Genomic DNA, 57067 nt, shown 5'->3' with positions numbered 1-57067 from the left:
GCGATTGCGCGATGCCGAACCGATGGCGGAAGCGGCGCCGGGCAAATTGCTGCGGGCAACCGCGGCAGCGCTGTCGGTGCTGACGACCGCAACTCTCGCCGGCACGGTCCTGCTGCTGCCCGATCCTGCTCCGTCGCTTGCTCCAGCTTCTGTCGCAAATGCCTGGGCAACAGGCCTGTCCAATCCCGTGACCAACGTTCTGATGGCGTTCCGGGCGATGGATACCATGCTTGAGAAGGTCGTGCTCGTGCTGGCCATCGTCGGCGTTTGGTCGCTTGCACCTGATAGCGCTTGGGGCGGCCGTCCGGGGCCACGCCACCGGGCCGATCCATATGGTGTTCTCGCTTTTCTTGCACGCCTGCTGTCGCCTGTCGGCATTGTCGTCGGGATCTATGTCTTCTGGACTGGCGCGAACCATCCCGGCGGAGCTTTCCAGGGCGGCGCGATTCTCGCGTCGATGTGGCTGCTGGCCACCATGGCCGGGTTGGCGGACGCGCCACCCGTGAGCAGCCGACCTCTACGGCTTATTCTGGTGGCCGGCTCCGGCCTGTTCCTCATCGTCGGCCTCGCGGGCCTTCTGTTCGGCGCTGCATTCCTGTCCTATGCGCCGGCGCTGGCCAAGCCCCTGATCCTCGGGATCGAGGTCGCGATGGTTCTGACGATCGCGACAACCCTCGGCCTGCTGCTGTCAGGCGCGCCGGAACGGAGCGCGGAGCCATGGGCACCGTGACGGTGTTTGGACTGTGCGCTGCTGCCGTAGTCGGACTTGGTCTCTACGGCGTGATCGCCAATCCGCAGCCCCTCCGCAAGATCATCGCCTTCAATCTGCTTGGCAGCGGCGTATTCCTCCTGTTTGGCGTGATTGGGCGGCGGGGAGCGGTCGCAGGGATAGGCAGTGATCCGGTGCCGCAGGCCTTGGTGATTACTGGCGTGGTGGTCGCGTTCTCGGCGACCGCCCTGGCCATCGCCTTGCTACTGCGGCTGTTCGACACTGCCGGCCCGGCCACGCTGGATAGCGACGCGCCGACGAGGCCGCGCCCCGATCGGTTTGGTGGTTGATGCCGGCCCCTGCGACCTTGCTGGCGACGACCGCGGATGGCCATCTGTTGGTGCTGTCGATCGTTGTGCCTGTCGCGGGCGTGCTGTTGTCGTTCGTGCTGAGCGAGCGCTACGTCCGGCAGATCGCCCTTGCCGTCATGCCGGTCGGAGCGGCAATCGCAATGGCCATTCTCCTTGCCTTGCCGCGAGGCGATGGCTTCATTGTCTATCTTCTTGGCGCCTGGTCGCCGCCGCTGGGAGTGGCGTTGCGCGCGGACGGATTGTCTGCGGTGATGCTCGCGGCCACGGCGATCATCATCTGTGCGGTCGGCGTGTATGCAGCGGCCGATTCTCCTCCTGCAGCAGGAAGCCGGCGGGTACCATTCGCATTTTGGGTTCTGTTGATGGCGATCTGGGCAGCGCTGAACACCATCTTTGTCGGCGGCGACCTCTTCACCCTTTACGTTGCCTTGGAACTGCTGACATTCGCGGCGGTGCCGTTGGTCTCTCTCGAGGGCCGCGCGGACACGCTTCGGGCCGCGTTGCGCTACCTTCTGTTCGCGTTGGTCGGGTCGGTCTTCTATTTGATGGGCACCGCTCTGCTCTATGGCCTCTACGGTACGCTCGATATCTTGCTGCTGTCGCATCGCGTCTCCGCGGAACCCGGCGTGCTTATTGCGGCGGCGCTGATGACGTCCGGCCTCCTCGCAAAGACCGCGCTGTTTCCGCTGCACCTCTGGCTGCCGCCCGCTCACGCCGGTGCCCCGGCCGCAGCGAGCGCAATCCTGTCCGGACTGGTCGTGAAGGGATCGTTCTTCATCCTCCTGCGGCTATGGTTCGACGTGCTGCTCGCCTTGCCGGGCTTTGCCGCTGCACAGATTTTGGCAACGCTGGGGGCTGGCGCGATCGTGGTGGGGAGCATCGTCGCCCTGCGGCAGGACCGGCTTAAGCTGCTCGTCGCATATTCGACATTGGCCCAGATCGGGTACCTCTTCCTACTGTTTCCACTCGCCCTCGATGGTCAGGGCCGACTCGACACCGGACCGGCGCTGGCAGGTGGATTGATACAGGCGATCTCCCACGCCACTGCGAAAGCGGCGATGTTCATGGCAGTCGGGTCGATCTACGCCGGCCTGGGCCATGACCGCATCACCGGGATCGGCGGCACCGCGCGCGCTCTGCCCCTGAGCGTCATGACCTTCGCGTTGGCCGGCTTCGCACTGATGGGACTTCAGCCGGGCGGTGCTTCGCTGGCGAAGGAATTGCTGCTCCTGGAGACTGCGAGGACGGGACAGTGGTGGTGGGCTGGCGCGCTCCAGTTTGGCGGGATGTTCACGGCCGCCTATGTCTTGCTGGTACTTGTCCACGCGCTTTCGCCTCCGGATCAGCCGGTTGCCCTCGCGGCGAGGCCGCGACGCGGCAGCGATTTAGCGGCACTTGCCTTGGCGCTCTGCTCGCTGTTGCTTGGCCTGCTGCCTTGGCAGCCGTACTTGCCGATCCCGTATGCTCTGGAATCGAAGCTGTTTGGCGTCGAATCGCTCGTCAAATCGCTCATAACCGTGCTCGGAGGTACCGCGCTCGCGATCCTGCTCAGTCCCTGGCCACATCCGCTCGTCGGTACGATGGCCTGGAAAGATCTGGCGAGGGTGCTCGGTCCTTTCCGGCGCGCGGGTCTGGGGCTTGGCGGCCTTGTCGAACGGGGTGATCGCGTCCTTCGTCAATGGCCGGTGGCCGGCATCTGCATGCTCGCCGTAACGGTGCTGCTCGCTGCTTCAATGTTTGGAGCGGATTGAACGGATCGGAAAAACATCCGGCGCGCCCGGGGTTTTGTCGGATGCCGGGTCGGCGGCTCACGCTCTATTCTTGATCTCGCTCTGTGCGGTCGGGGCCAGTCGGCCCTGAGCGGACCTGCCCCAATGGAAACGGAGGTCTCAATGTCCGATCTCGTCGCGATCGTGTATCCGTCCGAAGCGAAAGCCGAAGAGGTACGTCAGCGCCTCCTCAAATTGCAGAAAGAGTATCTGATCACGATAAGCGACGCCGTCATCGCCGTGAAAACGGAGTCCGGCGGCATCAAGCTCAATCAACTCGTCAACACGACGGCGATGGGCGCGATGACCGGGAGCTTCTGGGGTCTTCTGATCGGCGTGATTTTCCTCAATCCGATCCTTGGTGTCGCGGTCGGCGCGGCATCCGGCGCACTCGGCGGCGCGCTGACCGACTTCGGCATCGACGACGCCTTCATGAAGGAGCTGTCTGGCTCACTGCACACCGGCAACGCCGCCCTGTTCGTCCTGATCAAGAATATGACCGCCGACAAGGTGCTGAAGGAGATCAAGGACGCCGGCGGGACGGTGCTGAAGACGTCGCTGGACGATGCCAAGGAACAGGCTCTGCGCGACGCGCTCGCAAGCGCCGCCGCGGAGCGGCCAGCGGCCTGAACGGATGCCTTCAGCCGTTCAGCGCCGGCCGCCGAGCAGGCGTAGCATCATCATGAACAGGTTGATGAAGTTGAGATAGAGCGACAGCGCCGCAATAACCGACTTGCGGCCTGCCGAGGTTTCATCGTCACCGGCATCGTACATCGCCTTGATCCGCTGCGTGTCGTAGGCCGTAAGCCCGGCGAAGACGCCGACGCCTACGACCGAAATCAGCCAGTCGAGTCCGGTTGACTGCAGGAAGATGTTCACGAGGCTCGCGATGATGACGCCAATGAGCCCCATGAACAGGAAGGTGCCGAGGCCGGAGAGGTCGCGCCTCGTCGTGTAGCCGAAGACGCTGAGCGCCCCGAACGTCGCGGCAGAGATGAAGAATACGCGTGTGATCGAAGCGCTCGTATAGATGTGGAACAAGGTCGAGAGCGATACGCCGACCAGCGCTGCATAAATGAAGAACAGCAGGCGCGCCGTTGATACCGAAAGCGTGTTGATGCGCGCGCTGATGAAGAACACCAGTGCCAGCGGCGCCAGGATAAAGACCCACATCAACGGGTTCTGCAGCAACGCCGGGCCGGTGAGCTGGTAGGTCAACCACGCGGCGACAGCGGTGAGGCCGACACCCGCAGCCATGTAGTTGTAGATGCGCATCATGTAATTGCGCAATCCGGCGTCCACCGCAGTCGTGCCGCCACCGATCGCGCCTGATCTCGAAAGGTTCTGATCGAAGTTGGTCATAGCTTGCCTCCTCCTGAACTCGCGGAGCCCGGCCAAGCTAGCCTCCACACCCGCGCGACGGCATCGGACAATCACCCGAGTGCCGGTGGCGAAAACCACGTATGCGGCTGCAACCGCCCGCGGCCCCGCCCTTCGCGGCAGCCATCCCGCTCATTACCAATGCGCAATCCGGCGCCGTTTCTCATCCCTTTGGTGTAGGTCTCTTACGGCTTTGTCACTTGGAAGCCGGCCGCGATCCGGCTTAATTCGGCGGCATGCGCTTCTTCTTCCATATCGTCGACAAATACGGTCTTTGTCCCGATGGCATCGGATGTGACCATGTCAATCATGACGCAGCCGTTCTGCACGCCCAGCGGATCGCCGCCGAGCTCGCGAAGGCCGGCGAATTCTTCCGCGCCGGTGTCGTATTCGTAGCTCGTGCCGCTCTTCCCGGATCGCCATCATGCTGTCGCGATGAGGGCCCGGCTGCCGCGCCGCCAAGATCTGATGGCCGCTCACAGAGCTCCGGCACGGGCCGATTTCCGGCTCTGGCTTCTACAGAGAATCCCTGATGTCCGAAGGTGAGGGGTGCCTCTAGGCTCTTCACCGGGATTGGCCGGCATCCGTGCCGGCTTCCGTCCCGGATTTGGAAGGCCGTCCTCATGGCTCCTTCGACGAACGAGGCCAATCAGAAGCTCTCCCGCAACGCGCTCATCGCCCTTGTGATCGGGTCGATGGTCGGTTCTGGCATCTTCGCATTGCCAGCATCCTTCGGACGAGCCACTGGCGCATTCGGAGCGATCATCGCCTGGGCGATCGCGGGCACCGGCATGCTCATGCTGGCATTGGTGTTCCAATCGCTGTCCCAGCGCAAGCCTGACCTTGATGCCGGCATTTACGCCTACGCCAAGGCTGGATTCGGGGAGTATATCGGGTTCGCTTCGGCCGTTGGCTACTGGATCGGCTGCTGTCTTGCAGACGTCGCCTGCCTCATTCTGATCAAGGCGACCCTGGGGACGTTCTTCCCGGTCTTCGGCGACGGCTCGACACCGATCGCCATTGCCTCCGCAACCGTGCTGCTGTGGAGCGTACACGTGCTGGTGCTGCGCGGCATCAAGGGCGCGACCGCGCTCAACACAGTGGCGACCTACGCCAAGGTCATCCCGATATTCTTGTTTATTATCGTGGCCGCGATCACCCTCGACGGCGATTTGTTCGCCGGGAATTTCTGGGGAACGGCAACGCCGGATTTTTCTGACGTGTTCAACCAGGTCCGCAGCACGATGCTGCTGACCGTATTTGTCTTCGTCGGTATCGAGGGTGCAAGCGTATATTCCCGCTATGCCCGGAACCGCGCCGACATCGGCTTTGCAACCGTGGTCGGGTTTCTGACTGTTCTCTGCCTTCTCGTCCTCGTGACGCTGCTGTCGTACGGCGTACTGCCACGACAACACCTGGCGGGCCTCCCGACGCCGTCGATGGCGGGCGTCATGGAAGCGATGGTTGGTCGCTGGGGCGGCGTGTTCATCAGCGTCGGATTGTTGATCTCGATCCTCGGCAACTATCTTTCATGGTCGCTGCTGGCTGCCGAGGTCCTGCATTCTGCGGCTGTCAATCGAACCATGCCCTCCTTTCTCGCCCGCTTAAACGTGCACGACGTTCCCTCCGGTGCGCTCTGGCTCACCAACTGCGTCATCCAGCTCTTCCTCCTCGTGACCTGGTTTGCGGAATACGCCTTCACGCTCGCCTTGAAGATGACGAGCGCGATGACGCTGGTTCCGTACTTCCTTGTCGCGGCCTATGGCCTGAAGCTGGCCTCGCGCGGCGAGACCTACAAGGCCTTCGAGCAGGCGCGTGTCGTCGACTGGATCCGCTCGATGATCGCGACGCTTTACGCGGTCGGCATGATCTACGCCGGCGGGCCCAAATTTCTGCTGCTGTCGTCCATTCTGTACGCGCCCGGCACCTTGCTCTTCTTTCTGGCGAAGCGTGAACGCAAGGAAGCGACCTTCACACCGCTCGAGGCCATCCTGTTTGCGGCGATTGCGATCGCCGCGTGCGCCGGCATCTATGCACTCGCGACCGGAGCCATATCGATCTGAATTCCAGCGACCTCTGATCATTGGGAGGCGAACATGAAAGTCACACTCTACGGGGTCCTGATTCTGGTCGGGATGGCGGCGGCTACACCGCCGACCCTGTCCTTGGCCCAGTCGAATGCTCCCGCCACATCCGCTGCGCAGGACACTGGCACGTCCGCGCCCAAATCCGAGATGAAGTCAGAGACGAAGACCGCGACGCCCAATACCAATATGACCCCGACCAAGCACCGTTACTGGCGTCATCGCGGCGGCACGCATCCGCATTTTGGCAGCCGCCGCGTCCGCAGCCAGGTTCAGGCGCCGCAATAGGACCAGCGCATTGGTCGACCCATGAACGACGCGCGTACAGGCGAGAGAGATTCCGAGGTCACACGGCGCGACGAGCCGGTTGATCGTCCCCGCGATGCCGGACCGCGCAGCATTTTGGGGACGGGACTGAGCCTGCTTGCCGCTGGCGTCGCGCTGTTCCTGATCTGGCAGACGGTCTCCAGCCTTCTCCTCATCTTCGCGGGTGTGCTGTGTGCGGCGTTTCTCGATGCGTCAGCGCGGGCCCTGGCGCCGGTCATCCCGCTCAATCGTGCCTGGCGGCTGACGCTGGTGCTGTTGCTGCTATCGGCCATCGCGGGGTTTGGCCTCGACTGGGGAGCGGGCAAGCTGCCGGAGCAGACGCGGAACTTGATCAAGGTGATGGATACCCAACTCGACATCGTCCAGGCGCATTTGCTGTCGTACGGCGTGGAGCTGCTTGGTCCGGAAGGCGGCCGCAATTTCTCGCAATGGCTTTTCTCCGACCAGGGCAGGTTCATCAGCCACGCCCAGATCGTGCTGGGCGGAGCATCGAGCCTGCTGACCGGCGCTCTCGTGATCCTGTTCCTCGGGATCCTGTTTGCGTTTGATCCGACCAGCCACCGCGACAGCCTCGTCATGCTGATGAAGCGATCGTATCGCGCGCGGGCAAGCGCTGTCATGGACGAGATGGGCGCCGTCATGCGGCTATGGTTCGTCGGGCAATTGATCCGCATCATCCTCATGACGCTGTGTGTGTGGATCGCGCTCTACTTGATCGGGCTCCCCGGTCCCTTCGTGCTCGGATTGCAGGCGGGTCTGTCCAATTTCATCCCGTATCTCGGGCCGATCGTGGCCGCGATTCCGATCGCCCTCGTGGCGATGCCGCTCGGCGCCTCACTGCTGATCTGGGCCATCGTCGTCTACACCATCATCCAGTCGGTCGAAGGCTATGTCGTTGGCCCGTTGATCCAGCGCCAGGCCGTCGAAATTCCTCCTGCCTGGACATTGGTTGCGATCGTCCTGCTGGGCGCGATGTTCGGCGTCATGGGCATCGCGCTCGCCATGCCCCTGGTCGCCGTCGGGCGGGTTGCGATCATCCGGTTCTACGTCGAGGACTGGCTCGACGCTGATCCCAAGCAGACGTTGAACGCCAAACATTTGTAAGTGGATGATCATGAGCGACGTCGATGTCGAACGTAACGATGGCATGGAGAGCCCCGCATCGCGTTCGGGGATGGCTCACTTCCTGTGGCAGCAATTGCCCTATGTCGTGGCGCTGGTGCTCGCCATCGCGGGCGTCGCCTATACCAACGTGTCCCACCAGCCTCTTGTCGGCTACTGGGAATTCCTGGCGCTGTCCATCGGCGTGGTCTGCGTCGTCACCAAATGGCCGGAGACCGAGAGCAAGGAGGCCCAGCTCCGATTGATCTGGACCCAGGCGCTGCATTGGGTTGCCGTCCTGGTCACCATGAACATCATGCTGGTGGCGGGCGTGCAGCAGTTGCTTCCGACGCCCGCAACGGGCCTCGTCCTGCTGACATTGCTCGCCCTCGGCACGTTCCTCGCGGGCGTCAGCCTTCTGTCGCTGCAAATCTCCTTCCTCGGCCTTGCGATGGGCGTGGCCGTCCCGGCGATATCCTGGCTGAAGCAGTCCGTCTTCTTCTTCCTGCTGGGTGCCGTGCTGCTGATCGGCCTCGGCATTACGTTCTGGCTTCGCCAGGACAGACCGCCAGCGACAAGGACCATCAACAACCAAAGGGAGGCTTGAATGCGAACAATGCGGCTCTTCTTCATCGGCACGTTCGTCTTGTTGTGCACCGTCTTGCCCGCCCGCGCCGACGCATTCCGGGTCGGCCGACTGTTGTGCTTCAGCGAGCCGCGCGTGGGGCTGGTCCTGGGATCGGCGCAATCGCTGCGCTGCGTGTTCTACGCGAGAAGGTCACAGCGGCAGTATATCTATGAGGGACGCATAAGGCGCATCGGTCTCGACCTTGGCGTGACCTCCGCAGGCACCTTGTCGTGGGCCGTCCTCGCCAGGAATTCCCGGACCGGCCCCGCCACCCTGCGCGGCAACTACGTGGGAGCGAGCGGCGCCATCGCCCTTGGACCCGGCCTCGGAGCCAACGTTCTGATTGGCGGTTCGCGCCGAAGCATCATGCTGCAACCGCTGTCGATCGAGCGGTCGATCGGGATCAATCTCGCGGCCGGCGTCACCAATCTGACGTTGGGTCCACGCGGCACGCGATAGCAGAGCGACTGCGAGCGACGTTGGTTGGATTTCCCGCTTCCTTGCTCAGGGTTTCGTCGGATGTCGAGGGTGCGAGTTCGAAGTTACCATGCCAGGGAGATGATCGCGCGCATCAGGAGGATGGCATGACGGTCTACGACAGCCGGTCCGGCATCGAAGCGCTGGGTCCTCCTCCACTGTGGGTCTGCGTCCTCCTCGGCATCGTGATGATCGGTGCTGGTGTCGCGGCGCTCGGCGATGTGGCGTTCGCGACTGTCATCAGCGTCAAGCTGATCGGGTTGACGGCAATTGCAGCGGGCGCGTTCGAGATCGCCCATGCCTTCTGGACCAGGGGGTGGGGCGGGTTCCTGTGGCAGATTCTGCTCGGCACGCTCTATGTCGCCTTCGGACTTGTGCTTCTGACGGAGCCCGCTTCCGGCGCCCTGATCCTGACCTATTTTCTCGGCGCCGTGCTGTTCGCATCGGGCGTCATCAGATGCGTGCTGAGTTTCGCCTATTGGCGGCAGAACGGCTGGATGATGCTGGTCTCCGGTCTCTTCGCACTCCTTGCCGGGCTGCTCATCCTGTTTGGCTTTCCCACCATCAGCGCTTGGGCGCTCGGCTTCCTGCTGGGCGTCGATCTGATCTCGCACGGCCTCGCCTGGCTGCTCTACGCGCTTCACGCTGTGCGAAGGACTGCGTAACAAGAGGAGAAAGATGATGGACACTCCCAACCGTCGAGCTTTCCTTGGCTTTGCCCGGAACGCCGTTGCCGCCGCAGCGATCGGCGCGATCGGGGTTCGTTTCATCGAGGCAGCAGAAGCGATGCCGATGGCTCCCGACCTTGCCAAGGCCGCCACGCAGTCGGACCCCCTGACGCAGGCGCAGTGGGGACCCGGTCCTGGTTGGGGTCCCGGCTGGGGACCTGGTCCCGGCTGGGGCCCCCCGCCGCCGCGCCGGCGCCAGCGTCGCTGGGTTTGCTGGTGGCACCGCGGTCGTCGTCATTGCGGATGGCGGTGGCGATAGGAACGCTGTCGCGAAGGTCTCAGATCCCGGCGGCAGATATGTCACGGAGTTTGTGCGGATCCTGAGTCACCATGACGGAGGCAATTGTGCGCAACACGAAGCATTGGCTCCTTTCTGCGGCTCTGGCAGCTCTTCTTGTTCTGGCAACCTGGTACTGCGCGTCGGTGTGGCAAGCCACGTCACCAATGCCGCTTTACCGCAATGTCATCCTCGGAGTGGCTGCCATCCTGATGCTTGTGATCGGCGTCGGCCTGACAGCACTGATGTTCTATAGCCGCCGCAAGGGTTACGACGAGCCCGCACGCAGCGATCGGACACCGCGGGAGTAACGAGGCGCGGGTTAAGGACCTGAGTTGTCGACCGCGCCTTCGCGAAGCGGAATCACGTTATCGAGGAGGGGATGCAGCCTCCTCGATCCGCCGATGTCGGGCCAGAAAGGGATTGTCGCTACGATCGAGCAGCTCAGCCGGCCGTCGGCGATGCTGCGGGTCCAGGCACTGGTCGGGATAGCGATCGAGCCCGCCGTGCATCCAAGATGGAATACAGAGCGACGATCAAGACGTTGGGTACCCACGAGGTAAACGCCAGGACCGGAGACATGCTGGCATAGCTGGCGTACCCCAACGCGTAGCCGATCGGAATCTGCAGGCGAAGGACAACGGCTCCAAAAGTCATCGCGTAGCTGAAGCGCACGAACAGGCGATGCCATTCGAGCCTTCCTCGCACGGCTGAAATCCAGGCGGCCACGGTCGTGCCGATCCACACGACCGCGAGGATGCCGAAGCCGAGACCAGCCACCCATCCCCCCGAGGCAAATGGTGACGTCGCCAATGCGCCTGCTCCGGCCACGACGCATGCCAGAACGTAAGCTCGGCCGGACCAGCGATGCAGCGCCGGATGGCGGGCGCGGAGCCCCGGCAGGAATTGGAGCGGTCCCAGCAGCAAGGCGGCAGGAGCTATCAGCATATGCGTTAGCGCTTGCAGGGGCGCCCGCAACATGACGGCCTTGATATCAGGATCGACGCCGAGCCAGACGTTTTCCAACGTGGCGTAGTATCGCAAGGCGTGCACCGCGACGAGCGTGGCGAGCACGGCCATCATGCCCTGCCCAATTCGGGGGATGTATCCTGCCTGCATCAGTCTCGCACCCTGCCGCTGCTGCTGGTCAAACCGTTGGTCCTACCGCCGGTCTCTCCCGGAGAGGGAAGCCCGACTGTGATCGAACCGTTCGGGCGGACAAGGATTGGGGGGCCGCCGGCTCCGGAGCAGGGATGAAGGAACGCGTGCTGGGACGAATGGCGTTGTCAGCGGGACGAAAAGCGTTCGATTTGGGCTAGACGCCGTCGGCGCAGGTTCGCCCCCATACAAGATTCCTGTTGTCGCGCGACTCCGGCGCCTCTAGCATCCCGACAAAACAAAAGGCGTCGGGACGAAATTTGCCGCGAGGACATCATGCGCTGTATCAGTGCATTGCTGCTGGCCGCTTGTGTGCTGGGATCGCTGCTGTTCGCATCAGTGGAACTTGGTCATGCGCAGGGTATTCCGCAAAACATTCCGAGGAAGGAACTGCTGATCCTCGAGAACCCGGAAGGCACCGTCAAGAATGCCGGCTGGTTCAACATCTGGGTGATCAACGCCAGCGCGCAGTCCAATGGGCTGCAGCAGGTTGCGCTTGATACGCTCTGGTACATCGATCCCGAGAGCGGTCTCGACGGCGTCTGGGACAACTCGCTGGCCGCCGACAAGCCGCAATACAACGCCGACTTCACTGAAATGACGGTCAAGCTGCGCAGCGGCATCTTTTGGAGCGACGGCGTCGAGTTTTCGGCCGACGACGTCGTCGCAACCGTGATGACCCAGATCAAGCATCCGGCCATGCGCTTCAGTGCGGTGCTGACGAGCAACGTCGCCTCCGTCGAGGCGCCGGATGCGCACACCGTCGTGTTCAAGCTCAAAAAACCCAACTCGCGCTTCCACACCAATTTCACGGTGCGCTGGGGCGCGGTGTGGATCCTGCCCAAGCACATCTTCGACAAGGTCGAGGACCCCGTCAAATTCGATTTCAACAAGCCGGTCTCGCTCGGCGCCTATGTGCTGCACAGCTATGATCCCGACGGCAAATGGTACATCTGGCAGCTCCGCGACGACTGGCAGCGCACCACGCTGGCGCGCTTCGGCAAACCGGGTCCGAAATATCTCGCTTATGTCGATCCCGGGCCGCCCGACAAGCGGGTGATCGCTCAACTCAACCACGAGCTCGACGTGATCCACGATATGGCGCCTGAGGGCATGTTTGCCCTCGCCAAGCAGAGCAAGACGACGCGGGCCTGGTTCAAGGGATTTCCCTATGGCCATCCCGATCCGACGCTTCCCGCGGTGATCTTCAACACCCAGAATGAGAACTTCAAAAATCCTGATGTGCGGTGGGCGCTGGCGCTGTTGATCGACATCAAGGCCGTGGCGATGGCGGCCTATCGCGGCGCTGCCACCATATCGGCGATCGGCGTGCCGCCGACAGGAACTCATCCGGCCACCTATCACGCGCCGATGGAAGACTGGCTCAAGAATTTCGAGATCGATACCGGAAAACGCAAGATCAAGCCGTACGATCCGACCATCGGCAAGCAGATTGCCGACATGCTGCGGCCGTCCATGGGCGAGCAGATCCCGACCGATCCGGCAGAGATCGCCAAGGCGTTCGGCCGGGGCTGGTGGAGGACGGATCCGGTCGCGGCGCAGGAGCTTCTGGAGAAGGCCGGCTTCAGCAAGCGCGGCGGCGCCTGGATCACGCCTGATGGAAAGCCCTTCAGTGTCCGCGTCATGGTCGAGGGCGATTTGCGTCCGGTGATGACGCGGGCCGGAACGATGATCGTGCAGCTGTGGAAGCAGGCGGGCATCGACGCCAAGATCGACGTCGCGCAAGGCACGCTGCCGACGCGGCGGGCCGCCGGTGATTTCGACACTTTCATCGGCTGGAGCGTAGAGACCTTGGGCGGCCACCCGGACCTGTCCTACTTCCTCGACAGCTGGCATTCGCAATTCGTCGCCGAGCCGGGCAAGCCGCAACCGCTGCGCAACTGGCAGCGCTGGTCCAGTCCAGCACTCGACAAGATCATCGAGGAAATCCGTACCGTTGGTTTCGACGATCCCAAGTCGATCGAGCTCGGCAAGGACTACATCAAGCTCGCGGTGAAGGAGATGCCGACCATTCCGCTGATGGCCTACAACGTGTTCACCGCGATGGACCAGACCTACTGGACCGGTTTCCCGACCTCGGAGAATCCCTACACCAATCCCGTGCCGAACTGGGGCAATTCGCGCTACATGTTCGTCCGGCTGAAGCCGGCAAGCTAGGACGCGATGATTCCGCAGCGCCCGCATCTGCCGTGGCGACCTTGTCGAGCATCGCAGGTGCTGCCATGAGCGGATACGCCGGCTATGTCGGCCGCCGGCTCGCGCAGTTCCTGCTCGTTGTTTTCATCGGCATCAACATCGCCTATGTCGTCACGCATGCATCGCCGATCGATCCGGTCGAGCAATCGATCTCGGCGGTGACCTCCTTTGGCAACACGGCGCCTGATGCGATCGAGCAGATGCGCAAGTCCTTGCGCGAGCTCTATGGTCTCGGCGGCACGCCCGTTCAACAATATCTGACGTTCTGGAAGCGAATCCTGAGCGCCGATTTCGGCCCGTCGCTGTCGGCATTTCCGACCCCCGTCGGCACTTTGATTGGACGTGCGCTGCCCTGGACGGCGGGCCTGCTCACGGTTTCGACCCTCATCGCCTGGGTGCTTGGAAATCTGTTGGGGGGGCTTGCCGGCTATTACCGGCAGAGCCGCGGGCTGAAGCTGATGGGGGTGATCGCCATGGGCCTTCATCCGATCCCCTATTACATCCTGGCCATGCTGCTGCTGATCCTGTTCGGCTTCATCTGGCCGGTGCTCCCGATCAGCGGTGGGGCGACGATGAATCTGCCGCAGACCCTGACACCCGAATTCGTCTTTAGCGTGCTGCAACACGCCGTCCTGCCGGCGCTCTCGCTGATCCTGATCGGCGTGGGGAGCTGGTTCCTCGGCATGCGTTCGCTGGTCTCCAATGTCCTCGCCGAGGATTACGTCGTCTATGCCGAGCTTGCCGGTGTGAACTCCTGGCGCATCCTGACATCCTATGTGATGCGCAATGCGCTCGTGCCGCAGGTGACGGGCCTCGCAATGTCGCTCGGTGGAATCTTCAACGGGGCCGTGATCACCGAAAAGGTGTTCGGTTATCCAGGTCTTGGCTCGCTCCTGGTCGATGCCGTCTATGCCGGTGATTACGGCCTGGTCCTCGGCGTCACCACCATCTCGATTCTCAGTGTATCCGTTGGCGTGCTCGCGATCGATCTCTTGTACCCGCTGCTTGATCCCCGGGTGAAGGTCAGCTGATGGTCGCCTTTATCCGCGAGCTCCTGCGCTACAGGACCGAATTCCGGATCGGGCTCGCGCTGGTTGCCGTCGTCCTGCTGCTGTCCATGATGGCGAGCTTTTCGCCATATCCGCCTGACAGCGTCTACGTGGTGCCGCCCGATTTACCACCGTCGCTGACATACTGGTTCGGCACCACGTCGCGCGGCCAGGACGTGTTCTGGCAGGTGAGCTTCGCCATCCGGAATACGCTGCTGTTTGGCGGGACGGTGGCCCTGGTCAGCCGCCTGGTGGCGCTCGCGGTCGGGCTCGTCAGTGGCTACAAGGGCGGCTGGGTCGATCGCGCGCTGATGTCCGTCAACGATACCTTCATCGTCATCCCGCTGCTGCCGATCCTGGTGCTGTTCTATTTCGTGATGCGGGACCGCATCTCCTGGCTGATGCTGGCGCTGATCATGGCCTGTTTCGGCTGGGCTTACGATGCGCGGCTGATCCGTTCGGTGGTGATGAGCTTGCGGCAGCGTGAGTTCACCCAGACCAGCCTGTTCTCCGGAATGACCACGCGGCAGATCCTGACTGAGGAGCATCTGCCCTATGTCGTGCCGATCCTGTTCTCCACCACCATGAACAACATGGTGTGGTCGATCGGGCTCGAGGTGACGCTTGCCGTGCTCGGCTTCACCGACATCAACACCCCGACGATCGGCGGCATGATCTATTGGGCCAACCAGCACACGGCGATGGTTGCGGGCATCTGGTGGTGGATCGCCTTTCCGACCATCGCGGTGATCATGGCGTTCATCGGGCTGTTCCTGCTCGCGGTCTCGGTGAACGCCCATATCGATCCGAGAAGCCGCCTCTGGAGCACGGGAGAGGCTTCGTGATGCACGCGAGCGTCGAGCAGCCGCACGGGGATCAAGAGGCTCAGCCGCTTCTCGTCGTTCGCGATCTGCAAGCCTATTATCGGACCAGCCATGCCGGCGTCAGGCGCGGCATCCGGGCGGTTGATGGTGTCAGCTTCACCGTGCGCCGCGGCGAGATCTATGGTCTGGCCGGGGAATCGAGCTCGGGCAAGACCACGCTGATCAAGAGCATTGCCGGTGCGATCAAGCCCCCGCTCGAGATCGTGGGCGGCAGCATGGAGTTTGCGTTTCTCTCAGGCTATGGCGGATTGCACCGTGCAGCGCGGGCGGAATTGGAGCGGATTCGCTGGCGGCACCTGTCCTACATCATGCAGGGTTCAATGAACGTTCTGAACCCGGTGCGTCGTGTCAGATCCTCGTTCGTCGATTTCGCCTATCCGCATATCGGCGGCAGCCTAAAGCAGTTCGAGCAACTGGTGGTCGCCCATTTGGCTCGCGTCAAACTCGATCCGTCAGTGCTAACAGCCTTTCCACACGAGCTCTCGGGCGGGATGCGGCAACGCGCCGCGCTTGCGCTCGCGACGATTTGCCGTCCCGGATTTATCATTGCCGACGAGCCGACCACCGCGCTCGACGTGGTGGTGCAGAAGGAGGTGCTCGGCATGATCCGCGGCATTCAGCGCGAGACCGGCTCGTCGGTTCTGTTCGTCACGCATGACATGGGCGTACATGCGCATATCACCGACCGTCTCGCCATCATGTATGCCGGACGCCTCGTGGAGGAGGCCGCGACCGCGGAGATCTTCCGGAACCCGCTGCATCCTTACACCAAGAACCTCATCTCCAGCCTTCCGCGCATCGGCGAGGACGCGCCACGCGCGGGGCTTGCCGGCGCTCCGCCAAATCTGGCCGATCCCCCGTCGGGCTGCCGCTTCCATCCGCGATGTCCGCTCGCAAGCGAGATTTGCTGCCGTGAGGTTCCTGTCATGCGTGAAGCGAGCTCCGGGCATCGCGTGGCGTGCTTCGCCGTCAACGGGGGCGACGGCGCATGAATGACCTGCTGCTCGATGTCATGGAGGTCAGCAAGACTTTCGCCCGCGGAAGGCTGCTATCGCGGGAGAAGATCGTTGCGGTGAACAAGGTGAGCATGCAGCTTGCGGCCGGGCAGCCGGAGATCCTGGCGATCATCGGCGAATCCGGTAGCGGCAAGACGACGCTTGCCCGAATGATCCTCAACATGGAGACACCGACCAGCGGCAGACTGGTGCTCGACGGCACTGATCTTGCGGCGATGGGCGGCAATGCTGCTCGGTTGGCATTCATGCACAAGGTGCAGCCGATCTTTCAGAATCCGTTTGAATCCTTCAATCCGCTGAAGCGGGTTGAGCGGTATCTACTTATGACGCGACTTCGATTTACTGGCGCGGCAGGTGAGAGCACGGCTGCGGTGGCCGTCGATGCGGCGCTGCACAAGGTGGGCTTGTCGCTCAAGGAGGTGGGTGGCCGGTACCCGCACGAGCTGTCCGGCGGACAGCTTCAGCGGGTCGCGATCGCCCGTGCGCTGCTGGCCGAGCCGAAATTGATCGTGGCGGACGAGCCGGTCTCCATGATCGATGCGTCCTTGCGCATGTCCATCGTCAATCTGTTCAGGACGTTGCGGGATGAGCTGGGGATATCGATCATCTATGTCACGCACGATCTGGCGACCGCCTACTACATCAGCGATCGTATCATGATCATGCAGAAGGGCAGCGTCGTCGAAAGTGGTGATGCGCGAACGGTGCTGAAGGCGCCCCGGCATCCCTATACGCGCCAGTTGCGCGAAGCCGTGCTATTGCCTGAGGTCGCCAGCGCCCCGGCGATCGTCACGCCCAACATGAACGGTCTCAGCCCCGGAGCACCTGAGAGGAGAGCATGAGAAAAGCCAGAGTTCTGATCGACCGCGACTTCGCCATCGGTCACACCGACCCTCGCTTGTTTGGTGCGTTCGTCGAACATCTCGGTCGATGCGTCTATGGCGGCCTCTACGAGCCCGGCCACCCGACCGCGGACGAAAGCGGCTTTCGCAAGGACGTGCTCGCGCTGGTGAAGGAGCTTGGCCCGACGCTCATCCGATATCCCGGCGGTAATTTCGTCTCGGGCTACAATTGGGAGGATGGCGTTGGCCCGCTGGAGACGAGGCCGGCCCGTCTTGACCTCGCCTGGTTCAGCACCGAGCCGAACAGTTTTGGCACCAATGAATTTATGGACTGGTGCAGGGCCGCCGACGTCGCGCCGATGATGGCTGTCAATCTCGGCACCCGCGGCGGCGATGCTGCGCGCAATCTGGTCGAATATTGCAATCATCCGGGCGGCACGGCCTGGTCGGAGCTGCGCCGCACCCACGGCTGGGACAAGCCGCACGACATCAAGCTGTGGTGCCTCGGCAACGAGGTCGACGGGCCCTGGCAGATGGAGCACAAGAGCGCCGCCGACTACGGCGCGCTCGCCCGCGAAGCCGCCAAGATGATGCGCTGGATAGATCCCACCATCGAGCTCGCGGCGTGCGGTTCGTCGGGCCGCAACATGCCGACCTTCGGCCAGTGGGAGGACACGGTCCTCGAGCATACCTTCGATCACGTCGACTACATTTCCCTTCATACCTATCTCAACAATTACAAGCAGGACACGGCGTCCTTTCTCGCCAGCCCCGACCTGATGGACAGCTTCATCGACGAGGTCGTTGCGATCGCCGACGCGGTTGCCGCCAAGCGGCGTTCCAGCAAGCGCCTGATGCTGAGCTTCGATGAATGGAACGTCTGGTACCGAACGCGGCGCAATCGCGCCGACCGGGTCAAGGAAGGCTGGCCGGTGGCGCCGCCGATCCTCGAGGAAATCTACACGATGGAGGACGCGCTCGCCTTCGGTGGCGCCTGCATCTCCCTGCTCAATCATGCCGATCGGGTCAGGGTCGCCTGCCTCGCGCAACTCGTCAACGTCATCGCACCGATCATGACCGAGACGGGCGGCGGCGCGTGGCGCCAGACCACCTTCTTTCCGTTCGCGCACATGACCCGCTTCGGCCGCGGCAAGGTCTTGCGCGCGCAGGCGGAGTCCGAAACCTACGATTCCCACTACTACGATCCCCGTGGCACCCAGGAGCAATTTTTTCCCGTGCCTAACGTGCCCTATCTGAAGATCGCGGCCGTGGCGGCAGAGGATGGCGGCCTGTCGCTGTTTCTGCTCAATCGGGATCTGAGGCAGGAGATGGAGGTGAGCGTCGAGGCGAGAAGCTTCGGCAGGCTGACGGTGAGCGAGCGGCTCGAGCTCCGGCATGATGATCTCAAGGCAACGAATACCAAGACCGCGCCGACTAAGGTCAAGCCGGCGCCGCTGCAGGATGTGTCGTTCGATGGTGGACGATTGCAGACGACGCTCAAGCCGGCGTCGTGGAATGTGATTCATCTGTCCGCGAGCTGAGGATGGCAAAGCTTGGGTAGGTGCGAGCGGAGGAGTTGTCGATCGCTGTGGTATTCAACGTGTAGGGCCGGGACGTCCTCGCGAGTCGAGGACCTGGCGAATGGCATGCGCCAGATCTGCGGGCCGGTACGGCTTGCTCAGCAGGGTGATATCCGGGTCGAGTCGACCGTCATGCATCATGGCGGCTTCCGGATAGCCCGACATATAGAGCACGGGCACGCCAGGGCGCCGCTGGATCACGGCATCGGCAAGTTCGCGGCCGTTCATCCCGCCGGGCATGACGACATCGGTGAAAAGCAGATCGAAGGCCGTGCCTTGGTCGACGAGCGCGAGGGCCTCCGGGCCGTTAGCGGCCGCGATCGTGCGATAGCCGAAGCTCTTCAGCTGCGCTTCGACGTAGTTGCGGACCAGCTCGTCGTCCTCGACCAGAAGGATGGTTTCACTGCCGCGTTGCAGCTCGCCTTTCGTCATCACGCTCGCGGAGGCTGCGGCCTGCGTCGAGCGGGGCAGGTACAGGCTGAAGGTCGTTCCCAGCCTTTCTTCGGTGTCGATTCTAATATGTCCGCCTGACTGCTTGATGAAGCCATACACCATGCTCAAGCCGAGGCCCGTTCCCTTGCCAAGCTCCTTGGTCGTGAAGAAGGGCTCGAAGATCTTGTCCCGGATAGCCTTGGGAATGCCCGTGCCGGTATCGCTCACCGTGACGAGGACAAAGTCGCCGATAGTGTCGTCGGGGCCCGAATTGTCCGGGCCAAAGCTGGCATTAGCGCTGCCAAAGGAGATCTTGCCTCCGCCTATCATTGCATCGCGGGCGTTGACGGCGAGGTTGATCAGGGCGGTCGAGAGCTGGCCCGGGTCGATCAACGCCTGCCAGCAATCCGTTTGCAGCGTGGAGCCGACCTCGATGTGCTCGCCCAGCGTTGGCCGTAGCAGCTTTGCGGTATCGACAATGAGATTGTTGACGTCGACGTTGCGGGGTTGCAGTGGCTGCCTTCGCGCGAATGCGAGGAGCTGCATCGTCAGATCGGCGCCGCGGGTGGCGGCGTCGTCGATCATATGTGCAATGGCGACGAGGTCAGGCTGATCCGCAAGCCCGTCAATCAGGATCTGGATGGTTCCGGTGATAACAGTCAGGATGTTGTTGAAGTCATGGGCGACACCACCAGTGAGCTGGCCGACCGCGTCCATCTTCTGCGCCTGGCGCAGCTGCTGCTCGAGGCGCAGACGCTGGCTGATGTCGCGTCCGATCACGATGATCAGCTCCTGGCCGCCCGTCGAGACGTGAGCGGCAGACATTTCGACATCGAGGCCCTTGTCGTCGGGGCCGTGCAGGCGAAGTTGCAGCAGGCCGGTCGAATTCGGCGCCAGCAGGCTGGCAACCTCGGCTGCGTCAGCCGGAACGAGGATGGATCGGAACGGCAGGCCGATGATCTGCTCCCGAGCCCGCCCCAGCATCACACCAGCCGTGCGGTTAGCCTCAATCACGCGGCCGCTTTGGTCAAGAACCAGGATCGCGTCGTGCGCCTGCTCCATCAGCAGGCGGTATTTTTCCTCGGCCTGCTTTCGCGCCGTGAGGTCGAGCACGAACGAGACGCATTGATCGGACGACCCGGCCAGCGAGGCGGACCCGATGAGAACAGGCACGCGGCTGCCGTCTTTCCTGATGAACTCCTTTTCCCGCGAGGCGGTCTGCCCCGATGTCCTGAGCTGCTCGACCCGCTGCGCGTCTTCGTCGCGATATTCCGCCGGGGTCATATCGTTCCAGCGGATGGCGTTCGAGACCAGGTCCTGCCTGGAATATCCGGTCATGCTCAGGAAGGCATCGTTGGCGTAGCTGATGTCGCCGCTGCCGTCCCAGAACAGGATGCCGATAATGTTGGAATCGACGAGCCGGCGGATGCGTGCCTCGCGCTCCTGAAGGTCGCGGTAGAGCAGCGTGTTCTCCAGCGAAATCGCCGCTTGGGCCGCGAGCAGGTCCAGCACCGCCACACGATCCGGCGTGAAGGCGTGCGTCGTCAGCGTATTTTCCAGATACAGCAAGCCGATGAGCTTGGCTTGTTTCAGCAGTGGCAGGCAAAGCATGGATCTTGGATGTCGGCGACGCACATAGTCGTCACCGTAGAGCGGATCGGGCCGCGTCGCGTCGTCGACGATGAGAGGCTTTTGCGCGCGAATGACGTAGCGCAACAAGGCCTCCGGACAATCCGGTGTCGAGAGCGAGGTTTGACGCATCGCGACCGTGAACTCGTCGCCCCTGGATTGGCCCTCCGCCTCGATGCGGAAGTCGTCGTGCCGCGACAAGATCAGCAGGCCGCGATCGGCGCCGGCGTTTTGCAGCACGATCTTCATCAGCGTCTCGATCAGCTTCGGCAGCTCGATTTCACTTGAGACGGCCTGAGACGCCTTCACCACGGTGGTGACGTCCATATGCTGAATGGTCAGCCGGCTTCCGGAGCCGGTATCTTCGGCGACGTGGAGCCGAGGATAGAGGTGTTCGAGCTGCCTGACCTTCGGCTCGGCTCCCCAGCGAATGAATCCGTAGTGGGCGTCGCGCAGATAAGCATTGGCGATCTTGTCGAAGCCGCGCGTCGTATAGAAGCGCCCGGCGAGCTCATTTGCGATGGCCTCATTCTGAGGAAAGCCGTTTGCGTGCGCAGCGGCGATCGCCCGATCGTAGAATCGCATCGCATCGAGCTCGCGATCTTCGATGCGCGCGATTTCAGCCGAGATGAGAGCGGCGCGGTCGGTGAAGTCTTCCGGGCTGATCTCGGCCAATTGCTGAAGCTCGCGGTGGTGGCGGATCAGTGCGTCGAGATGCCGGGCTCGATCGCCCGGGGCGGCGACCTCGCAACACGCGCCTTCGGCCAAGGCCGCATAGAAGTGGAAGTCAATCCGATCGAACAGTGCTTTCGATGTCCACAAGAGCTTGTCGGCCTTTGCTGCGGCGGCGATGGCGGCGGGATCGTTGGCAAGCACACGTGCCTGCAGCTTGCGGGTCCAGTACCAGAATCCGGCCTGCTCCAGGTACGGCTCCGTCTCGAGACGACGTTCGAACTGCGCCTCGTTGAAGGCGGCATCGTCGAAGCTGCCGAATTTCGTGGTGAGGCCGCGCAGCGACCGGATGAGTTGCAACTGCCCAATAATTCGATCCGCCGCAAGGTCGACACGCGCCCGGCGTGCGAAATCGAGCCCCGCTTCGGCCTCCTGTTGCACTTCGGCAAGGGGATCGCCGCAGGCGAGAAGGTGCGTCAGGAAGTGATGACGGGTGAAGCTCGCATAGTTCACGTCGCCGACTTGCTGCGCGGCGTCAAAGGCGCGCTTCAGCCACGGGCGGCCTGTCCTCACATCTCGCGTCCAGCTGCCGAAGCCGAGATAGACGCGGGCCTTGAACCGGTCCAGTCCGCGCGTCTCGACCAGATCGAGGCCGAGCCTGGCAAAACGATAGCCGGCAGCGTAGTCGTCGAAGTCGGGGCCGAGCACTGTGCCGAGCACGATATAGGCGAGGCACGACGCGTCGGAGTTGCCGTATTGCAGGCTGAGATTGGCCATGCGTCCGATGATCAGGCGACGCAGGCCCTCGTCGATGTACCAGGCTGGCGAAACCAGCACCGTAAGGACATCCATGGTTCCGCGCGCGACCGGATCGGCCATCTGCGGCAGATCGAGCAGGGCCTCGATCGGACGGTCACCGATCGCCTGCCACATCCGGTGATATTCTCGCTGGACTTCATCCGGCGTTGGGTGCGCGGACCAGTCGATACCGACGCGTCGCAGATAGTCGAGCGCGGTCTCGACGTCGCGATCGCTTGGCTCCATCCGCAGCCGGGTGACTGCCGCGAGATCGGGCAGGGTGGCGGCCCGCTCAGCCAGTTCTGCGAGACGCAAGTTCGCAGCCGCGTGGTCGCCTGCGAGGAATTCGCATTCGGCGCGCTGGAGGGCCAGCGCGAAACTGAGCGTGTAATGTTGCTCCCAGCGATCCCGGGGTAGCATGGCCTCGCCAGCCGCGAAGTGAGCGTGCGCCATGGTGAAGGCCGTCGCGGCCTTGGCGCGGCGACCAGCCAGCAGATTGAGCTCCGCCAGCCTGACGCGCTCGTCGGGTGCGGTAATCAAGGCCGTGCCGCGGTTGAGCTGGCTGACGATCTCGAAGACGTCGTCCTCGACGGTATCAGGCGCGGCTCTCGCTGCGAACAAGCGGCCGATGCGCAGATGCGCCGCAGCCCGTTCCTGCTCCGGAATCAGCGCATAGGCTGCCTCCTGAAACCGGTCGTGGACGAAGCGGTAGGTGCCAGCTTGCGGCTCTACGAATTCCTGGCGAACGGCGGGCCACAGATCTTCGTTGACCTGATCTTCGGAGGTGCCGAGCACGACCGAAAGCACTGGCACCTCGGCGACATTTCCGAGGCAGGCCATCTGCTGCAGAGCCGTGCGTGTCGGCAGGGGCAACCGGGTGAGCTTCCCCAGCATGAGGTCGACGACATTGTCGGTGTATCGCTTGGCGTGAATGCGCTCGAGATCCCAGGACCAGCTGATCGCATCATGGTCGAAGGCAAGCAGGCCTTCGTCGACCAGCGAGAACATGAACTGGATGGCGAAAAACGGATTGCCTGCGGTCTTCTCGTGCACGAGCTGGATCAATGGCGCTGCTTGTCTGGGCTCGCAACGTAGCGTATCGGCAAGCAACTGGCCGAGATGCCTGCGGCCGAGAGGCGCGAGCGTGATCTCCACCACCTGTCGACCGCGCGCCTTGATCGCCTCGCGCATGCGCATGACCGGATGAGCGGAATCCACCTCGTTGTCGCGGTAAGCGCCGATCAGCATCAGGTGCTTCAGCTCTGACCGGGTCAGGATGTCCTCGAGCAGCTCGAACGTCGCCATATCGAGCCATTGCAAATCATCGAGGAACAGCACCAGGGGATGTTCGGCCCGCGCAAACACGCCGATGAACTGCTCGAGTACGCGGTGAAAGCGGCTTTGCGCGTGCTGGAGCGACAGCTCCGGGACAGGCGGCTGTTCACCGACGACGGCTTTCAGCTCCGGGACCAGATCCACGACGAGCTGTCCGTTTGGACCTAGCGCGTCTTGCAGGGCTTGGCGCCACTCGCTTAGCTCGGCTTCGCGTTTGCCGAGAAGGGGTCGGACGAGGCCCTGGAATGCCTTGGCAAGCGTGGCGTAGGGGATGTCGCGTTTGTGCTGGTCGAATTTGCCTGACGCAAACAAGCCGTGCGAAGGCACCAGCACCTTGTGCAGCTCGTTGACGACGGAGGATTTGCCGATGCCGGAATATCCGGAGACCAGCGCAAGCTCGGGCGCGCCGCTTCTGACGATGCGCTCGAACGAGGCGAACAGCATCTCGCGCTCGGCCGTTCGTCCGTACAGCTTCTCGGGAACGAGGAGCCGATCGGGCGTGTCGTGCTCGCCCAGCGGGAAGTCTTCGATGCGATGCCTAAGCTCCCATTCGGAAAGGCAACGTTGCAGGTCCCTCTCGGCGCCGCCTGCGGTCTGGTAGCGCTCCTCGGCCATCTTGGAGAGCAGTTTCATGATCAGCCTGGACACCGCACGGGGGACGTCGCCGCATCGCTTGGCCGGGGCTTCCGGCTCTCTTGCAACGTGACAATGCACCCATTCCATCGGATCACCAGCGACGAATGGCAACGAGCCGGTGACCATCTGATAGAGCGTGATGCCGAGCGAGTAGAGATCGCTTCGGGAGTCGATCGAGCGATTCATCCGCCCGGTCTGCTCGGGGGACATGTAGGCGAACGTACCGGCGATCTGCTCTTGCGCGGCCGCGGACAGCCGTTCGCGTGGGCGGCGGGTTGCGAAGCCGAAGCCGGTGAGGTGCACGCTGCCGTTGCTGCGGCTCACCAGGATATTTGCCGGTTTGATATCCTTGTGCACCAGTCCCTGTTGATGGACCTTGCCGAGCGCGGCGGCGATCTGGACCGCGAGGCGCAGGAAACTGCCCGTCTCCATGGGGGCGTCGGTCAGCCAGGTCAGTGGCTCGCCGCCGGAATCCTCGAGGACGAGAATGGTGCGGCCGTGATCCTGCAGCAGCTCGAGCGGCTTCGCCGCCCAGGCACTGTCCAGTTCGTCCTTCAGTGCAAATTCGTGAGCCAGCCGGTCGAGGCTTTGCGGGCTTGGATGCTCGGCGGCCGGAACGACGGCCAGCACAACCTGCCGTTCACCGTCAATGCGTTCGCGGGAGGTACGGCACAGCAGAATCCCTTCTTCGTCGCAAAGAACCTGCGGACCGTGGGCCCAGCCGGTACCCATAAACGATGAAAGGTTCATGTCGGTAGACCATGCCGCCGCCGAGCCCAAGCGCGAGCTCAAGTCCGAGCCGAAGCGGGGCTCCCCCGGTACTTTGCCTCACCCTCCAATAGGCCGCCCCGATACGCGCCGTTACCGTTTCTTTTTCCGCGTGCGGGACGCATGACGGGCAGAACGCACATGCGACGTCTGGCACGACAGGGCTGGCCCCTCACGCCTTCATTCCAGCGCCCGGTTCGATCGACAAGGCCGGGCACCGTTAAATCGTATCATTTGCCTCAATCTCGTCAACGGACGGCCGACCCGACGACGCAAAGCGATGCGCATTCGAGCACACCGGTATGCAACAGAGGTCTCCTGCGGGCGATCTCGCAACCTAAGGGAGAATAAAAGCGTCCGTGATGAGCCGGCGAGAGAATTCAGCTTTTTCAATTGGTTAGATGTTGGTGCTGACCAAGCCCCCACGAACAAGTCCACGACGTCAAGTCCGGATCACAAAACCCTTCGCAAGGTGATTGCGCACAAAATAAATCATCGCGATTCCCGGCAGGACAGCGAGCACCGTCATGGCCATAACGAGCCCGAAATCGGTTCGAAAACCGAACAGGCCGTTGATGGCCATGGTGATCGGCTTGCCGCCGGTCGTGGTCAGGATGCGGGCCAGCACCACCTCCACCCAGGAGAAGACGAAGCAAAAGAACGCGGCGACGCCGATGCCGGGCGCAATCGCCGGAATGAGATGGCGAAAGAAGAAGCTTGGCAGCGAATGGCCATCCAGAAACGCCGTCTCGTCGAACTCGCGCGGCACTGCCGAGATAAAGCCTTCCAGGATCCAGATCGAGATCGGTATGTTGAAGACGCAATGGACCAGCGCGATGCCGACCGGTGTATTTGCAAGGCCAATCTGAGCGAACAGGACGAAGATCGGCAGCGACAGCACGACGGTCGGCGTGATCCGGAACACCAGCAGCAGGAAGAACAGCTGGCGATCGCCGGCGAAGCCGTAGCGCGCGAACCCATAGGCGGCCGGCAGTCCGACGCCGAGACACAGCGCGACATTCAGCACGACATAGATGATGGAGTTGACGATCGAGTCCTTCAGAGCGGCCGAATGCAGGATGTTCTGGTAGTTGACGAGGCTGAAATGCCCCTCCGCGATCCCGGCTCTCGGCAGCGTCGAGACGAAGCTGGTGATGATCGTCTGCGCCAGCGGCACAAGAATGAAGGCGCCGATCACGGCAAACAGGGCGATCCGCCCCCACGACGACGGCGCCCTCACGTGGCGAGCTCCTGGGTCGGCGGCACCGCGGGCGCTGGCGCGCTCGTCGCCGCCTTGAAGGTCCATGCGACCGTCAGCACGATCAGGAAGTAGACGATCGAGCGGGCCGCTGATGGTCCGTAGTTGAAGGACAGGATCTCCTCGCCGAGGTCGAGGCTGAGAAATGCGGTGGCGCTGTCAGGGCCGCCTGCATTGATGCGGAACGCCTCGATATAGATCATGAAGCTGTCCATGAAGCGAAGCAGCACGGCCATCGACAGCACGGTCTTCATCTTCGGAAGCTGAATGAAGCGAAACACCTGCCATTGCGAGGCGGCGTCGATGGCGGCGGCCTGGTAGTAGGCCGGCGGAATGCTGGAGATGCCGGCATAGGCCAGCACGACGACCAGCCCCAGCCAGTGCCATGTGTCCATCACGACGAGCACGATCCAGGTGTGCAAGGCGTTGAACTTGTAATCGAAGCCGACGCCCAGCCACGCCAGCATTTTGCCGGCGAGACCCGCATTGGGATTGATCAAGTTGAGCCAGATCACCGGGATCATGTTCCAGGGCACCACCAGCGGCACGGTGATCAGAACGAGGACGGTGCTGACGATAAACTGATTGGAACGCTGCAGCAGCAGCGCGATCCAGATGCCGAGTGGAAGCTGAATCGATAGCACGATCGCCGAGAACAGGAAGCTGCGTCCGAGGCTTGCGTAGAATCGTTCCGAGGTCACGATGTTCCGGTACCAGTCGACGCCGACCCAATACGGATTGTTCAGGCTGAACAGGTCCTGGAAGGAGTAATTGGTGACGGCGATCAGAGGCACGATTCCGACGAAGGTCACGATGACCAGCGCAGGAAGCACCAGGAACCAGGCTCTGTTGTCGTACAGCTTCATGTCTAACGATTACAGCGGGACACGCCCGGTCACGGAAAAAGGCCTCGATTGACACCGAGGCCTTCCCAGCATTCCGGATCGAGCCTGACCTAGCCTGTGATCTGGCGAAAATCCAAGAGGCGGCAGCGCAGCCCAGTTCCGCGCCGCAATCATGTGTCGATGCGCCTCGTCAGCGCTGCGCGTCGCGTCCGTTTTCCGGATCGCTCTCTGGCTCCGAGATCAGCACTACCGGCTCGTCATAGCCCTGGCGGCTGCTGTAGAACACCAGCGCCATCAGGCCGGCGCCGACGATGAGCGAGAACACGGCGCCGAGCGCCAGTGCGACATAACCTGCTTCCGGAACCCTGGTATCCGTGCTGGTCCAGCCGAGATAGCCGAGAGTGCCGGCTGCAAGGAGTAGTGCGCTCAGCACTGCAATGATGGCCCATCTGGCAAATTTGCCGCCTTCAGAGCCCGACGGCGCGACGGCCGGTTGATGGTCGGTGCTGGTCATGGATTCCTCCTCACACTATGGCGCAGTGGCCTTGGTCGCGATCGCATGCAACGCGCCGGTCAGCGCCGCGACGACGGGCGTGGCCGGCTCGCCGGCGCCGTGACGTTGTGCGAGGAACGCCGGATCGTTGTAGGACAGCCAGGTCGCGCCCTGTTCGTCCTGCCAGACCAGGGCCTTCAGCGGCAAGTCGATGCCGGCAGTCTGCGCTTGTTGCATCAAGGGCGTGCCGCCCTTGGCATTGCCGAAGATGAGCAGATCGGTCGGTCGCAGCGTCAGGTCGACGGCGGCCGCACCCGCGGCGTGATCGATGTGAGCGAACACGGTGAGGCCCCTGGCCTTCACCTCGGCCTCGAGCCGCTTCATCGTGTCTTCAGGTCCAAAATTGCTCTTGATGGAGATGAGTCCGTCCGCGGCCATGGCTTGCGTCTCCCATAAAGATGTCGCTGCAATCAGCGCGACGATACCTATCAATGTCGACAGCTTCACGCTCACGCGCTCACTTCTTGTGAAACAGCTTCGCCGGGTCGAATTCCGGATCCGGAACGAAACCGTCGCGATTGGGCATCCTGATTTTCGGCAAGGAGTCCTTGTCGACCTTGCCGTCTGCCGGAACGATGCCGTTCAAGCTCAGAATGTAGGCGGTGACGGCGTAGGTCTCATCGGTGCTGAGCGAGCCCGGCGTCGGATACGGCATGGCGCGATGGATGTAATCGAACAGCGTCGTCGCATAGGGCCAGAAGCTGCCGACGGTCTTGACCGGCATGTTGGAGGCGAGCGTGCCCTGTCCGCCGACAAGACGATCCTTGATGCCGCCCTGGCCGTTCTCGCCATGACAGGCCGCGCAATTGTCGGCAAAAATCTGCTTACCCTGCGTTGCGGTGCCGCTGCCAGCAGGCAGGCCCTTGCCATCGGGACCGACGTCGATGTCCCACAGCTTGATCTCGTCAGGCGTTGCCGGACGACCGAAATCGAAGGCCAGCGCGGGCGCCGCGAGAAGGCCTGCGGTGATGAGGCCGGCGAGAAGCACCTTGCTATGCGAGGACATTGCGGACCCTCCCGGCCTCGTCGATGCTCCAGCTCTGCTGGGCATTGTAGTGAAACAGCGCATTCGTCCCCATCGCGGCGATGAAGGATTTCCGGTCCGGCTGGACATTGCCTTGGTCGTCGGTGGAGCGGCTGACGATCGTGGTCGGCTTGCCGTCCCACACCCAATCCATCTGGAAGCGAACCTGCGCCTTGGGAAGCACCGGCAGGCTCAACTGCGCCTGCTTCCAGGTCTTGGCACCGTCGGTCGAGATCTCGACCTTTGCGATCTTACCATGGCCGCTCCAGGCAAGGCCGGAGATCCTGACGTATCCTGGTTGGATCTGCATCATGCCCGAGGGCTGGGTGATGACGGAGTTGGTGTCCATCCGCAGCTGGAATTGCCGTGCCTTGCCGTCGGCGAGCAACTGCGTGTAGCGCGCCGTCTCCCAGCGCGTCATCCATGGCGCGTTGCCGAATTTGAGCCGGCGCAGCCATTTGATGTTGAGGTTGCCCTCGAAGCCCGGCATCACCAGCCGCATCGGAAAACCGTGCGCGGGCCGCAGCGGCTCGCCGTTCTGGCCGTAGGCGACGAAGGCCTCGTTCACGATCTCGTCGGTGAGAGGAATGCTGCGGTCGACGCCGGCGCCGTCGCCGCCCTCGGCCAGCATCCAGGTCGAGCCCTTGTCCTTGGCGACGAGGTCGATCAGGAATTTGAGCGGTACGCCGGTCCATTCATTGGTGCTGACGAGGCCATGCGTGTTCTGCACCGTCAGCTCAGGGTCGGCCTTCTTCCAGTTTTCCCAGCCGTTTCCGGTGCATTCGATGAAGACAACACGCGAGATCGACGGCATCCGCTTGAGATCGTCGACGCTGAACACCAGCGGCTTTTGCACCATGCCGTGGATCAGCAGCCGGTGCTGTGCGGGATCGATATCGGGCACGCCGGAATGGCTGCGTTCGTAATGCAGATCGGTCGGCGTGATGTTGCCGACCAGCTTCTGATGCGGCGTCTTGGAATTGATGGCGTCGCTGGGATCGATATTGCGCTTGCCTGGCGAGGCCTCCGGGATGCGATCAATCTTGACGAAGCGGGATCGTTCGCTGTGTGTGCCGAGCTCGGCTCCGGGCCCGCGATCGGGGACATCCGCCAGCGATTCGGCATCGGCCGCCTCGGTCGCGGCCACGCCCAAAATGCCTGCCGACAGTCCTCCTACGAAGCCGCGGCGCGACATATTCGCAGGCCGTGACAACATTTCGATTGGCGTCTTGAACGTCATACGATCTCCCATCGGTCGTCGTGCTTTTTGGAAATTCCGATCGCGTCCATTCCGCGACGTTTACCGCACGCTGTGAAGATTGCTTGTTAGGTTGTGTTAGAAGGAGTGAGCCTGGCGCGCTCCCTCATTTTGCGCTGTTCAAGCTTCCTTGAACGCCTCGTGCGCGCGGGTCGAATAGACCAGAGCCGCGCCGGCGTTGACCGAGATGGCGGTTCCAAGCGCTTCGGCCAACTCGCTTTCGGTCGCGCCGTGCTTCTTGGCTTCGGCGGCATGGACAGTGATACAGCCGTCGCAGCGCAGGCTGATGGCGACGGCGAGCGCGATCAGCTCGCGCGTCTTAGCGTCGAGATGGGCGGTCTTGGCGCCGGCGCCGCTCAGCGTCGCGTAGCCTTTGACCGTTTCCGGCGAGAGCTTTCCGATCTCGCCGACGCCGGCGACAAGCTGCCGGCGATAGGTGTTCCACTCGAGCATTGCCATGTTAACCTCCATCGGTGTTGTTGCCTCGAATGTGTAGGCGCGTGCCGCTCACGGATATGGCCGGGCGGCTCGGGCTCATGTCTGGGCGGATCAAGGAGTGCTGATGTCGGAGGCTGAAGCAGCCGAACTGTTGAATGCCATGGTGCCGCTGTTCAGGATCCGCCCGGTGATCGAGGATTCCTGCCGGTTCGGCGGCAGCTGGGCGTCACCCCACGCGGCGAACGGCAGGGGATGGGCGCAATTCCATATGGTGACGCGTGGCGCCTGCGTGGTCGAGAGGCCGGGCTTGGGTCCGCAAAGGCTGGAGGCCGGCGACATTCTCCTGCTGCCTCACGGTGACAGTCATCTGGTGCGGAGCGAGGTGAAGGGCGCTGTAGGGCGGGTGTCGACCGAAATCCGCAATGGCGTGCGTCAGCGCGCCACGGTCGATGCTGCGGTCGATACCGAGCTGCTCTGCGGCCGCTTCCTGTTCGAAACCTCGGATGAGAATCCGCTGATCGCGGCTCTTCCCGACGAGATTATCTTGCGCACGGCCGGGGAGCCGCTGCTGGAGAGGTTTCGGCGACTGTTGCTCGACATCCGCGAAGAACTGGATGCGGGGCGGGCAGGCTCAGAGATGGTCGCGGCCGATCTCGCGAGGGCGCTGTTCGTCATGATGCTTCGTGACCACCTGACCGGGCAGGCTTCAGGCAACGGCACGCTTTCGCTTTTGCAGGACCGCACCACGGCCCGGGTCGTGTTGGCGATCCTTGGCGATCTCGCCCGCGACTGGACGCTCGACGAGATGGCTGAGGTTGCCATCGCCTCGCGTGCGACGCTGGTGCGCGCCTTTCAGAAGCGCGCAGCCGCGGCGCCGATGACGTTCTTGTCCGATCTCAGACTGGCGGTCGCACGCAAGCGCCTTGCCGGCACATTAGACCCGATCGCGAAGATCGCCCATGAAGTCGGCTACGCATCCGAAAGTGCCCTGAGCAAGGCCATCATGCGCAAATACGGCATGCGACCCGGCGCTTTGAGAGAGCCGGGTTCGCAGCCGCGTGCCGTCAGCTCCGATACCAGCTCGCAATATTCCACGTCGTGACGTCCCATCCCGAGATATCTGTCATCAGGCCATTGACGGCGCCGCCGACGATGTAGCGCGAGAGCAACGGCAGGAAGATGTTGGCCTCGCAGAAGATCTCGTCGACCTTGATCAGCAGCGCGGCGCGCTTGACCGGGTCGAGCTCGTTCTGCGCGGCCTTGTAGGCCTTGTCAGCGTCCAGATCGGACCAGCGCGAGACGTTGCGGCCGAGCCATTTGTTGTCCTTGTTGGCGATCTCCCAAGAGACACATTGGTTCAGGAATCGCTCCGGATCGGGCTGCGGTTGCGTCGCATTGTACATCTCCATGTCGCAATAGAATTTCGTGTAGGTGTCGGGATTGCCGGCGTCCGATGAGAAGAACACCGACGCGGTGACCGATTTGAGCTCGATCTCTATCCCGGCCTTCTGGCAAGCCTGCTTGATGATGGCTTGCGTCTTCTGGCGCGGTGCGTTGATCGAGGTCTGGAAGACGTATTTCAGCTGCTTGCCATCCTTCGCGCGGATGCCGTCGGCGCCCATCTTCCAGCCGGCCTCATCGAGAATCTTGTTCGCCTTGTCGATGTTGAACTCGTATTTCAGCTTGCCTGATTTGAATTGCGGGGGCTGGTTGACAAAGCTCGCCGTGGCGATCGCGGCGCGGCCGTAGATGAATTTCTGGATTCCCTCGCGATCGATCAGCAGGTTGAGGGCCCGGCGCACGGCCGGATCGGACAGCGTCGGGTGTTTCGTCCTGGCGTTGGATCGTTCGCCGTCGACCTCGGTCCAGGGGTCCGTGGTGTTGAGGATGATGAACTCGATGCCGCCGGCGGTCGTGTACTCGACCCTGCCTTTGCCACCCGTCTCCATGCGCTTGAGGATCTCGTCCTCGACCAGCAAATTCCAGGCGTAGTCGTATTCGCCGGTCTGCAGCACGGCGCGCGCCGCGGAGACCGCGTCTCCGCCGCCCTTGATCTCGAACGTGTCGAAAAAAGGCTGGTTCTTGACGTGATAGTCGGGATTGCGTTCGGCCCGGAGCAAATCGCCTGGCTTGAACTCGACGAATTTGTAGGGACCGGTGCCGACCGGCTTCAGATTGCCCGGCGCGTCGCGCGATTTCGCACCGGCATAGTCGCCGAAATGATGTTTCGGCAGGATCTGGCCGACCGCGCCGACGAAGGGGTCGGCCCAGAACGGGGTCGGTGCCTTGAAGGTGACCTTGACGGTGTGGTCGTCGATCTTCTCGACAAGGATGTCCTTGTAAGAGCCCGTGGTGTAGGCGGCCGTCGCGAGATCGGCGGCATAGGTCCAGGTGAAGACGACGTCGTCGGCGGTGAAGGGCTTGCCGTCATGCCATCTCACGCCCTGCTTCAGCTTCCAGATCACGGTGGTGCCGTCAGCAGAGAGGCCGCCATTCGCCTTGGTCGGGGTCTCGGCGGCAAGACACGGGATGAGATTGCCTTCCTTGTCCCAGCCGGCGAGGGGCTCGAAGAAGATTCGTGAGGCGACCTGGTCCTTGGTGCCGAGCGCGAAATGCGGATTGAGCAAGGTGGGGGCCTGCCAGACCAGCATCCTGAGCGGACCGCCGCCGCCGGCTTTCGTCGGCTTGTAGGCCAGTGTGGCGTTAGCCATCGCCACGTCGTTCCAGAGCAGGATCTGGCTCGCAATTGGCGCCGTGATCCCGACCGTGGCCAAGCTCTGGATGAACGAGCGTCGAGACAGCGTGCCCTGCTTCACTTCCGCAATGAGCCCGCGGATATCGTTTTCGTCCATCAGATGACCTCCACCTGCCACAAGAACAGTCGTCACCGGCGGACCCATCATGTTGCATCGGGCGCGAGGCGGCAATGCCCACAAAGTGCGAATAGCCCGCGGCGAAATAGCAGGCGCGAATTCGAGTGGGCCATGTGTCTGCAGGTCGGCAGCTTCTGCCGGGACGGATTTGCCGGCGTGAAAGATCTGTTGCCCGGAATTCATGATAACCCCTTGATTGCAAGCGCTCTCGCTTCTGGCATGCGCATTGCACGCAGAACGTGCGTTCGCAGTGACAGTGGAGTTTTGGAATGAGCGTTAGCGGCACGAGCAGTATCGTCGGTGGAAGCGCGGCGAGTTCGTCGTCATCCGCCAGCCCGTCGAAATCGACCGACGGTTCGCAAGGGGACGTCTCGACTTTCGCCTCGCTGATGAACGACGGGACGCCATATGATGAAGTGAAGGTCAACCTACCGAACGGCATATCGGTCGGCCTCGTCCATTTCGGCGGCGGCGGCCTGGATAGTAGCGCGCTCAAATCCATCGAAGATTTCGTGCAACATTTCGCCGACCGGCAGGTATCGGGAAGTTCGTCCTCCGCGACCGCCCAAAGGCAGAATGACGACACGCCCGATACCGTGGGCTTCGACAAGATCCATGTCGATCTCCCGAATGGATATTCGTTCGAGGTCGTTCACTCCTCCGGCAATCAGGCATCGGACAGCGCCAGCGTGATGAAAGGGCTCACCGAGGCGGCCGAGGAGCTCACCGAATCCTTCGCGCAATATTCACCGACATCCTCGGCTGCGTCCGCTTACGCCGCGCAGCAGGCGGCGTCGTCCGGTCGGACGAGCCATGTTGACGCGCAGAGTTGAGGCTCTCCGCACTCTCAACGCCGATATTGGGGCTGCGAGCCAAAGTTCCTGACGTCACCCCAGCGACACGGCTTCGCCGTTGCGCGGGGATGACGGATTTAGATGGAACGTGCCGCACGTTGTCGTGCGATCCGTGGGATGCGGCCATGCGCGCGGTTCCGCGCATCGGTATTCCGTTGCCCTGCACGCGCGGGCCTCATTATATTGGCGAACGATGCAACCGGAGCTGCCTGCGCGGCGCTCCGCGATTGAGGGCCACGCGATGGACGATACGATCGGCTTCCCCGACCCCGGCCTCGATTTGTCGGATGGATTCAAGCCGCACACCTCGCATTGGGGCGTGTTTTCGGCGCGCAACGGCAAAGCCGGGCTCGAGGTCAGACCCTATGGCGGCGATCCCGATCCGAATGGCATCATCGACAATTTCCCCGGCGCTCTTCGCCATCAGGCCCGTATTGCGCAGCCCGCTATCCGCAAGGGCTGGCTCGAACGCGGGCCCGGTCCCGATGACAGGCGGGGCCGCGACGAATTCGTTTCCGTCAGCTGGGAAAAGGCGCTGGATCTGCTCGGCGATGAGCTGGCGCGCATCCGCGACACGCGCGGCCCCGGCGCCGTGTTCGGCGGTTCTTACGGCTGGTCGAGCGCCGGACGTTTGCATCATGCGCAGAGCCAGGTCCACCGTTTCCTCAACATCGCGATGGGCGGCTATGTCCGCTCGGTGAATTCCTATTCGTCGGGCGCCTCTTCCGTGCTGTTGCCGCAGATCATGGCGGGCTACGAGGACATCACCAAACGCAACGTCACCTGGGAGCAGATTGCTGAAGAGACCGAGATCGTGCTCGCATTCGGCGGCATGGCGCTGAAGAATTCGATGGTGGCCGGCGGCTCGATCAGCAAGCATGTCGAACGCGGTGCAATGCAAGCGGCGCGCAAGCGCGGCTGCGAGTTCATCCTGATGAGCCCCCTGCGGGAGGATTTGCCTGTCGAGGCCGGCGCCGAATGGATGACCTGCATCCCCGGCACTGATACCGCGCTGATGCTCGGCATGGTCCACACGCTGGTCAGCGAAGGCCTACACGATCAGGCCTTCCTCGACCGCTACACGGAAGGGTGGCCGGTGTTTTTGCGTTACCTCACCGGCGAAAGCGATGGTCAGCCAAAGCATGCCGAATGGGCCGCCGCGATCTGCTGTGTCGATGCCGACGCGATCCGCGTGCTGGCGCGCCGGCTTGCCGGCAAGCGCGCGCTGATCACCGTCTCGCACTCGCTCCAGCGCGCCGAGCATGGCGAGCAGCCGGTCTGGATGGGCATGGTGCTGGCGGCAGCGCTGGGCCAGATCGGCCTTCCCGGCGGCGGCTACGCCTATTCGCTTGGCGCAATCGGCTATTACGGCCGCCGCGTCAACGACGTGCCCGGGCCGACGCTGGGGCAGGGCCGGAATGGTGTCAGGGATTTCATCCCGGTGGCGCGCATCGCCGACATGCTGCTCAGTCCCGGCAACACCTATCGCTACAATGGCGAGACGCGCACCTATCCGGACATTCGCCTGGTCTATTGGGCCGGCGGCAATCCGTTCCATCACCACCAGGATATCAACCGCCTGCGCAAGGCCTTTGCGAAACTCGACACGCTGGTCGTGCACGAGCTCGCCTGGACCGCGACCGCGCGCCATGCCGACATCGTGCTGCCGTCGACTATGACGCTTGAGCGCGAGGACATCGGCTACTCCAGCAACGATCCCCTGATGGTCGCGATGCACCGCATCGCCGAGCCGTTTGGGCTCGCGCGCGACGACTACGAGATCTTCGCCGATCTGGCCGATCGCCTCGGCGCCCGTGAGCCCTTCACGGAGGGACGCAGCTCGCGGCAATGGCTGGAGCATCTCTACGAGCCGACCCGCGCCTCGCTCGCCAAGCGCGGCCTGGAGGCTCCGAGCTTCGAGGAATTCTGGAAGCGCGGCAGCCTGGTGGTGCCGCAGCAGCCCGACGATGGTGGCCGCTTGCGCAGTTTCCGCGAGGACCCGGTCGCGCATCCGCTGCCGACGCCGAGCGGACGCATCGAAATCTATTCCGCGAAGATCGCCGGCCACGGCGATGCGGATTGTCCGGGCCATCCGGTGTGGCTCGAGAAGACCGATATGCCCAAACCTGGGGCGCCGTGCTTCCTCGTCGCTAACCAGCCGGTAACGCGGCTGCACAGTCAGCTTGATTTCGGCGGACATTCGCTCGGCGCCAAGCATCGCGGCCGCGAAGTCGCGCGGATGAATCCTCGGGATGCTGACGCGCGTGGCATCAAGAACGGCGACATCATTCGCCTGTTCAATGAGCGCGGCGCGTGCCTGGCCGCGGTGCATGTCACTGACGACATCGCGCCCGGTGTCGTGCAATTGCCGACCGGCGCGTGGTACGACCCGATGGACCCCGAGGACGACGCGCCGCTTTGTGTTCACGGCAATCCCAACGTGCTCACCCGCGACATCGGCACCTCGTCCTTCGCGCAGGGCTGCACCGGCCAGCTCACCACGGTGGAGCTGGAGAAATTCACCGGCAACCTGCCGCCGATCCGGGCGTTTGATCCGGTGTAGCCACACATGGCAGCCGAACGTGCGAGCGCGTCAGCGCGCGTTCGCGATCGTCACCGCGGCGTCCACCGCATTCTCCAGGATCTCATCGGACAACTGCTTGTCGTTGACCGCGCGCGCCAATTGCAGTGCGCCGACCATGGTCGAATAGATCGTGATCGCCTTGCGCCGTCGCTCGTCTGCGGTGCCTTGCCTGATCTGCTCCGCCATCAACCCGACGATGTCGGAGACCTTGCCGGTGAAGGCATCGCGTGTTGCCTTGGGATGCCGCGCGATCTCGGCGACCAGCGCGGCAGTCGGGCAGCCGCTGTCGGCGCGATCGCGGTGACGCGCTGAGAGATAGTCGCGGATCACGGTTTCGACCGCGATGCCACTCTCGAGATTGGCCTTGTGGCGCTCCTGGCGCCGGGTGAGCACGTCCACGAGCACCTCCCGCACCAAATCCTCCTTGGAGGCGAAGTGGGTGTAGAAGGCGCCGTTGGTGAGACCGGCCTCCGACATGATGCCGGCGAGGCCGACCGCGGCGATTCCGCTCTCGCGGAACTGGGCGGAGGCGACATCGAGGATGTGCCGGCGGGTTTCGTCCTTGTGTCCTTTTTCGTAGCGCATGGCCTCAACTCCCTCCCGATGCCCGGCCTGAAATCCATGGCCACGACATCGTGAGCGATTAGCTATTGCATTACGATCATAATAATACATTATGATCATAATTCAATAGCTGCTGCGGCAGCCTCGGAACGGAACAGGACCTCAGGAATGTCAGTCGAGGACGTCGCCGCATCGTCAATGCCGACCATGGAGGTCCCGGCGCGTAGCGCGGCAGCGCCTCGCCCGGCAGTGACGTCCGCGGACCCGCGGCGCGCCGCGCTTCTGACCGCGCCGATCCTGCCGACGCTGATCAAGCTCGCGGCACCGACGGTGACGGTGTTGGTGGCGCAGACGGCGGTGAACATCGCCGAAGCCTATTATGTCGGCTATCTCGGCACCGATGCGCTGGCGGGCGCCGCGCTGGTGTTTCCGATCTTCATGCTGATGACCATGATGTCGAATGGCGGGTTCGGCTCCGGCGTCGCCTCGTCGGTGGCACGCGCGGTTGGCGCCGGGCGCCGCGACGATGCCGATGCGGCGCTGTTCCACGCCATCTTGCTTGCGATCATTGCGGGAGGGCTGTTCACGCTTGGGGTGCACTTCGGCGGTCCGGCGCTGTTCCGAACGCTCGGCGGCCGAGACGGCGCACTCGATGCGGCCGTCACCTATTCCAGCTATCTGTTCGCCGGCGCCATTCCGGTGTGGATCGTGAACCTCCAGGCCGCCGCGCTGCGCGGCTCCGGCAACGTCAAGGTGCCTGCGCTGGTGACGCTGATCGGCGCGATCGTGACCATTCCCGTCTCGCCTTTGCTGATCTTCGGCTTCGGACCCGTCCCAAGCCTCGGCATCGGCGGCGCCGGCATTGCCTTCGGTCTCTATTACGGTGCGGCGATGCTGTTCCTGTTGCGTTACATGTCCTCGGGCGCATCCGGCCTGCGGCTGCACATCGCGCCGTTGCGTGCAAAGATCTTTGGCGACATGCTCAAGGTCGGCATCCCCACCGCGTTCAATGCCGTGCTGACCAACCTCACCGTCATCCTCGTCACCGGTGCGGTCGGCCTGTTCGGCACCTCCGCGCTTGCCGGCTACGGCATCGCCTCGCGGCTCGACTACATCATGATTCCGCTGCTGTTCGGCATCAGCACGGCGACGCTGACCATGGTCGGCGTCAATATGGGCGCGGGCCAGACCGCGCGCGCGCAACGGATCGGCTGGGTCAGCGGCGCCGCCGGCATGATCATGACCGGCTCGATAGGGCTACTGGTGGCGATCTTTCCGACCGCCTGGCTGCATCTGTTCAGCCACGACACAGGCGTCGTGAGCGAAGGCATGACTTACCTGCGCATCGTGGCGCCGGCCTATGCCGCGCTGGGTTTTGGTTTCGTGACCTCCTTCGCGGTCCAGGGCACGGGCCGCGCGCTGGGCCCGCTCGCCGGCTCCATCGCGCGCATCCTGATTGCTGCTGTTGGCGGCTGGATCGCTGTCGCAAGCTTCGGGGCAGGAATGACCGGGCTTGCCACCATGGTCACGGTATCGCTCGCGGCCTACGCTGCGATCTGCGTATGGATCATGCTGTCACCGTCGACCTGGCGCGCCGAACCGCGCGCCTAGGAAGGGCTTGCGCGCGGCTCGCCCCTGCCTCAATTTGCGTTCATTTCCCATTTCGCGGCGAACGGAGAAGCGTTGCCCGCCGCCGGTGCCAAATATGAATTTCCATTTCATTGATTTCGTCCGGCGGAGAAGCGAATACGGTTCCAATTGTTGTCGCTGAGTCATGGAGACCAAGATGTCGTTTCGCCCCGCCCTGATCCTCGCAACCGTGCTCGCCGCCTGGTCGGCAGCAAGCTCAGCCGAGACCATCAAGATCGGCGTGACGCCGGGTCCGCATGCGCAGATTCTGGAGGCCGTGAAGCCGATCGCCGCCAAGCAGGGGCTCGTCATCCAGCTGATCGAGTTCTCCGACTATGTGGTGCCGAACGCCGCGCTCGATGCCGGTGAGATCCAGGCCAATTCCTTCCAGAACCAGCCTTACCTGGACAACCAGAAGGCCGATCGCGGCTACAAGATCGAGTCCGTCGCGCTGACCGTCAACTTCCCCATCGGCGTCTACTCCAAGAAGCACAAGGCCTTCGCCGACATTCCTGAAGGCGGCAAGGTCTCGATCCCCAACGATCCGACCAATGGCGGCCGCGTCCTGCTGCTGCTGCGCGACAAGGGCGTGATCAAGCTTAAGGACGGTGTCGGCTTCAAGCCGACCGTACTCGACATTACCGAGAATCCCAAGAAGCTGAAATTCATCGAGGTCGACGCTGCTCAGGCCCCGCGCGCGCTCGACGACGTCGACGCCGCCGCGATCAACACCAACTATGCAACCCAGGCGGGCCTCGATCCCGTCAAGGATCCGATCCTGCGCGAGGACCCCAAGGGACCCTACGTGAACCTGATCGCGGTGCGCAGCGCCGACAAGGACAAGCCCTGGGTCAAGACCCTGGTCGACAGCTACCACACACCCGAGGTCAAGGAGTTCGTCCTCACCAAGTTCAAGGGCGCGGTGCTGCCGAGCTGGTAGGCAGCCTGCCTAGCCAAAGTTCTGCGTGGGGCACCGATCCCGGCGGGCAGCCTTGCACATTGCCCGCTTGTTTCCTGCTCCAGCAACCGACATCATCGGGACCCATTCTCGCCCGACAGGGGTCGTATGAAACGCTTTGCAAACCTGAAACGCCTCGGATTCTTCACGCGCCTGCTTGATGAGGCCCCGCCGGCCGAGCGCTATCGCAATGCCGCCGAGCAGATCGTGCGCGCCGAGAAGGCCGGTCTCGATTCCGCGTGGATCGCGCAGCACCATTTTCACGAGCGTGAGGGCGGCCTGCCGTCGCCCTTCGCCTTCCTCGGCTATGTCGCAGCCCAGACCTCGCGCATCCGCCTTGGCACCGGCATCGTCACTCTGCCGCTGGAGAGCGCGGTGCGGGTGGCGGAGGACGCAGCTGTCCTCGATCTACTCTGCAACGGCCGCTTCGAGCTCGGGGTCGGCACCGGTGGTAACCCATCGGCGTTCGCTGCCTTCGGCCTCGATGGCACTCAGCGCAACGAGATTTTTGCGCGCAATCTGGAGGTGGTCCGCAAGGCACTGACCGGCAAGCCGCTCGACGGTGGCGACACGCTCTACCCGCAGCGGCCGCAACTGGACAAGCGCATCTGGCAGGCGACTTTCTCGGTGGCGGGCGGCGCCCGCGCCGGCAAGGCCGGCGACGGCCTCTTGCTCTCGCGTACCCAGCCGCGGACCAAGGATGCGCCAAACGCTACCCTCGCCGAGATCCAGAATCCGATCATCGACGCCTATCTCGAAGCGCTGCCATCAGGGGCCGAGCCGCGCATCATGGCCTCGCGCAGCGTCTTTGTCGCGGACGATCATCGCGAAGCGATGCGGCTTGCCGATATCGGGCTACGCCGGGCGCTCCCGCAATTCATGAAGAGCGGTCACCTTCCCCCGGGCGAGACACTGGAGGAGATGATCACGGCGTTCGACACCCATGTCGGCGGCGCTAGCGAGGTGATCGCCTCGCTGCGCACGGACGCCACGCTGGAGCGGATCACCGACCTCGTCTTCCAGGTCCATTCCGTCGATGCGCCGCACCCCCAGGTGCTGCGCTCGATCGAGCTGGTCGCGGAGAAGGTTGCGCCGGCGCTGGGCTGGACCAGGACAGCGCCCGAAGTGGCCTTGGCCGGCTAGTCGGATTTGATGGATTGCATGAGGCTTTATGATGAGTACGCCTGACATCATCGACACGCTTGTCGGAATCGAGCCGGGATCGGCGCTGGACGCCATTCGCGGAAAGCGCATGCAAGCGCGCGAAAACGCGCAGAAGAGCTATCTTTCGCTGTTCGAACCGATCGATGCCGGCGATTTTTCGTTGCTCGAACGCGCCGCGGTCGCGGCCTTCGTGACCGGACTCCATGGCGAGTCTCCCGTTGCCAGCTTCTATCGCGACAAGCTTGCCGCGACCGCCGGCGGCGCGGCTCTGGTTAAGGCGATCGACGCCGAGATTGCACGCGGCAAGACCTCCGGCCCCTATGGCTCGTTTCCGGCGGGACCGCTCTCGATCGAGAACACGGCAGGCCTGATTTATCGCGTGGACGCCGCGAGCAAGTCCGCCCTCAGCCCCCGGCTGGTCGCGGCACTCGAGCATGCGCATTTGCTCGTGTTCCGGCCGCGCGATGCGGCATCCAGCGACATGAAGGCGTTGCTCGCCGCCGGCTGGTCGACCACCGGCATCGTCACCTTCTCCCAACTCGTCGCGTTCCTGTCGTTCCAGGTGCGGGTCGTCAGCGGCTTGCGCACGCTTGCCGCCGCGAACGCATAAGAGGAGGCCGCCATCATGAGCGCCACCGTCAATCCGCCCGTCGTCTTTACCCAGGATGAGCTCGGCTGGGTCTCCTGGATCGAGCCATTGCCGGAGGCCGAGCTCACCGAACGGCATTTCAACGGCTTGGTCGACCGCGCCCGCGCCAAGTCGGAATATTTCCGCCTGCTGGTGCGCGATCCCGAGGTGCTGGAAGCCCGCACCAAGACCGACAAGGACATCTTCTACAACGTCGCCGACGGCCTGCCGCGCGCCGAGCGCGAGCTCGCGGCGGCCGCGACCTCGCGCTACAACGGCTGCATCTATTGCGCCTCGGTGCATGCGCGCTTCGCCAGCACCTATTCCAAGCGCCGCGAGGACGTGCAGAAGCTGCTCGATGAAGGCGTCAAGGCCGATCTCGGCGAACGCTGGAACGCCGTGGTGAAGGCGTCGGTGGCGCTGGCCGCGACGCCGATCGCGTTTGGCCCTGACAACATCAAGGAGCTGCGCAGTGCGGGCCTTGACGATGCCGAGATCGTCGACGTCATCAACGGCGCCTCGTTCTTCAACTGGGCGAACCGGCTCATGCTGTCGCTGGGCGAGCCCTCGAAATAGGCAATTTCACCGGCACAAGACTTGCTGCTTGTTTTCAACACCTGAGTGGATGGAGCCGTGCATGAGCAACATCAATCGCCGAACCCTGGTCAAGGGCTCACTGGCCGCCATGATGGCGGGCGCAGTCTCCTCCCGCAGCGCCTTCGCCGACACCGATCCGATCATGCTCGGCGTCAGCGGTCCGCTGACCGGGCCGAACGCGCAATATGGCACGCAATGGAAGCAGGGCTTTGATCTCGCGCTCGACGAGATCACGGCCGCCGGCGGCATCAATGGCCGCAAGCTTGCCTATCAGTTCGAGGACAGCCAGAGCGATCCACGACAATCGGTCGCGATCGCCCAGAAATTCGTGTCCGATCCCAAGATCGTCCTGGAGCTCGGCGACTTTTCCAGCCCCGCCTCGATGGCAGCCTCGCCGATCTATCAGCGCGGCGGCCTGGTGCAGTTCGGCTTTACCAATTCGCATCCCGACTTCACCAAGGGCGGCGACTTCATGTGGAGCACGTCGGTCAGCCAGGCCGACGAGCAGCCGCTGTTGGCGCGCTATGCGGTGAAGAGCCTCGGCCTGAAGAAGCTAGCGGTACTGCATCTCAACACCGATTGGGGCCGCACCAGCCGCGACTACTTCAACAACGCCGCCAAGGAATATGGCGCGGAGATCGTCGTCACCGAAGGCTATATCGCCGAAGAGCGCGACTTCCGGTCCACGCTGGTGCGCGTGCGTGATGCCAATCCCGATGGCCTGGTCCTGATCTCCTATTACTCCGACGGTGCGCTGATCGCGCGCCAGGCGCGGCAGGTCGGGCTCAAGCAGGTGATCTGCGCCGCGAGCTCGGTCTATTCACCTAAGTTTATCGAGCTTGGCGGTGATGCCGTTGAGGACGTCCATGTCGGCACGCGCTACTTCCCGGAAGATCCGCGGCCCGAGGTGCAGAAGTTCATCGCCGGCTTCAAGAAGAAGTACAATGGTCTCGAGCCCGATGCCTTCAACGCCTACGCCTATGACGCCATGAACATGGCCGCGGCCGTGCTGAAGATCGGCGGCACCGATCGCAAGGCGATCCGCGATGCCTTCGCCAAGGTGAAGGACGTCCCGAGCGTGATCTTCGGCACCGCGACGTTCGACGTCGCCACCCGGCGCGTCAAGGGCGCGATGAATGCCGAGCTCGTCGTACGCAAGGGCCAGTTCGCGCTTTGGGACGGCAAGCCGACCTGATCTCTTGGCCGGAGCTCCTGCTCCGGCCTTTCTCCCTTCATTAGGAACCCTGCGTGTCTTCCTGGCTCGACTACACCATCAACGGGCTGATCGTCGGTAACGTCTACGCCCTGGTTGCGGTCGGGCTCGCGCTGATCTTCGGCGTCAGCCGGCTGATCAACTTCGCGCAGGGCTCGATCTACCTCGTCGGCGCCTATATCGGCTGGGTCGCGGTGGTGCAGCTGCACACGCCGCTGCCGCTCACGATCATTGTCGTCGCGGTGGTGGCCGCGGTCGTCGGGCTGATCATCGAGCGGTTCGGCCTTCGGCCCCTTCAGAACTCGGTGCGCATCGCGCCGCTGCTGGCGACCATCGGCATCAGCTTCGTGCTCGATCAGCTGGTCATGCTGACCTTCTCGCCCAATCCGCGCGCGCTGCCGAGCCAGTTGCCGGATGTGCGATTTCAGGTTGGCGGCGGAACCATCGGGCCGCTGGATCTGCTGATCGCCGGCGTCGGGATCTCCAGCGCGCTGCTGCTGTTCGTGTTCCTGCGCTATACCAAGCTTGGCTGGGCGGTGCGCGCCGCCTCGCAGGATCGCGACGCCGCGATGCAGATGGGCGTCGATGTCAACCGCGTCAACCAGACGGTGTTCGGGATCGCAGCGGCGCTCGGTGGTGTCTCTGGCCTCTTGGTCGGCATGTATTACAACCAGATCGACACCGCGATGAGCCTGCAGGCGACGCTGAAGGGCGTCGTGGCTGAGGTGGTCGGCGGTGCCGGCAATGTGCCCGGCGCCGTGATCGGCAGCATGCTGCTTGGCCTTGTCGAGAGCTACGGCGTCGCCGTGTTCGGCACCAGCTATCGCAATCTGTTCGCCTTCCTGCTGTTGGTGGTCGTGCTGGTGCTGCGGCCGAACGGCCTGTTTGCCAGCGCCCGGCAGGCGCCGCCGGAGCCACTCACTGGCACCTTTATCGCGCCGAGCCGGCCAGTGCGTATTCCGCGCTGGGCCCTGGCTGTCGCAATCGTCGCATTGGCGATCCTGCCGCTGCTGCCGGTGTCGTTCTACATCCTCCAGACGCTGATCAACGCCTGGCTGCTCGGTATGCTCGCGCTCAGCCTGACGCTGGTGGCCGGCACGATCGGCCAGGTCTCGCTCGGACACGCCGCGCTGCTCGCGATCGGTGCCTATACGTCCGCGCTGCTGTCGCTGACATTGAACGTGCCTGTTGGCCTCGCCATCATGGCCGGCGGCCTGATGAGCGCCGCACTCGGCACGATCCTGATCTCGCCATCCTTTCGCCTGCGCGGGCATTACGTCTCGATCGCGACGCTCGCCATCGGCGAGATCGTGTCGCTGGTGATCCTGAACTGGGAAAGCGTCACGCGCGGGCCGATCGGCATTTCCGGCATCCCGCCGCTGTCGCTGTTCGGCTACGACCTGATCAGCCCGGCCTCGGTATATTGGTTCGCCTTCGCCGTGATGGTCGTGCTCGCGCTGCTTCAGGCGCGCCTGCTGGGCTCGCATCTCGGCCGCTGCTTTCGTGCCATCCGCGATGACGACATCGCCGCGCGCGCCTATGGCCTTAGCCTCAACCGTTACAAGTCGCTCGCCTTCATCTTCGGTGGCTTCGCAGCGGGCGTCAGTGGCGGCATCGCCGCGCATCTCTATTCCTACATCAATCACGAGACCTTCAACACGCAGCAATCGATCCTGGCGCTGACGGTCGTGATCCTCGGCGGCCTCGGCAACGTCGTCGGCGCGATTCTCGGCGCAGTGGCGCTGGTCGGCCTGCCCGAAGTGTTCCGGATCGCGGCGGAGTACCGCATTCTGATCTACGGCATCGTGCTGCTCCTGCTCGTGCGATTCAGGCCGCAAGGCCTGTTGGGGACGATCTGATGGCGGAGGCGCTCGCACCGCTGTTGTCCCTGCGCGGGCTGACGCGCCGCTTCGGCGGCCTCACCGCCGTCGACGGCATCGATCTCGATCTCGCCAAGGGCGGGCTCGTCAGCATCATCGGCCCGAACGGCGCCGGCAAGACCACGCTGTTCAATCTGGTCACCGGGCTCGATCGGCCGGATGGGGGCACAGTCAGCTTCGAAGGGCAGGACATCACGGGCCTTTCGCCGGAGCGGCTCGCCGCGCAGGGCATCGCGCGCACGTTCCAGCTCGGCCGCGTCTTCGGCAATCTCAGTGTCATGGACAACGTCCTGATCGGCGCGCACACACGCTTGCGTGCCGTGAAGCCGGCCGTGCCTGTGATCGGTCCACTGCTGGAGCTGGGCCTGGCGTTGCTGCGTCCTTCAAGCGTCAAGGCCGAGGAAGAGCGGCTGCGCGAAGACGTCAAAGCCATTCTCGCCCGCTTCGGTGAGCGGCTGCTGCCGCGGATCGACCAGCCGGCCTACAGCCTGTCCTATGCCAACCGCCGCCGCGTCGAGATCGCGCGCGCACTCGCGCTGAAGCCGCGTCTCTTGCTGCTCGACGAGCCGACCGCCGGCATGAACCCGAGCGAGACCGCGGAGATGCAGGCGCTCGTCGCCGAATTGAAAGCAGAAGGGCTGACCATTCTCCTGATCGAGCACAAGCTCGAGATGGTGATGCAGCTCTCCGATCGCGTCATCGTCATGGACGAGGGTAAGAAGATCGCGGAAGGGCCGGGCGGGCAGGTGCGTGGCGATCCCAAGGTGATCGAGGCCTATCTCGGCCACGGGCTGTCAGGAACAGCGGAGCAGGAGAGTGCGGCATGACCACGGGCGCACCCGAACCACTGCTGGCGTTGACTGATGTCAACACGTTCTATGGCCAGGCCCAGGTGCATTTCGACCTGTCCATCACCGTGGGCCGCGGCCACATCGTCTGCCTGCTCGGCGGCAACGCCAGCGGCAAGTCGACGACGATGAAGATCATTCTTGGCCTGGTGAAGCCACGCTCGGGCGAGGTGACGTTCGACGGTGCCTCGCTGATCAGCCTCACCACGCCGCAGATCGTCCGCCGTGGCATTGCCTCGGTGCCCGAGGCGCGGCGGCTGTTCGCCGACATGAGCGTCCGCGAGAACATCCTGATGGGCGCCTTCGTGCGCAGCGACCGCGACGCCGTGGCGCAGGATCTCGACAAGATGCTGACGCTGTTCCCGAAGCTTGGCCAGCGGCTGTCGCAGCGCGCGGGCTCGCTGTCAGGCGGCGAGCAGCAGATGGTGGCGATGGCGCGCGCGCTGATGAGCCGTCCGCGCCTGATCGTGATGGACGAGCCGACCATGGGCCTGTCGCCGCTCTATGTCGACCGCGTGCTCGAGCTGATCCGCACCATCAACCAGGACGGCGTCTCGATCTTCATGGTCGAGCAGAACGCCAGCCTTGCGCTCGAAATCGCGCATGAGGCTTATGTGCTCCAGACCGGCAAGATCGTGCTCTCGGGCCCGGCGCGCACGCTGAAGGATGACCCTCGCGTGCGCGACGCCTATCTCGGCGGCAGCGAAGCCGCGTAAGGCGGCTATGCGCGAATGCCGCCTCGGCGGTTCGGGTTTTGCGCTGGTCAGTGTGACAATTATCTGAAAAGATCATACCGTTGACGCAATGGGGCGCGCGGCGGAATGCGTGACGTGACGAGATGGTCTGTGCGGGCGGCTGAGCCCGGAATGGTGCTGCTGTTCGGCGGCCTCGTCGCCGCCAATGTCGCCGTATGGGCCTGGGCTTTCGCGGCGTTCGGCGAGCTGCCGGCGGTGATGGCGACTGCGCTGCTCGCCTGGGTGTTCGGCCTGCGCCACGCCGTCGATGCCGACCACATCGCCGCCATCGACAATGTCGTGCGCAAGCTGATGCAGGCGGGCGATGCGCCGCGCAGCGTCGGTCTCTATTTCGCGCTCGGTCACTCCACTGTGGTCGTGATCGCGACCATGCTGCTCGCGCTCGGCGTCGTCAGCCTTGGCGGTGGCAGCCTGTTGAAGGATATCGGCAGCCTGATCGGCACCTCGGTGTCGGCGCTGTTCCTGCTGGCGATCGCCGCGATCAACCTTGTCATCTTCGCCGGCCTGTGGCGAACCTTTCGCGCCGCGCGCGAGCAGGGCGTTCATGACGCCGCCGGGCTCGAGGCGCTGCTCGCGCATCGCGGCTTTCTCGCGCGCCTGCTCGGCCCGATGTTCCGCCTGGTGACGAAGCCATGGCACATGTTTCCGCTCGGATTGCTGTTCGGCCTCGGCTTCGACACCGCAACCGAGGTCGGGCTGCTCAGCATCTCCGCCACCGAAGCGGCACGTGGTGCCTCGCTCGCCGACATCCTGGTCTTCCCCGCACTGTTCGCGTCAGGCATGGCGCTGGTCGATACCGCCGACTCCGCGCTGATGGTCAGCGCCTATCGCTGGGCCTTCGTAGATCCCATGCGCAAGCTCTGGTACAACCTCACGATCACTGGCGCGTCCGTCGCGGTCGCGCTGTTGATCGGCGGCATCGAGGCGCTTGGCCTGATCAGCGACCGGCTTGGACTTAATGGTGGCGTGTGGGCGTTGGTCGATAGCCTGAACGAGTCGCTCGCCAATGTCGGTTTCGCGGTGATCGCGCTGTTCGTGATCGCCTGGCTCGTCTCGAGCCTACTTTATCGCCGTATGTTCGCGGCGGCGTGACGGCGTCAGGCCGACGCCGCGCTCGGCATTTGCTCGGCCGGCTGATCGTCGCCGTTGGGATCGCCAGGTGCGGTCGCCCAGGCCAATTCCACCAGTGTGACGATTCGGCGGCCGCCGCCGTCGAGCTGAACGACGATCAGGCCCTGCTCCTCCATATAGCCAAGCAGGCGCTGGGCCCGGCGCAGCGAATGCGAGCCATAGGCGCGGGCGATGGCGATGTCGCCGGGGCAGGGCCAGCCTTCCTTGGCCGCGCGCGCGAGCATCATGAACACGCCCTGCATGTCGTCGGGCAGGATCGAGGCGCGCAGCGTCACCTCCCGCCAGGAATCGTCCCCGGCAATGTCCGTGCCGAGGCCCGCGCGCGCATGCGTCAGCATGCGGCGGAATTCGGTAAGGTCAGGCACGGACGCGCCGAGGCCTTCGATGCGGCAGCGGACCACGAACTCCTGATAGAGCACGCCGATGGCGCGGAAGCCGGCATCGGGCGCGGCCAGCACCGCGCGCAACGTCCGGTCCACGCGCTCGCGCCGTTCGGCGAGCTCTGCGGCACTGACCGGCTCCTCGACCTCTTCAGTGCTGATTTCAGGCGCTGCCGCCTTGGCCGCACGAAGCTGCTCGAGCAGATCAGGCGCAGGCCGGCGCTGCGGCCGGCTGGCGTCCGGCGGCGGCGCAGCCAGGATCACGGCGCGCGCATCTTCCAGCGTCGCTTCGGGCAGCGGCATCAGCCGCGGCGTCGAATTGCGCGGGGATGTTTCGGTTGGGCCGATATTCAGGCGCAAGGGGCGGCGCGATAGCGCCGGTCCCAGCGCCATGAACTGCCCGCGTTCGAGATCGCGAAAGGCTTCGGCCTGCCGCCGCTCCATGCCGAGCAGATCGGCGGCGCGCGCCATGTCGATGTCGAGGAAGGTGCGACCCATCAAAAAGTTCGACGCCTCGGCCGCGACATTCTTGGCGAGCTTGGCCAGACGTTGCGTCGCAATGATGCCGGCAAGGCCGCGCTTGCGGCCGCGGCACATCAGATTGGTCATGGCGCCCAGCGACAATTTTCGCGCTTCGTCCGACACCTCGCCGGCAACCGCCGGCGCGAACAGCTGCGCCTCGTCGACCACCACAAGCATCGGGTACCAATGGTCGCGCTCGACGTCGAACATGCCGCCAAGGAACGCAGCCGCGCGCCGCATCTGATTCTCGGCGTCCAACCCCTCGAGATTGAGCACGGTGGACACGCGATGCAGCCGGGCGCGCTCGCCCGCCACCTGCAGGCCGCGCTCGGTGTGATCCTCGGCGTCGATCACCAGATGGCCGAAGCGTTCGGCCAGCGTGACGAAATCGCCCTCGGGATCGATGATGGCCTGCTGCACCCAGGGCGCGCTCTGCTCCAGGAGGCGCCTGAGCAGATGCGACTTGCCGGAGCCGGAATTGCCCTGCACCAGGAGACGGGTCGCCAGCAATTCTTCGAGGTCCATGGCCGCCCCGGCTCCCGCCGTGGTCAGACCCATCTCGATCGCAACCGTCATGTCCCCGACTCAAGCCCCGTCATTCGCGGACAGCGGCTTATCAATCGAAGCGGGACGCGTCGAGCGAAACACGAGGGAACACGTCGCGTTGCCCACGGCGGAATTTCTGTTGGGATTTGAAAGCCGTAGAAGTGCGGGTTGGGATGACGGCGGGATCAGCGATGCATCCATATTTCGGGTAAATCGCATTTGGTGAAGTGAATCGGCCTGCCGGCGCTATCCGCACAGCGGAATATCGGGCGCTCCTTGTATGCATTATCCCAGTTGCCATCCCCGCCCAGTTTGCCTTAGATGCTGCAACGCACCCGCGGACAACGGCCGGGGCTCAAAAATCACACACATTTTCGAGGGGACGATCATGGCGCGCAACGTTCTGATTCTGGGAGCTTCCTACGGTTCCCTGCTGGGCACCAAGCTCTTGATGGCCGGGCATAGCGTGACCCTGGTCTGCCGCGCCAAGACCGCGGAGCTGATCAACCGCGACGGCACCGAGGTGCGCATCAAGCTGCGCGACGAGGCGGTCCACCGCGCCATTTTCTCGCGCGACCTGCCCGGCAAGCTCGACGCCGTGACGCCGCAGAATGTGGACGTCTCCCGCTACGATCTCGTCGGCCTTGCAATGCAGGAGCCGCAATACACCAACCACACGGTTCGCATGCTCATGGTCAAGATCGCCGCGGCGAAGTTGCCGTGCCTGTCGATCATGAACATGCCGCCGCTACCTTATCTCAAGCGTATCCCGGCGCTGTCAGACATGGATCTCGAGGAAGCCTACACCAATGCGCAGGTGTGGGAGCGGTTCGAGCCGGGGCTGGTGACGCTGTGCTCGCCCGATCCGCAGGCTTTCCGTCCGCCGGAGGAAGCCGCGAACGTGCTGCATGTCGGCTTGCCCACCAACTTCAAGGCCTCGGTCTTTGCCGACGAGAAGCACAACAAGGTGCTGCGCGAGCTCGAGGCCGACATCGACGCGGTGACGCTCGACGGCAAGGACGTGCCGGTCAAGCTGAAGGTGTTTGATTCCCTGTTCGTGCCGCTGGCCAAATGGTCGATGCTGCTCACCGGCAACTACCGCTGCATCACGCCGAACGAACCGCAGTCGATCCGCGACGCCGTGCACGGTGACCTCAAGCGCTCGCAGACGATCTATGACCATGTCGATGCCATCGCCCGCCGCCTCGGCGCCGATCCCGCGGACCAGGTGCCGTTTGCGAAATACGCCAAGGCCGCCGAAAGCCTGCTGAAGCCGTCATCGGCGGCGCGGGCGGTCGCGAGCGGCGCGCCCTTCATCGAGCGCGTCGACCTGCTGGTGAAGCTGATCTCGCACCAGCTCGGTGCGCCGAATGCCGAGATCGACCGCACGGTCGATACCGTCGACCAGAAGCTGAACGAGAAGATCGTGCAGGGCGGATCGGGCGCGCAGTAACGGCGCGCCTCGATCATCCGGGGGCGGGCGCCCCAACGGCAAAACACCCGCAAGGGCTGTCAATCCGCGCCGGTGAAAATATTTCGTTTTACCGAAATTCGGAAATGACGTATGTGTCGCCCATCCCGGTTCACCTTGAGGGGCGATCGTACGTCGTCACGCTTCGCGAGCCGGGCTTGCGGTGGATGCGGCAGCGTCGGCACGAGATGGCGCGGGCAGGGTGGGTAGTCCCTGTGAGCCCGAAGCCGCGTGTGGACGAGCGGCGCTGTCAGTTCGTCGTGCCAACATGCTTTGCGGCGCGTGTGCACACTGCCGAAAGCCTCTGTGGCGCTGGCGAGCGCGCGTACGGCAAAACCGTGTGGTCTCGGCCGTCGTCGCTACGGTCAAGCCTGTCGCGGAGGTGTGGAGCGTCCAACCGGATCAACCACATCGCTAATTCGCGAGGCGAGGGAGGCCAGAAGGAATTCGACTCCCGGGAGAGCACGGCATAAGCCGTCAAACCATCGAGCAGGGAAGGCCGTGTGTTGGGCTTCACCTGTATGCTGTTGTGCGGTCTTCTTGCGCTACATTTTTCGCGCAGCAGACCGCGCCGGCACCCGGTCTTCCCTGCGCCCTCTCGATTGAGAGGGTGGAGAGATCAAGCAAAGCTCGGGCAAACGCGCCGCGAGGCTGCGAAAGTGTGTCCGTGATTGGAGCTGCTTGCCGCAGGCGATGATATCGTAGGACGGGCAAAGCGGAAGCGTGCCTACTACAAGCATATGGTGGGCACGGCGCTTTGCGCCTTTGCCCACCCTCCCGCACTACAGCCTCACCCCTGGCTTGCCACGCGCGCGCGATCGAAATGATCTTCGATCTTGGGGCGGTCGCGGGTGCGCTCGAAGCTGGTGCACAGCAGCTCGGTCTCCTCGAGCGAGACCGGCGCACGATACAGCCGGCACATGAACTCGGCGGTGGTGCGGCCCTTGCCCGTGCCGGGGCTGCGCTCGGCCAGGAACATGCAATCGCGGCAGATGCTGGCGTCGAGCCGCTGATGGGCCGCATCGAGATGATTGAGAACCTCGCGGAGCGAGTCGCGGAGCCTTACGCATTCCTCGGTGCCGAGCGAATTGACCGCATTCAACACGTGATTGATCGGGTCATGCTGGTTCAGGCATTTCTCGCCCTGCGGCGTGACGTGCAGAACGACAGAGCGCTTGTCTTCCTGCGACGGCTTTCGCACCAGGAAGGATTTGCTCTCCAGCGTCTTCACGATCTGCGACGCGGTTGCTCTGGTCGCGCCAATGAACCCGGCAAGCGCGGACGGCGTGCGCGAGAAGCGATTGGCGCGGCCGAGAAAGCGCAGCGCCATCCACTCCCGATCGCGCAATCCGTGTTGATTACCTTCGAAGTACCAGGCTCTGGCCGCCTGAACCAGCAGCTCGACTGCTTCGCGTGCCAACGGCATAAATTCCTACCTTGCCCCGGGAATCGCGTGTGCGGCGCCCCGAAGCCGCTTTCCACCATGGCGCACGAATATCTTGCGCAAAGCCGGATGCTCAGCCGCGTCCGATGAGTGCCTCATGCCCAACACAAAGGCCTGGATGGCGAGCCTTTCGCCCCGGACTGATGAGCGTCGCAGGATGCTGCGCAAGAAACGGTGCCGCCGATGCCATGCCAACCGCAAGGTCGTCGTACGCAAGCCCGAGTTGCCGTCACTTCTGGACGATGGATCGGAATTGCTCAACCGAAGCCCCTGAGTTCAAGTCACACGCAGACGTTTCTTATGTTCCATCGAAACGATGAATGAGCTTCTCAACAAAATCAAGTAGAGAGAGTACTCGAGAACGAATGTCGTTGCAGACCAATGTAATGTTCAAGACAATCTCGCTCTCTGGGACACATGAAGTTGAACGCAATACGCAGTGAAACAAGCCAGATCACGTAGTTCTACGCGTGCCGGATTGCACGCATATTGCTGTCTGTCGTTGATGCAGTTGATCGAAGCTTGTGCAGGACAGGCGACGCGCAACACGAAAGTCATCCACAACTTCTGCGATCTGCTTCGGAAATCGCCAACGCAGCGTCAGGGGAATTTGCAGGGAATGCACGCGGCGGTTGTCGCGGGATTATGCCTGGAGCATCATCCGGGTGTCGTCTTCCGCGACCATGCTGATCGTCTCATCCTAACGGCTGAGATTCGCGCGACTGACATCGCCGGCGAAGGAGCGCCTATGCAGTTTGTGCCACGATGCGCGGGTCGCAGGCAGGAAGCGAGGGCACGCGCCGCGCGCGGCCGGCAAGCCGTGCCGCTAGTCGCCCTTGAGCATGTCCCTGAGCTCGCGGAACGGATCCGCGCTCGCCGGCGCCGAGGCGTCTTGGCGCATGGCGTTGTAGATTCGCGGCACCATGTCGACAGCCTGGTCGAGCCCCGAATCGCGTCCCGACTGGTACCCGCCCATCAGGCGAAGGTCGCGAGTGTCCTCGTATTTGGCGATCAGGGAGCGCAATTTGCTCACCAATTCGCGCTCCTCAGGGTCCCATACGTTGTGAGCAAGGCGCGAAACCGAGGCCAGCACGTCCACCGCCGGATATCGCGCCTGGTCGGCGATGTGCCTGGAGAGCACGATGTGCCCGTCCAGCGTGCTGCGGATGGTGTCGGCGATCGGTTCGTTGTGATCATCGCCATCGACCAGCACGGAGTAGATGCCGGTAATGGTCCCGGATCCTTCCTCGCCGGGTCCGGCGCGCTCTAAGAGCCGCGGCAGGTCGGTGAAGACCGTCGGGGCGTAGCCGCGGGCCACCGCCGGCTCGCCGGCCGCCAGCGCGACCTCGCGGGCGGCATGGGCGAAGCGGGTGATCGAATCGACGATGAGAAGCACCGATTCGCCGCGGTCACGGAAATATTCGGCCACTGCCATCGCCGTCTTTGGCGCCAGCCGTCGCATCATCGGGCTTTCATCGCCCGTCGATACGATGGTCACGGCGCGGTTGCGGTCGTTGCCGAGCACGTCCTCGATGAATTCGCGCACCTCGCGGCCGCGCTCGCCGACGAGCGCCAGCACGACGGTGTCAAAGCCCTGGCTGCGGGCGAGCATGGCAAGCAACGTCGATTTGCCGACGCCCGAGCCGGCAAAGATGCCGACGCGCTGGCCGGCGCAGATCGGCGCAAACAGGTCGATGACGCGGACGCCGGTGCGCAGCGGCTTGTGCACGCGCGCCCGCTTCATGGCCGGCGGCGCCTCCGCCTCGGCCGAAACGGCCCTCGACCCTGGCGTGAGCGGCCCTATTCCGTCCAGTGGCACGCCGAGCGCGTTGATAACGCGGCCCTTCCAGCTCGGACCCGGCGCGAACGACAGCGGCGGCATGCGGTAGGCGACCGCGCCGAGCCCGCCGGCGAAATGCCGGTCGAACGGCTTGGCCACGATGCCGTCGCTGTCGATCCGCACCACCTCGCCGATCTGGGGCTTGGCCCCGGTATTGACGCCGATCAGCTCGCCGAGCTTGACCGAGCGCGACAGGCCGGAGACACGAAAATGCGTCGGCGCGATCTCGGAGATCGCGCCGCTGATGCTTGCCAATGGCGTGCTCTGCTCGAGCTCGAGCATCGCCCACTCAAGTTGCCGAAGAGCGTTCAAGGAAACAGTCCACCCCAAAATTACGCGCGACGCGCACGTCTACTTGCTAGGATCGCCCAGCGTCTGGATTGCGTTGCGGAGCGCGCTCTCGGTGCCGTCGATCAGCGAGTTGGTGCTGTCGAAGGCGCGGGAGGCCGACATCAGCTTGGTCAATTCCATCATCGGATTGGCGCTGGAGCCCTCGACATAGCCTTGCTTAAAGCCATCGCGGCTGAAATCGGCGATGGCGGTCGCGGGCCGGTCGGGCGTGACGCCGGAATTGCCGTAGCGATCGAGATTGGCATCGGCGGGAATATTGAACAGGCCGATGGTGCCGATCTCGTTGTTGTCCTGGGTGATCGCGCCGCTGCGCGAGATCGAGACCGGTCCACCGTTGGGATCGAGCGTGAGCTGCGCGCCGCCGGAATCGATGACGGGGAAACCCGACACCGTCTGAAGGTCGCCATTGGCGGCGATCTGGAGGCGACCGTCGCGGGTATAGACCGTGCCGTTGGGGCCGGCGAAGGCGATCCAGCCCTGTCCGACCACGGCGACGTCGAGCGGGTTGCCGGTCTCCGTGATGTTGCCTTGCTCGCGCGAGATGATGTTGTCGCCGGGCGAGGAGAACGCGACCGGGTTGGCGCCGGCCTTGGACAGCACCGTCTCGAATTTCACGACGTCGGTGCGAAAGCCCGACGTGTTGACGTTGGCGACGTTGTTGGCGATCGTCTGGAGGCGCTTCTCGAGCGCGACCTGGGCCGACAATCCGACGTAGAGAGCCGATTGCATGACTTACCTGCTGAACTTGATGTTCTGAAGTGTCGTGAGCATATCGGTGTCGAGACTTGCCGACGACGTCGAGGCGCCGGTGATCAGCACCAGCGCGGGGTTGGTCGAGCTATCACTCTGGGCCTGGGTCGCATCCCACATCGCCGCGAAGCGCTGCACGAATTTGGTCACCTTGGTCGGGTCCTTGAAATCGGCAAGGTTGATCTTGTCCGTGATCATCTTGGCCTGCATGTCGATATCGGACGAGCTGATCATCGACGACCAGCCCTCCGCGGTCTGCACCACCTGGGTCAGGGCCTTGTCGGCGAGGATCTGGTAGGGGCTCGTGATCGAGGCGGCCTTGCGCGTGAAATAGAGCGCCAGCCGCAGGCCCTCATTCTGGTCGCCGGCGTCCTGCTCCAGTGTCTGGGTGGCATACTGGCTGGTCGTGCCTGATGTGGCCGCGGTGCTCTGGGTCGCATTGGCGCCGAGCGCCGCGAAGTTGAAGGCGGCGGCGAACTCCCGGTAGCGGCTGTCGCTCAGCTTGTTGGCGAAGGTGTTCGATGTCGCGACGCCCTCGGTCAGCACTTTCCGCATTAACGCCTTGGCGTAAATCATGTCGTCCAGGCCGAAAGCCTTCATTGCATAGGAGTAGAGCTTATAGTTGTTCAGGAAATCGTCGATGCTCTTCACCTTGCCGATATTGGCAAGATAGTAGGCGGTATCGCGGCTGACGTCCGGTTGCTGCTCAACCTGAGTCAGCGACTTGCTCATGTCGGTTGTCAGCCTGGTGTAATCCGCGATCGTGGATAGCATGGCACGCGCCCCTCTGGTCGCTGCTGCGACATCGTCTCAAGCTGCCGCGAATTGCTTGCGCGGGGCTGGCGAGGCCGGAAGGGGTGTGCAAGCCAGCTTCGCGCAAGCGTCGCCAACTAGATATTCCCGACGGGATCGGCGATGGAGCGGCGCGTTGGGCAGTTTCGTGGGGATTGTCATCACGGTGGCAGCACTGCTTGGCGGATTTGCCGCCATGGGCGGGCACCTGGCCGTGCTGATGCAGCCGTGGGAGTTCGTGATCATCATGGGCACTGCGGTCGGCACCTTCATCGTGGCCAATCCGTGGAAGACGGTGGTGGATACCGGGGTCGCCTGCATGCAGGCCGTCACCGGCGCGGTGCCCGGCCAGCGCTATTATCTTGACCTGCTCGGCGCGCTTCATGCCTTGATGCGCGAGCTGCGCGGCAAGGGCCGCAACGAGGTCGAGGCACATATCGACGATCCCTCGTCCTCCGAGATCTTCAAGGCGTTCCCGAGCGTGCTCGGCGACTCGTCCCTGCTCCAGTTCATCTGCGACTATGTGCGCCTCATCATCATGGGCAATGCCCGTACCCATGAGATCGAGGCGCTGATGGACGAGGAGATCCACACCATCGTGAAGAGCAAGCTGACGCCCTATCATGCGCTGGTGGTGGTGTCGGAGGCGCTGCCGGCGCTCGGCATCGTCGCGGCGGTGCTCGGCGTCATCAAAGCCATGGGCGCGCTGGACCAGTCGCCAAAGCTGCTCGGCGGCTTCATCGGCGCGGCGCTGGTCGGCACCTTCGCCGGCATCTTCCTGTCCTACGGCATCATTTCGCCCTTCGCGCTGAAGATCAAGATGACGCGCGAGAAGAAGTGCCGGCCCTACATCATCGTCAAGCAGACCCTGCTGGCGTTCATGAACGGCGCCATGCCGCAGATCGCCGTCGAGCACGGCCGCAAGATGATCGCGAGCTCCGAGCGGCCGTCGATCGATGTCGTCGAGAACGAGACGATCGCAGGTCCCAAGGCCGTCGTGACCGACGCTGAACCCAAGGCTGCACGCGCATGAGGATGGAAGACGTCGAG

At 63.6% G+C, this 57067-nt stretch carries 52 protein-coding genes (2 of these 52 running past the window's edge); 34 read left to right on the top strand and 18 right to left on the bottom strand.

Features of this window, described 5'->3' with window-relative positions; translation table 11 throughout:
* The 4 genes from L6637_RS27140 to L6637_RS27125 all read left to right on the top strand — a co-directional run.
* Positions 1-730, top strand: partial view of an MnhB domain-containing protein gene (locus L6637_RS27140; RefSeq protein ID WP_237872496.1) — the 3' portion only. The gene continues 224 nt to the left of window position 1, outside the view; only the last 730 of its 954 coding nucleotides appear in the window; its start codon lies beyond the left edge, outside the window; it ends in the stop codon at positions 728-730.
* Positions 718-1059: an NADH-quinone oxidoreductase subunit K gene (locus L6637_RS27135; protein WP_237872495.1), complete on the top strand. Its 342-nt coding sequence runs from the start codon at positions 718-720 to the stop codon at positions 1057-1059. Before L6637_RS27140 ends, L6637_RS27135 begins: the two co-directional genes overlap by 13 nt.
* A gap of 50 nt (positions 1060-1109) precedes the next feature.
* Positions 1110-2831 (top strand): complex I subunit 5 family protein, encoded by a 1722-nt coding sequence (locus L6637_RS27130; protein ID WP_237872649.1) that lies wholly within the window; start codon positions 1110-1112, stop codon positions 2829-2831.
* A 141-nt stretch (positions 2832-2972) separates the two neighbouring features.
* The gene (locus L6637_RS27125) at positions 2973-3479 is read left to right on the top strand and encodes a DUF1269 domain-containing protein (protein WP_237872493.1); all 507 of its coding nucleotides are present in this window, start codon (positions 2973-2975) and stop codon (positions 3477-3479) included.
* An 18-nt stretch (positions 3480-3497) separates the two neighbouring features.
* Here the strand turns inward: L6637_RS27125 and L6637_RS27120 are convergent, their stop codons facing one another.
* On the bottom strand, positions 3498-4211 hold the full coding sequence (locus L6637_RS27120) for a Bax inhibitor-1/YccA family protein (protein ID WP_237862813.1): 714 nt from the start codon (positions 4209-4211) through the stop codon (positions 3498-3500).
* Between the two features lie 203 nt (positions 4212-4414).
* Complete coding sequence (locus L6637_RS42435) at positions 4415-4540, bottom strand: hypothetical protein (protein ID WP_271604423.1); 126 nt, start codon at positions 4538-4540, stop codon at positions 4415-4417.
* Between L6637_RS42435 and L6637_RS42820 the strand changes: the two genes are divergently transcribed.
* From L6637_RS42820 to L6637_RS27085, 8 genes are all read left to right on the top strand, one after another.
* Complete coding sequence (locus L6637_RS42820) at positions 4484-4762, top strand: hypothetical protein (RefSeq protein ID WP_377803186.1); 279 nt, start codon at positions 4484-4486, stop codon at positions 4760-4762. The two genes, L6637_RS42435 and L6637_RS42820, sit on opposite strands and share 57 nt — an antisense overlap.
* Before the next feature lie 90 nt (positions 4763-4852).
* On the top strand, positions 4853-6292 hold the full coding sequence (locus L6637_RS27115; RefSeq protein WP_237862812.1) for a basic amino acid/polyamine antiporter: 1440 nt from the start codon (positions 4853-4855) through the stop codon (positions 6290-6292).
* Positions 6293-6325: 33 nt separating this feature from the next.
* Positions 6326-6601 (top strand): hypothetical protein, encoded by a 276-nt coding sequence (locus L6637_RS27110; RefSeq protein WP_237862810.1) that lies wholly within the window; start codon positions 6326-6328, stop codon positions 6599-6601.
* Between the two features lie 21 nt (positions 6602-6622).
* Positions 6623-7744, top strand: coding sequence for an AI-2E family transporter (locus L6637_RS27105; RefSeq protein WP_237872491.1), 1122 nt, complete (start codon positions 6623-6625; stop codon positions 7742-7744).
* A 10-nt stretch (positions 7745-7754) separates the two neighbouring features.
* Positions 7755-8348, top strand: a complete 594-nt coding sequence (locus tag L6637_RS27100; RefSeq protein WP_237872489.1) for a hypothetical protein — start codon at positions 7755-7757, stop codon at positions 8346-8348.
* Positions 8349-8828 carry a DUF992 domain-containing protein gene (locus L6637_RS27095; protein ID WP_237872488.1) on the top strand — a complete coding sequence of 160 codons (480 nt, stop codon included), beginning with the start codon at positions 8349-8351 and terminating at the stop codon, positions 8826-8828.
* A 125-nt stretch (positions 8829-8953) separates the two neighbouring features.
* Entirely contained in the window at positions 8954-9511 is a 558-nt protein-coding gene (locus L6637_RS27090; RefSeq protein WP_237872487.1) for an HdeD family acid-resistance protein, read from the top strand.
* Between the two features lie 393 nt (positions 9512-9904).
* Complete coding sequence (locus L6637_RS27085; RefSeq protein WP_237872485.1) at positions 9905-10162, top strand: hypothetical protein; 258 nt, start codon at positions 9905-9907, stop codon at positions 10160-10162.
* 133 nt (positions 10163-10295) lie between these two features.
* Here the strand turns inward: L6637_RS27085 and L6637_RS27080 are convergent, their stop codons facing one another.
* On the bottom strand, positions 10296-10934 hold the full coding sequence (locus tag L6637_RS27080) for a DUF2306 domain-containing protein (RefSeq protein WP_237872483.1): 639 nt from the start codon (positions 10932-10934) through the stop codon (positions 10296-10298).
* 351 nt (positions 10935-11285) lie between these two features.
* Here L6637_RS27080 and L6637_RS27075 point away from each other — a divergent pair, with 351 nt between their 5' ends.
* The 6 genes from L6637_RS27075 to arfA all read left to right on the top strand — a co-directional run bounded on the left by L6637_RS27075 (position 11286) and on the right by arfA (position 18558).
* Complete coding sequence (locus L6637_RS27075; protein ID WP_237872481.1) at positions 11286-13187, top strand: ABC transporter substrate-binding protein; 1902 nt, start codon at positions 11286-11288, stop codon at positions 13185-13187.
* Between the two features lie 65 nt (positions 13188-13252).
* A complete protein-coding gene (locus L6637_RS27070; RefSeq protein WP_237862802.1) occupies positions 13253-14257 on the top strand; it encodes an ABC transporter permease in 1005 nt (334 codons plus the stop codon).
* The gene (locus L6637_RS27065; RefSeq protein ID WP_237862801.1) at positions 14257-15120 is read left to right on the top strand and encodes an ABC transporter permease; all 864 of its coding nucleotides are present in this window, start codon (positions 14257-14259) and stop codon (positions 15118-15120) included. Before L6637_RS27070 ends, L6637_RS27065 begins: the two co-directional genes overlap by 1 nt.
* On the top strand, positions 15120-16151 hold the full coding sequence (locus L6637_RS27060; RefSeq protein ID WP_237863336.1) for an ABC transporter ATP-binding protein: 1032 nt from the start codon (positions 15120-15122) through the stop codon (positions 16149-16151). Before L6637_RS27065 ends, L6637_RS27060 begins: the two co-directional genes overlap by 1 nt.
* A complete protein-coding gene (locus L6637_RS27055) occupies positions 16148-17017 on the top strand; it encodes an ABC transporter ATP-binding protein (RefSeq protein WP_237862800.1) in 870 nt (289 codons plus the stop codon). The genes L6637_RS27060 and L6637_RS27055 overlap by 4 nt, the downstream gene beginning before the upstream one ends.
* A complete protein-coding gene (gene arfA / locus L6637_RS27050) occupies positions 17014-18558 on the top strand; it encodes an arabinosylfuranosidase ArfA (RefSeq protein ID WP_237872479.1) in 1545 nt (514 codons plus the stop codon). The genes L6637_RS27055 and arfA overlap by 4 nt, the downstream gene beginning before the upstream one ends.
* A 54-nt stretch (positions 18559-18612) precedes the next feature.
* Here arfA and L6637_RS27045 read toward each other — a convergent pair whose 3' ends face one another.
* The 8 genes from L6637_RS27045 to L6637_RS27010 form a co-directional block, all read right to left on the bottom strand.
* Entirely contained in the window at positions 18613-24849 is a 6237-nt protein-coding gene (locus L6637_RS27045; protein WP_237872477.1) for an AAA family ATPase, read from the bottom strand.
* Positions 24850-25309: 460 nt separating this feature from the next.
* Positions 25310-26107, bottom strand: coding sequence for a carbohydrate ABC transporter permease (locus tag L6637_RS27040; RefSeq protein ID WP_237872475.1), 798 nt, complete (start codon positions 26105-26107; stop codon positions 25310-25312).
* Positions 26104-26991 carry a carbohydrate ABC transporter permease gene (locus L6637_RS27035; protein ID WP_237872473.1) on the bottom strand — a complete coding sequence of 296 codons (888 nt, stop codon included), beginning with the start codon at positions 26989-26991 and terminating at the stop codon, positions 26104-26106. Before L6637_RS27035 ends, L6637_RS27040 begins: the two co-directional genes overlap by 4 nt.
* 169 nt (positions 26992-27160) lie before the next feature.
* On the bottom strand, positions 27161-27484 hold the full coding sequence (locus L6637_RS27030) for a hypothetical protein (protein ID WP_237872471.1): 324 nt from the start codon (positions 27482-27484) through the stop codon (positions 27161-27163).
* A 15-nt stretch (positions 27485-27499) separates the two neighbouring features.
* Entirely contained in the window at positions 27500-27901 is a 402-nt protein-coding gene (locus tag L6637_RS27025; protein ID WP_249798219.1) for a DUF302 domain-containing protein, read from the bottom strand.
* A gap of 79 nt (positions 27902-27980) precedes the next feature.
* The gene (locus L6637_RS27020; RefSeq protein WP_237872469.1) at positions 27981-28529 is read right to left on the bottom strand and encodes a c-type cytochrome; all 549 of its coding nucleotides are present in this window, start codon (positions 28527-28529) and stop codon (positions 27981-27983) included.
* On the bottom strand, positions 28516-29787 hold the full coding sequence (gene soxC, locus L6637_RS27015; RefSeq protein WP_237862791.1) for a sulfite dehydrogenase: 1272 nt from the start codon (positions 29785-29787) through the stop codon (positions 28516-28518). The genes L6637_RS27020 and soxC overlap by 14 nt, the downstream gene beginning before the upstream one ends.
* Positions 29788-29925: 138 nt before the next feature.
* Positions 29926-30264: a carboxymuconolactone decarboxylase family protein gene (locus tag L6637_RS27010; protein WP_237872467.1), complete on the bottom strand. Its 339-nt coding sequence runs from the start codon at positions 30262-30264 to the stop codon at positions 29926-29928.
* A gap of 103 nt (positions 30265-30367) precedes the next feature.
* On the opposite strand from L6637_RS27010, the gene L6637_RS27005 reads away from it, so the two are divergent.
* Positions 30368-31345, top strand: a complete 978-nt coding sequence (locus L6637_RS27005; RefSeq protein ID WP_237872465.1) for an AraC family transcriptional regulator — start codon at positions 30368-30370, stop codon at positions 31343-31345.
* On the opposite strand, the gene L6637_RS27000 is transcribed toward L6637_RS27005, so the two are convergent.
* Positions 31308-33095, bottom strand: coding sequence for a peptide ABC transporter substrate-binding protein (locus L6637_RS27000; protein ID WP_237872463.1), 1788 nt, complete (start codon positions 33093-33095; stop codon positions 31308-31310). The genes L6637_RS27005 and L6637_RS27000 overlap by 38 nt on opposite strands.
* Positions 33096-33505: 410 nt before the next feature.
* Between L6637_RS27000 and L6637_RS26995 the strand changes: the two genes are divergently transcribed.
* On the top strand, positions 33506-33949 hold the full coding sequence (locus tag L6637_RS26995; protein WP_237872461.1) for a hypothetical protein: 444 nt from the start codon (positions 33506-33508) through the stop codon (positions 33947-33949).
* A gap of 262 nt (positions 33950-34211) precedes the next feature.
* Positions 34212-36533, top strand: coding sequence for a molybdopterin guanine dinucleotide-containing S/N-oxide reductase (locus tag L6637_RS26990; RefSeq protein ID WP_237872459.1), 2322 nt, complete (start codon positions 34212-34214; stop codon positions 36531-36533).
* Between the two features lie 30 nt (positions 36534-36563).
* Here the strand turns inward: L6637_RS26990 and L6637_RS26985 are convergent, their stop codons facing one another.
* Positions 36564-37139, bottom strand: a complete 576-nt coding sequence (locus L6637_RS26985) for a TetR/AcrR family transcriptional regulator (protein ID WP_237872457.1) — start codon at positions 37137-37139, stop codon at positions 36564-36566.
* A gap of 147 nt (positions 37140-37286) precedes the next feature.
* Here L6637_RS26985 and L6637_RS26980 point away from each other — a divergent pair, with 147 nt between their 5' ends.
* The 10 genes from L6637_RS26980 (at position 37287) to L6637_RS26935 (ending at position 47882) form a co-directional block, all read left to right on the top strand.
* Positions 37287-38729: an MATE family efflux transporter gene (locus L6637_RS26980; protein WP_237872455.1), complete on the top strand. Its 1443-nt coding sequence runs from the start codon at positions 37287-37289 to the stop codon at positions 38727-38729.
* A gap of 163 nt (positions 38730-38892) precedes the next feature.
* Positions 38893-39687: a MetQ/NlpA family ABC transporter substrate-binding protein gene (locus tag L6637_RS26975; RefSeq protein ID WP_237872453.1), complete on the top strand. Its 795-nt coding sequence runs from the start codon at positions 38893-38895 to the stop codon at positions 39685-39687.
* Between the two features lie 126 nt (positions 39688-39813).
* On the top strand, positions 39814-40848 hold the full coding sequence (locus L6637_RS26970; RefSeq protein ID WP_237872451.1) for a putative FMN-dependent luciferase-like monooxygenase: 1035 nt from the start codon (positions 39814-39816) through the stop codon (positions 40846-40848).
* A 31-nt stretch (positions 40849-40879) separates the two neighbouring features.
* Positions 40880-41479 (top strand): CMD domain protein, encoded by a 600-nt coding sequence (locus L6637_RS26965; RefSeq protein ID WP_237862776.1) that lies wholly within the window; start codon positions 40880-40882, stop codon positions 41477-41479.
* A gap of 15 nt (positions 41480-41494) precedes the next feature.
* Positions 41495-42073 (top strand): alkylhydroperoxidase domain protein, encoded by a 579-nt coding sequence (locus L6637_RS26960; protein WP_237862775.1) that lies wholly within the window; start codon positions 41495-41497, stop codon positions 42071-42073.
* A 61-nt stretch (positions 42074-42134) separates the two neighbouring features.
* Positions 42135-43289, top strand: a complete 1155-nt coding sequence (locus L6637_RS26955; RefSeq protein WP_237872449.1) for an ABC transporter substrate-binding protein — start codon at positions 42135-42137, stop codon at positions 43287-43289.
* Between the two features lie 53 nt (positions 43290-43342).
* The gene (locus L6637_RS26950; RefSeq protein ID WP_237872447.1) at positions 43343-45166 is read left to right on the top strand and encodes an ABC transporter permease; all 1824 of its coding nucleotides are present in this window, start codon (positions 43343-43345) and stop codon (positions 45164-45166) included.
* On the top strand, positions 45166-46014 hold the full coding sequence (locus L6637_RS26945) for an ABC transporter ATP-binding protein (protein WP_237872444.1): 849 nt from the start codon (positions 45166-45168) through the stop codon (positions 46012-46014). The genes L6637_RS26950 and L6637_RS26945 overlap by 1 nt, the downstream gene beginning before the upstream one ends.
* Complete coding sequence (locus L6637_RS26940; RefSeq protein ID WP_237862770.1) at positions 46011-46751, top strand: ABC transporter ATP-binding protein; 741 nt, start codon at positions 46011-46013, stop codon at positions 46749-46751. The genes L6637_RS26945 and L6637_RS26940 overlap by 4 nt, the downstream gene beginning before the upstream one ends.
* Before the next feature lie 150 nt (positions 46752-46901).
* On the top strand, positions 46902-47882 hold the full coding sequence (locus tag L6637_RS26935; RefSeq protein WP_377803185.1) for a HoxN/HupN/NixA family nickel/cobalt transporter: 981 nt from the start codon (positions 46902-46904) through the stop codon (positions 47880-47882).
* A 5-nt stretch (positions 47883-47887) separates the two neighbouring features.
* On the opposite strand, the gene L6637_RS26930 is transcribed toward L6637_RS26935, so the two are convergent.
* Entirely contained in the window at positions 47888-49399 is a 1512-nt protein-coding gene (locus L6637_RS26930; RefSeq protein WP_237872439.1) for a helicase HerA domain-containing protein, read from the bottom strand.
* 358 nt (positions 49400-49757) lie between these two features.
* Between L6637_RS26930 and L6637_RS26925 the strand changes: the two genes are divergently transcribed.
* A complete protein-coding gene (locus L6637_RS26925; RefSeq protein ID WP_237872437.1) occupies positions 49758-50822 on the top strand; it encodes a ketopantoate reductase family protein in 1065 nt (354 codons plus the stop codon).
* A gap of 808 nt (positions 50823-51630) precedes the next feature.
* Here L6637_RS26925 and L6637_RS26920 read toward each other — a convergent pair.
* From L6637_RS26920 to L6637_RS26905, 4 genes are all read right to left on the bottom strand, one after another.
* Complete coding sequence (locus L6637_RS26920; protein WP_237862766.1) at positions 51631-52266, bottom strand: MarR family winged helix-turn-helix transcriptional regulator; 636 nt, start codon at positions 52264-52266, stop codon at positions 51631-51633.
* An 844-nt stretch (positions 52267-53110) separates the two neighbouring features.
* Entirely contained in the window at positions 53111-54436 is a 1326-nt protein-coding gene (fliI, locus tag L6637_RS26915) for a flagellar protein export ATPase FliI (RefSeq protein WP_237862765.1), read from the bottom strand.
* Between the two features lie 39 nt (positions 54437-54475).
* Positions 54476-55204: a flagellar basal-body rod protein FlgF gene (flgF, locus tag L6637_RS26910; RefSeq protein ID WP_237862763.1), complete on the bottom strand. Its 729-nt coding sequence runs from the start codon at positions 55202-55204 to the stop codon at positions 54476-54478.
* A 3-nt stretch (positions 55205-55207) separates the two neighbouring features.
* The gene (locus L6637_RS26905; protein WP_237862761.1) at positions 55208-55999 is read right to left on the bottom strand and encodes a DUF1217 domain-containing protein; all 792 of its coding nucleotides are present in this window, start codon (positions 55997-55999) and stop codon (positions 55208-55210) included.
* 154 nt (positions 56000-56153) lie between these two features.
* On the opposite strand from L6637_RS26905, the gene motA reads away from it, so the two are divergent.
* Both motA and L6637_RS26895 read left to right on the top strand, forming a co-directional pair.
* Complete coding sequence (gene motA, locus L6637_RS26900) at positions 56154-57050, top strand: flagellar motor stator protein MotA (RefSeq protein WP_237862760.1); 897 nt, start codon at positions 56154-56156, stop codon at positions 57048-57050.
* Positions 57047-57067: the 5' portion of a flagellar motor switch protein FliM gene (locus L6637_RS26895; protein ID WP_237862759.1), read on the top strand. It continues 921 nt past the right edge of the window; the window shows 21 of its 942 coding nt (coding positions 1-21); its start codon is at positions 57047-57049; its stop codon lies beyond the right edge, outside the window. The genes motA and L6637_RS26895 overlap by 4 nt, the downstream gene beginning before the upstream one ends.

It is taken from the genome of Bradyrhizobium zhengyangense (assembly GCF_022012435.1).
Classification (GTDB): Bacteria; Pseudomonadota; Alphaproteobacteria; order Rhizobiales; family Xanthobacteraceae; genus Bradyrhizobium; species Bradyrhizobium zhengyangense.
The sequence above is the reverse complement of the archived record's forward strand: the minus strand, read 5'-3'. Positions and strand labels throughout refer to the sequence as shown.

Bases quoted from the DNA above. Each gene is read 5' to 3' on its own strand.
- L6637_RS27135 (WP_237872495.1), top strand. From the start codon at position 718: ATGGGCACCGTGACGGTGTTTGGACTGTGCGCTGCTGCCGTAGTCGGA.
- L6637_RS27125 (WP_237872493.1), top strand. From the start codon at position 2,973: ATGTCCGATCTCGTCGCGATCGTGTATCCGTCCGAAGCGAAAGCCGAA.
- L6637_RS27120 (WP_237862813.1), bottom strand. From the start codon at position 4,211: ATGACCAACTTCGATCAGAACCTTTCGAGATCAGGCGCGATCGGTGGC.
- L6637_RS42435 (WP_271604423.1), bottom strand. From the start codon at position 4,540: ATGATTGACATGGTCACATCCGATGCCATCGGGACAAAGACCGTATTT.
- L6637_RS27115 (WP_237862812.1), top strand. From the start codon at position 4,853: ATGGCTCCTTCGACGAACGAGGCCAATCAGAAGCTCTCCCGCAACGCG.
- L6637_RS27110 (WP_237862810.1), top strand. From the start codon at position 6,326: ATGAAAGTCACACTCTACGGGGTCCTGATTCTGGTCGGGATGGCGGCG.
- L6637_RS27105 (WP_237872491.1), top strand. From the start codon at position 6,623: ATGAACGACGCGCGTACAGGCGAGAGAGATTCCGAGGTCACACGGCGC.
- L6637_RS27100 (WP_237872489.1), top strand. From the start codon at position 7,755: ATGAGCGACGTCGATGTCGAACGTAACGATGGCATGGAGAGCCCCGCA.
- L6637_RS27095 (WP_237872488.1), top strand. From the start codon at position 8,349: ATGCGAACAATGCGGCTCTTCTTCATCGGCACGTTCGTCTTGTTGTGC.
- L6637_RS27090 (WP_237872487.1), top strand. From the start codon at position 8,954: ATGACGGTCTACGACAGCCGGTCCGGCATCGAAGCGCTGGGTCCTCCT.
- L6637_RS27085 (WP_237872485.1), top strand. From the start codon at position 9,905: ATGACGGAGGCAATTGTGCGCAACACGAAGCATTGGCTCCTTTCTGCG.
- L6637_RS27080 (WP_237872483.1), bottom strand. From the start codon at position 10,934: ATGATGGCCGTGCTCGCCACGCTCGTCGCGGTGCACGCCTTGCGATAC.
- L6637_RS27075 (WP_237872481.1), top strand. From the start codon at position 11,286: ATGCGCTGTATCAGTGCATTGCTGCTGGCCGCTTGTGTGCTGGGATCG.
- L6637_RS27070 (WP_237862802.1), top strand. From the start codon at position 13,253: ATGAGCGGATACGCCGGCTATGTCGGCCGCCGGCTCGCGCAGTTCCTG.
- L6637_RS27065 (WP_237862801.1), top strand. From the start codon at position 14,257: ATGGTCGCCTTTATCCGCGAGCTCCTGCGCTACAGGACCGAATTCCGG.
- L6637_RS27060 (WP_237863336.1), top strand. From the start codon at position 15,120: ATGCACGCGAGCGTCGAGCAGCCGCACGGGGATCAAGAGGCTCAGCCG.
- L6637_RS27055 (WP_237862800.1), top strand. From the start codon at position 16,148: ATGAATGACCTGCTGCTCGATGTCATGGAGGTCAGCAAGACTTTCGCC.
- arfA (WP_237872479.1), top strand. From the start codon at position 17,014: ATGAGAAAAGCCAGAGTTCTGATCGACCGCGACTTCGCCATCGGTCAC.
- L6637_RS27045 (WP_237872477.1), bottom strand. From the start codon at position 24,849: ATGAACCTTTCATCGTTTATGGGTACCGGCTGGGCCCACGGTCCGCAG.
- L6637_RS27035 (WP_237872473.1), bottom strand. From the start codon at position 26,991: ATGAAGCTGTACGACAACAGAGCCTGGTTCCTGGTGCTTCCTGCGCTG.
- L6637_RS27030 (WP_237872471.1), bottom strand. From the start codon at position 27,484: ATGACCAGCACCGACCATCAACCGGCCGTCGCGCCGTCGGGCTCTGAA.
- L6637_RS27025 (WP_249798219.1), bottom strand. From the start codon at position 27,901: ATGGCCGCGGACGGACTCATCTCCATCAAGAGCAATTTTGGACCTGAA.
- L6637_RS27020 (WP_237872469.1), bottom strand. From the start codon at position 28,529: ATGTCCTCGCATAGCAAGGTGCTTCTCGCCGGCCTCATCACCGCAGGC.
- soxC (WP_237862791.1), bottom strand. From the start codon at position 29,787: ATGACGTTCAAGACGCCAATCGAAATGTTGTCACGGCCTGCGAATATG.
- L6637_RS27010 (WP_237872467.1), bottom strand. From the start codon at position 30,264: ATGGCAATGCTCGAGTGGAACACCTATCGCCGGCAGCTTGTCGCCGGC.
- L6637_RS27005 (WP_237872465.1), top strand. From the start codon at position 30,368: ATGTCGGAGGCTGAAGCAGCCGAACTGTTGAATGCCATGGTGCCGCTG.
- L6637_RS27000 (WP_237872463.1), bottom strand. From the start codon at position 33,095: ATGGACGAAAACGATATCCGCGGGCTCATTGCGGAAGTGAAGCAGGGC.
- L6637_RS26995 (WP_237872461.1), top strand. From the start codon at position 33,506: ATGAACGACGGGACGCCATATGATGAAGTGAAGGTCAACCTACCGAAC.
- L6637_RS26990 (WP_237872459.1), top strand. From the start codon at position 34,212: ATGGACGATACGATCGGCTTCCCCGACCCCGGCCTCGATTTGTCGGAT.
- L6637_RS26985 (WP_237872457.1), bottom strand. From the start codon at position 37,139: ATGCGCTACGAAAAAGGACACAAGGACGAAACCCGCCGGCACATCCTC.
- L6637_RS26980 (WP_237872455.1), top strand. From the start codon at position 37,287: ATGTCAGTCGAGGACGTCGCCGCATCGTCAATGCCGACCATGGAGGTC.
- L6637_RS26975 (WP_237872453.1), top strand. From the start codon at position 38,893: ATGGAGACCAAGATGTCGTTTCGCCCCGCCCTGATCCTCGCAACCGTG.
- L6637_RS26970 (WP_237872451.1), top strand. From the start codon at position 39,814: ATGAAACGCTTTGCAAACCTGAAACGCCTCGGATTCTTCACGCGCCTG.
- L6637_RS26965 (WP_237862776.1), top strand. From the start codon at position 40,880: ATGAGTACGCCTGACATCATCGACACGCTTGTCGGAATCGAGCCGGGA.
- L6637_RS26960 (WP_237862775.1), top strand. From the start codon at position 41,495: ATGAGCGCCACCGTCAATCCGCCCGTCGTCTTTACCCAGGATGAGCTC.
- L6637_RS26955 (WP_237872449.1), top strand. From the start codon at position 42,135: ATGAGCAACATCAATCGCCGAACCCTGGTCAAGGGCTCACTGGCCGCC.
- L6637_RS26945 (WP_237872444.1), top strand. From the start codon at position 45,166: ATGGCGGAGGCGCTCGCACCGCTGTTGTCCCTGCGCGGGCTGACGCGC.
- L6637_RS26940 (WP_237862770.1), top strand. From the start codon at position 46,011: ATGACCACGGGCGCACCCGAACCACTGCTGGCGTTGACTGATGTCAAC.
- L6637_RS26935 (WP_377803185.1), top strand. From the start codon at position 46,902: ATGGTGCTGCTGTTCGGCGGCCTCGTCGCCGCCAATGTCGCCGTATGG.
- L6637_RS26930 (WP_237872439.1), bottom strand. From the start codon at position 49,399: ATGACGGTTGCGATCGAGATGGGTCTGACCACGGCGGGAGCCGGGGCG.
- L6637_RS26925 (WP_237872437.1), top strand. From the start codon at position 49,758: ATGGCGCGCAACGTTCTGATTCTGGGAGCTTCCTACGGTTCCCTGCTG.
- L6637_RS26920 (WP_237862766.1), bottom strand. From the start codon at position 52,266: ATGCCGTTGGCACGCGAAGCAGTCGAGCTGCTGGTTCAGGCGGCCAGA.
- flgF (WP_237862763.1), bottom strand. From the start codon at position 55,204: ATGCAATCGGCTCTCTACGTCGGATTGTCGGCCCAGGTCGCGCTCGAG.
- L6637_RS26905 (WP_237862761.1), bottom strand. From the start codon at position 55,999: ATGCTATCCACGATCGCGGATTACACCAGGCTGACAACCGACATGAGC.